Genomic DNA, 56,985 nt, shown 5'->3' with positions numbered 1-56,985 from the left:
AGCCCCGCGTAAAGACTCTTCAGCGGCGGCCCGTTATCGTCGGCATCAGGTCATCCCGTCGCGGGTCTTGCCGGTTCGCGGCGGCGGATGACGCATCGCGATGCGTGCGGGTGCGAGACATCCGGCCCGTCGCCACTTGCCCGGATACGCCGCCATGGACGCCTTCAATCGCTGGGAACACGTGATGACGCTGCTCGACCCGTCGGCAGCCGCGCGCCGCCACGCGCCGCCGCCACTTCGCGACCCGGACGCCGCGTGCCGTCGCCACCGCGACGAAGTGCCGGCCGCGTCGAGCGGCGGCATGCGCCGCCGGTGCGCGATCGTCGCGGCCGAGCGGCAGACCGATTCGTCGGTCCTGATATCGTGGAGCGATCCCACGCGCTTTCGCTACGACGAGCAGCGCTGGATCAGCGCCAAGTCGCGCGGTCTCGGGCGCTGCGCGCTGACCGGCATCACGATCCGTGCCGGCGATGCGATCTACAAGCCGCAATGGCGCGGCGCGAAGCGCCCGGCGAACTATCGGGACGTGATCCTCACGTCCGAGCTGAACCGCTTCATCGCCAGGCTGTCGCGGTCATGACGCGGCACCTCGCGCACCGTCCGTCGGCACCGGCCGGCGGCCGCCTTTTCACCACCGAGGGATCCGCATGAGCACGTTCACGACACGCGACGGCGTTTCGATTCACTACAAGGACTGGGGCGCCGGCCGCCCGGTCGTGTTCATTCACGGCTGGCCGCTGAATGCGGACATGTGGGACGTCCAGATGCATCATCTCGCGTCGCACGGCATGCGCTGCATCGCCTACGACCGGCGCGGCTTCGGCCGCTCCGGCCAGCCGTGGACGGGTTACGACTACGACACGCTGGCCGACGATCTCGCGACGCTGATCGAGACGCTCGGGCTGCGCGACGTGACGCTCGTCGGCTTTTCGATGGGCGGCGGCGAGGTGGCGCGCTACATCGGCCGGCACGGTACGCGGCACATCGCGAAAGCCGTGTTGATCGGCGCGGTGACGCCGCTGGTCGCGCGCCGCGACGATCATCCCGACGGTGTCGACGTTGCCGTGTTCGACGGCATTCGCTCGGGCATCGTCGCGGATCGCGCGGCGTTCCTCGAAAACTTCTGGCCGCTGTTCACCGGTTCGAACCGGCCCGCGTCGACGATTTCGCGCGCGGCGCTCGACTGGACGACCTTCATGGCGTTGCAGGCCGGGTTGAAGGGCACGCTCGATTGCGTCGGGGCGTTTTCCGAAACCGATTTCAGGGCGGATCTCGAGCGGTTCGACGTGCCGACGCTCGTGATCCACGGCGACGACGACCAGACGGTGCCACTCGCGCTGACGGGCGCCGCGACCGCGAAGCGCGTGCCGCGAGCGACGCTGAGCGTCTACGAGGGCGGGCCGCACGCGCTGTATCTGACGCACGCGCAACGCCTGAACGACGAACTGCTGGCGTTCGTCCGCGCGTGATGCGGCGGCGGAGCGACGCGGCGCGGCGGACACGGCCGGCCGCTCGCGCTCACTCCGCCCAGTTCGACCCGGGCACCAGGCCGCAGAAATTCGTCCGACGATAGTCCGGGGTGCAATGCTCGGGCACCTCGGCAGCGCAAAGAGATCCGTTTCGACACCCGCGCCACGCAATGCCGTCAGCGGTCTCATGTATGGATGAATGCCAACGGCTGCATGCAACGCGGCGGCGTACGGCAATTCGGCATCGAATGCGATGCCGCGGCGCATATCGATGATCGATGCAAATGCGAACACGCGCATCGCATGCAGGAACAAAAGTTTTTTCCCGCAACATCGGCGCAATTCATTCAAATCGCCACGGCAAGTGATTCGCGCAAAAGCAAATCAGGAATGGCGGCGCTTTTATCACACCAAACAGGTTCATTGGTGAATCGCTGTTTCGCCTGTTGCCGAGGCCGGACGAGGTGCAGCGCGAATACCGGCCTGCGGCGGACATTCACGGTTGTCGTCGATTCAAAAAATTTGCTCATTGGCTTCTAATAATTTGAATCAATGGATGCTTAAAATGCCGTAGCATCTGCATCACCGGTGTCATTTCCGACAGGGCATCGATGAATGGAAAGCGATTAAGAATTCAAATGATCCGGATTGGAACCCTTCACGTTTTCCTCGACAGGCGTGAAATTCGCTCGAACGGCAAACTGCTGCGAATCGGCAGTCGCGCATTCGAAATTCTCGAACTCCTGATTCGGGCGAACGGCGCGTTGGTATCGAAAGACGAGATCATGCAGCGCGTGTGGCCGCACACGGTCGTGGAGGAAAACAACCTGCAGGTGCATGTCGCCGCGTTGCGCAAGGCGCTCGCCGACAACCGGAACCTGATCATCACGGTGCCGGGGCGCGGCTACCGGCTGGTCGCCGGGCAAGCGCAAGCGCCGGCCGCGGCGCCCGTGCGTCCCGCGACATCGCGGCTGGCGCCCGCGCCGACCGCACTCATCGGCCGCGAGCAGACGGTCGCGGACGTCCTCGCGGCGCTCGACACCGCGCGCGTCGTGACGCTGGTCGGTGCGGGCGGCATCGGCAAGACGCGGGTGGCGCTCGAAGCGGCCATGCGGGCCGAAGCGCGCTTTCCGGATGGCGCCGCGTTCGTATCGCTGGCCACGGTGGCGTGCCCGCACTTCGTGCCCGACGCGCTGGCCGGCGCGTTCGGCCTCGTGCACCCGGCCGGGTCGCTGACGCTCGAAGCCGTGCTCGCCAGCGTCGCGCATCGGCGGATGCTGCTCGTGCTCGACAATTGCGAACACCTGCTCGATGCCGCCGCGCGGATCGCGACCGCGCTGACCGAGTCGGATACCGGTTTGTGCGTCCTGGCGACCAGCCGCGAGGCGCTGCGGATCCAGGGCGAGCGGCTGTGTCCGGTTCCGCCGCTCGAGGTACCCGCCGAGGGCGCCGACGAACGCGAGACCGCGGGCGCGAGCGCGGTGCAGCTGTTCTCGGCGCGCGCCCGCGCCGCCGACCCGCGCTTTCCGCTCGACGAACGCTGCCTGGCGCTGATGGCATCGGTATGCCGGCGTCTCGACGGGCTGCCGCTCGCGATCGAACTGGCCGCGGCCCGCGCGGCCGTGCTCGGCATCGACGTGCTCGCCACGCATCTCGACGACCATTTCCGGCTGCTGACCGGTGGTTTTCGCACGGCGTTGCCGCGTCATCAGACGCTGCAGGCGATGTACGACTGGAGCTATCGCCTGCTCGACGACGCGGAGCGCCTGCTGCTGCGCTGGCTCGGGGTGTTCCGCGACAGCTTCTCGATCGACGCGGTGCGCGACATCGTCGGAACGAAGGGGCTCGTCGACGCGGCGCTGCTCGACGCGATCGCGGGCCTCGTGTCGAAATCGCTGCTGAGCCTCGAGAGCGCGCATGGCGCGCCGCGCTACCGGCTGCTGACGACGACGCGCGCGTACGCGCTGCAGCAGCTCGAGACCAACGGCGAATGCACGGCCGCGGCGCTCGCGCACGCGCGCTACTTCCTGGCGCTGTTCCGGCGTGCGCCCGGCAGCGACGACGGACGGCTCGCCGAATCGCGGCTCGACGTGATCCGGCGCGAACTCGGCAATCTGCGCGCGGCGCTCGACTGGGCGTTTTCGCCGAACGGCGACGCGCGGGTCGGCATCGCGCTGGCGGCGGTCGCGGTGCCGTGCCTGTTCGACCTGTCGCTCGTGGACGAGTGTCGCGAACGGGCGCGCGCGGCGCTCGACGCGATGCGCGATCTCGACGAGACGCCCGCGTGCGCCGACGCGCGCGTGCGGCTGCTGGCCGCGTATGCGGCCGCGCTCGCGCATACGTCGGGGCCGACGCAGATCGCGCACGACGCATGGTCGGCGGTGCACGCGCTCGGGTTCGAGGCGGGCGAGGCCGAACTGCCGCCGCGCGACGCGTAGCGCGGCGCGCCGACCGCGCATTCAGAACGTTTCAGGTCGAACACAGGACCCGGCCGGCCGGCGGGTCTACATTGCATGCGCGGGGACTGTCCGCTCATCGCTGTCGCGACGCCATCGACTGCCGGCGCAGGGTCCCCGCCCGTCGCGAAGCACGCCCTCAGCCCATTCCAGCATGCCGAACCTGTCCGTCACGGTCGCTTACGGCGCGCCGATCGTTCTTGCCGACCTGATCGCCTGGCGGCTGCTCGGGCGCGGCCGTTCGACGACGAAAGCCGTGTGGCGCTGCGTATCGTTCGCAGCGTTGACCTACGTGCTGTTCTCGACCGGCGTGAGCCCGCTCGCGGTGCCGCCGTCGCCCGACCGGTTCGACCGGCTCGCGATCCAGGTGATCGGCGTCGCATGGTGGCTGCAGTGCGCGCTGGTGTTCAGCCTGATGCTCGATCATCTGCTGCTGCCGCGCGCATGGCGCAACCAGCGGCTGTTCCACGACATCGCCGCGGGCGCCGTGTTCGGCGCGGCCGCCGTCGCCGCGCTGGGCTACGTGCTCGGGCTGCCGCTCAGCGGCGTGGTCGCGACGTCGGGGGCGGTCGCCGTCATCCTCGGGCTCGCGGTCCAGAACACGCTGAACGACGTGTTCTCGGGCCTGGTGCTGAATACCACGCAGCCGTTTCGTCTCGGCGATACGGTGGCGATCGGCGCGCTGGAAGGGCGCGTCGTCGAAAGCAACTGGCGCGCGACCAAGCTGATCGACAGCCTCGGCAATCTGGTCGTCGTGCCGAACAGCGTCGCGGCCAAGGCGGCGATCGTCAACCTGAGCGAACCGGCGAACGTGTACGGCGTGACGCTGACGATCGAGCTCGACCCGCAGGCGCGGCCCGCGGTCGTCGTCGATGCGCTCGCGCATGCCGCGGCCAGTTCGCTGGACGTGCTCGCCAGTCCGGCGCCGATCCCGATCGTCAAGGCGTTCAGGACCAACTCGATCGAATACGAACTCGTCTGTTACGTCGACTCGCTGCAGAAAAAGATCGACGTCCGCAACCGGCTCTACGATCTGGCCCACCGGCATCTGGCTGCCGCGGACGTCGCGCTGCGCCCGCTGACGGGCGCGCCGGCGGCACCCCGCGCGGCGTCGCGCGGGGAACGCCTGCTGCGCGCGGTCGAGCTGTTCAGGCAGCTCGACGACGCGGACCTGGCGGTGCTGGCCGATGCGCTCGCGTCACGCGTGTTCAACAAGGGCGAGGTGATCTACGCGTCGAATTCCGACGCGCGCCTGCTGACGATCGTCGCGGCCGGCGTCGCGGCGGTGTTCGTGCCCGGCGCGACGGGCGACACGGAAGTCAGGCGGATGGCGCCCGGCGACGCGATCGGCCAGTCCGTCGTGCTCGCCGGCACGCAGCTGCATGCGAGCGTCTACGCAGTGACGGCCGTGACGGCCTATCAGCTGAGCAGTCGCGACCTGTCGCCGCTGATCGCGAGGAAGCCCGAACTGGGGCGGCTGATGTGCGAATCGCTCACCGAGCACATCGCGACCGAGGAGAAGATGCGGATGCCGCCGGCCGCGAGCGCGCATGCGTCGTTCAGCCTGATCGAGTGGCTCGAGAAGGAGATGAGGCGCCTGCACGATTCGTTCGGCTGACGCGGCGGGCGGCGGGCAATGGCGGTCGCGGTCGCGAAGGGCGCGGGCTCAGGCGAGCGCGGTGAACCGGTCGACGAGGTCCGGGCGGTCGAGTTGTTCGACCCACCAGCGCAGCGCGCGTCCGGCCTCGTCGCCGCGCCACGCGAGGTAGCACTGGGTCGTGTCGCGCATGCCGGTCACCTGGCGTGCGACCAGCTTGCCTTGCGCGATCGCGCGTGCCGCGATGCACTCGGGGAGCGTGCCCACCGCGAGTCCTTCGCACTGCGCGGCAAGTTTGGCGGCGAGGGTGGGAACGGCAAGATACGGCTGCCCCGCGTCGAGGGCGACCGAGCGCGGCTGCAGCTCGCGGGACGTATCGGAGATCGCCGCGCCGCGATGGGCGACGACCGATGCCAGCGACAGCGGTTCCGGCAGCGCCGCGAGCGGGTGGGTGGGGGCGACGGCGAACACGTGCCTGAGCGTGCCGATCGGCCGTGCCACGATGTCCGGCAGCTCGGGCGGCTCGCCCGTGGCGCCGACGACGAGATCCGCGCGGCGCGAAATCAGCGCATCCCAGGTGCCGCCGAGCACTTCGGTGGACAGTCGCAGCCGCGTGTCCATCTCGAGACCGTAGAACGTGTGCACGTACGGCCACATCGCCTCGAACGGCAGGATCTCGTCGACACAGATCCGGACCTCGGTTTCCCAGCCCTGCTGCGCACGCTGCGCCTTGCGTTCGAGCTGTTCGGCGGCATGCAGCAGCCGGCGGCCCTCTTCTACGACCACGCGCCCCGCGTGCGTGAGTTTCGCGCGGCGTCCGCTACGGTCGAACAGCGCGACGTCGAGGTCGCTTTCGAGCTTTTGTACGAGGTAAGTCAGCGCGGACGGCACGCGGTGCAGCAGCTCGGCGGCTGCGGCGAACGTGCCGGTGCGGTCGATCGCGTCCAGTGCTTCGAGCGCTTCGAATGACAGCTTCATGGCGAATTCCACGGAGGGACGTCGGGCTGCCATGTTAGCGTCAAGCGCCGCTCGATCCAATACCGGTCAGGACGATCCATCACGCGGCCGGGCGGCGGGACGCACCGGCATGGCGCGGGCCGGGCCGCGCATCGCGGACGTGCGGCACCGCCGTGATCGAAGGAACGCGACGGCATGGCGCGCGCCAAGCCGCGTATCGCAGGCGCGCGGCACCACCGTGATCGAAGGAACACGACGGCATGGCGATGCCCGCGGACGGGCAGGGCCGCGTCCGGTCAACCAACGTGCGTCACGTCGGCGTCGAATCGCGGCGCGTTGCGGCGGTGTCGGCTGCGTGGGCACCGGGCAGCGCACCGAACATGTGCTGGCTGCACTTCGCATCGCGCCACGCGGTGCCGAGCTGGATACCGCTGAACATCCGCCGCGCGACCGGCAGGATCTGTTCGCCGGCCAGGATGCCCAGCAGGCCGACGAGCGCGACGGTCGGCGGCGCCGGCGACGGCACGCCGATCAGCGCATAGACGATACCGGCGAGGAGGCCGGCGAACAGCGAGGCAGTGTACGGTTTCATGGGATCCGGGGAAATGGCGGCCGTGTAAAAAATATGGATAACTACCGATCCGGCGTCGCTTCGACAGTCCGCGACCAGCCTATCAGGTCTTCGCGCTCATCATGGGTCGGTTCAACGAAATTCAGATCTTTTAAGCCTGAGCGTCGCGGCCCGCAGGAATCAGAATGATTAATTGGCGTGATCGGGCGTTTGCGTATTGAATGATGCGGGCTGGCTGTCGAATCTCCCGGCACAGCGCATTGGCTGCCTCCCGCATGGGTCGGCGAGGCAGGCCGCATTTTTCTCCGCGTCAAAGGACATCACCGCCATGAGCAACCCGAAGCTTGAAGTACTCACTCCGCACAACAGCCAGCTGATCTTCATCGACCAGCAGCCGCAGATGGCATTTGGCGTCCAGTCGATCGATCGCCAGACGCTGAAGAACAACGTCGTCGGCCTCGCGAAGGCCGCGAAGGTATTCAACATCCCGACCACGATCACGACCGTCGAAAGCGACAGCTTCTCGGGCCACACGTATCCCGAGCTGCTCGACGTGTTCCCGAACCAGAAGACGCTCGAACGCACGTCGATGAACTCGTGGGACGACCAGAAGGTGCGCGACGCGCTCGCCGCGAACGGCCGCAAGAAGGTGGTCGTCTCCGGCCTGTGGACCGAAGTCTGCAACACGACGTTCGCGCTCTGCGCGATGCTCGAAGGCGACTACGAGATCTACATGGTCGCCGACGCATCGGGCGGCACGACGCAGGCCGCGCATGATTTCGCGATGCAGCGCATGGTGCAGGCCGGCGTGGTGCCCGTCACGTGGCAGCAGGTCCTGCTCGAATGGCAGCGCGACTGGGCGCACCGCGAGACGTACGACGCCGTGATGGCAATCGCGAAGGAGCATTCGGGCGCGTACGGCATGGGCGTCGACTACGCGTACACGATGGTCCACAAGGCACCGCAGCGCACCGCGACGCCGCACGAGTCGATCCCGGCCGTTCCGGCGAAGTAAGCGCGGACGGTCTGCGACCGGCGCCGTTGCCGCGGGCGGCGGACCGTGAACGAATCACGGATGCCGTCCGCGGCGTGTTGGCCGGGACGTCAGGACCTGCTCTCCAACCAGTCCGAGAAATTGATCGTATGGAACCCTATCTGGTTTCCCTTGGTGCGGGCTTGCTGATCGGTGTCATTTACAGCGCCATCAAGGTGCGCTCCCCGGCGCCGCCACTGATTGCCCTTGTCGGCTTGCTCGGCATGGTGATCGGCGTGCAGGCCATCCCCACCCTCAAACAGCTCTTTGGCTTCTGATCGAAGCGAGGTGATGCATATGACCGCAACCGGGACTCAACCGGATCTGATCCTCCACAACGGACGATTCACGACCCTCGACCGCGCGAACCCCGTCGCGACCTCCGTCGCGATCAAGGACGGCCGCTTCGTCGCGGTCGGCAGCGACGCGGACGTGATGCCGCTCGCGGGCCGCGCGACGAAGGTCGTCGATCTCGGCGGCCGCAGCGCGCTGCCGGGCCTGATCGACAACCACTGCCACGTGATTCGCGGTGGCCTGAACTACAACATGGAACTGCGCTGGGACGGCGTGCCGTCGCTCGCGGTTGCAATGGACATGCTCAAGCGGCAGGTGGCGATCACGCCCGCGCCGCAATGGGTGCGCGTGGTCGGTGGCTTTACCGAACACCAGTTCGCCGAGAAGCGCCTGCCGACGATCGAGGAACTCAACGCGGCCGCGCCCGATACGCCGGTGTTCATCCTGCATCTTTACGATCGCGCGCTGCTGAACGCGGCCGCGCTGCGCGTGGTCGGCTACACGAAGGACACGCCCGAGCCGCCGGGCGGCACGATCCTGCGCGATGCCGCGGGCAACCCGACCGGGCTGCTGCTCGCGAACCCGAACGCGACGATCCTGTACGCGACGCTCGCGAAGGGACCGAAGCTGCCGTTCGAATACCAGTACAACTCGACGCGCCACTTCATGCGCGAGCTGAACCGGCTCGGCGTGACCGGCGTGATCGACGCGGGCGGCGGCTCGCAGAACTATCCCGACGATTACGAGGTTATCCGCAAGCTGCACGATGCCGGCGAGATGACGATCCGGATCGCGTACAACCTGTTCACGCAGAAGCCGAATGCGGAGAAGGAAGACTTCGTGAACTGGACGAAGAGCACGAAGTATCACGACGGCACGGATTATTTCCGCAACAACGGCGCGGGCGAAATGCTGGTGTTCTCGGCCGCCGACTTCGAGGACTTCCGCGTCGCGCGCCCGGACCTGCCGGCGCAGATGGAAGACGATCTCGAAGGCGTCGTGCGCGTGCTCGCGCAGAACCGCTGGCCGTGGCGCATGCACGCGACCTACGACGAAACGATCAGCCGCGCACTCGACGTGTTCGAGAAGGTGAACAAGGACATCCCGCTTGAAGGGCTGAACTGGTTCTTCGATCACGCGGAAACCATTACCGAAAAATCGATGGACCGCATCGCCGCGCTGGGTGGTGGTATCGCGGTGCAGCACCGGATGGCGTACCAGGGCGAATACTTCGTCGAGCGCTACGGTGCGCAGGCGGCCGAAGCGACGCCGCCCGTCGCGAAGATGCTGTCGAAGGGCCTCAAGGTGTCGGCTGGCACCGACGCGACGCGCGTGGCGTCGTACAACCCGTGGGTGTCGTTGTCCTGGCTCGTGACAGGCAAGACGATCGGCGGCCTGCGCATGTACCCGCAGCGCAACCTGCTCGATCGCGAGACCGCGCTGCGCATGTGGACCGAATACGTGACGTGGTTCTCGAACGAGGTCGGCAAGAAAGGGCGCATCGCGGTCGGGCAGCTTGCCGACGTGGTGGTCCCGGATCGCGATTTCTTCGCGTGCGCCGAGGACGACATCGCGGGCACGACCGCACTGCTGACCGTGGTGGGCGGCAAGATCGTGTGGGGCGCGGGCCCGTTCGCGTCGCACGATGCGCCGATTCCGCCCGCGATGCCGGACTGGTCGCCGGTGCGCGAGTACGGCGGCTACGGCGGTTGGGGCGCGACGCAGCGCAGCGGCGCACCGCTGCAACGCGCGGCGGCCGCCGCGATGTGCGGCTGCGCGAATGCATGCAACGTGCACCAGCATGCGCACGCGAGTGCGTGGGGCAGCACGCTGCCGACCTCGGACGCGAAGGGCTTCTGGGGCGCGTTTGGCTGTTCGTGCTGGGCGGTCTGACATGTCGACCACAACCGGCCGGTACAGCCCGGGGTGGATTCGCGTCCTGCTCGCGCAGCCGTGGGTCGGCGCGCTGGTACGGCTTGCGCTGGTTTCCGCCTTTCTGATCGGCGGTGTCAACAAGGCGCTGCACTTCGACGATGCGATCGCGGAGCAGGCGCATTTCGGCCTGCACCCGCCCGCGCTATGGGCTGCGCTGGCGGTTGTCGTCGAGATCGGCGGTTCGCTGTGCGTGGTGTTTCGCCGCTTCACGTGGCTCGGCGCCGGCAGTCTCGGCATGCTGACGCTCGTCGCGATGCTGGTGGCGAACGACTTCTGGAACCAGACGGGCGCGGCGCGCTTCATGGCGCTCAACGGTTTCTTCGAGCACCTCGGCCTGATTGCAGCGCTCGTCCTCGTCACGATGCTGGGCGATGCCCGGGATACGCAAGGGGACGGTCGCGCCTGAGGGCATGAGCCGCGCATTGCGACGGAACGCAGATTCCATCACCAGGCGGCTTTTCCCCGTTGCGCCTTTGAAAGAGGCGCAACGGGGATTCCTTTGCGCGACGCGTTGCAGGCGGTGGGGCAATTTGGGGCACGCGTAGCGTTGCCCGCCGTGCTCACCGGCGAAATCACTTTTGATCTGAAATCACGAATCGGCGGCCGATTCCGTCGCCAGCCTTGTCGGGCGGGGCCGCCGCGCGAACGGACCCTCCGGACGCGATATCCGCCGACCCCTTCAGACCACGTTTTAGACCTCCAGGGACTCAACTGTGTCGAATTCCGTCTTGGACAGACTTAACCCGTCTGCCTAGACTGAACTCGCTTTCCCTCACCTCTGGAGAAAATGATGAGTCTCAAAGACACGCTGCCCGGTAACAAGATCCTTGGTTTCGGTACTGCCCCGCTCGGCAACATGTTCCGGAACATCCCCGACGCGGAAGCCGCGGCCACCGTCGAAGCGGCATGGCAACACGGCATCCGCTATTTCGATTCAGCCCCGTTCTATGGCGCCGGCCTCGCGGAAATCCGCCTCGGCGACGCGCTGGCGAATCACCCGCGTGACGAGTACGTGCTGAGCACGAAGGTCGGCCGCGTGATCCTCGACGAAGTCGAAGACGTGTCGGCGCGCGATCTCGGCGAGAAGGGCGGCCTGTTCGAACACGGCCGGCCGAACCGCATCGTCAACGACTACACGGCCGACGCGACGCTGCGTTCGATCGAGGACAGCCTGAAGCGTCTGCGCACCGACCGCCTCGACATCGTCTGGGTGCACGACATCGCACAGGACTTCTACGGCGACGAATGGCTCGCGCAGTTCGAAGTCGCGCGCAAGGGCGCATTCCGCGTGCTGAGCAAGCTGCGCGAAGAAGGCGTGATCAAGGCGTGGGGCCTCGGCGTGAACCGCGTCGAGCCGATCGAACTCGTGCTCGACCTGTCCGAACCGCAACCGGACGGCATGCTGCTCGCCGGCCGCTACACGCTGCTCGATCACGAGCGCGCGCTGCAACGTGTGATGCCGGCGGCTGCCGCGCAGAACGTCGGGATCGTCGTCGGCGGCCCGTACAGCTCGGGCGTGCTCGCAGGCGGCACGCACTTCGAATACCAGAAGGCTTCGCCGGAAATCCTCGCGAAGGTCGAGCGCATCAAGGCGATCGCCACGCGCTACGACGTGCCGATCAAGGCCGCCGCGCTGCAGTTCTCGATGTCGCATCCGGCCACCGTCGCGGTGATTCCGGGCGCGAGCCGCCCGGAGCGGATCGCGGAAGACCAGGCTGCACTGAGCGTGGTGATTCCGGCCGACTTCTGGCGCGAAATGCGTGAACAAGGTCTGATTGCGGCCAATGCGCCGCTGCCGACCGATCGTTGATCCTGAAAGGTGATGACATGGCACAGGCCAATGCAAGCATCGAGATCGCGGCTTCGGCCGACACGGTCTGGACACTGATCGGCGGCTTCGGGTCGCTGCCCGACTGGCTGTCGTACATCCCGGCGAGCGAACTGAGCGAAGGCGGTCGCGTGCGCAGCCTCGCGAACCCGGACGGCGACGCGATCGTCGAGCGGCTGGTCGCCTTCGACGACGCGGCACGCAGCTACACGTACGCGATCCTCGAAGCGCCGTTCCCGGTCGTGAACTATCGCTCCACGCTGCGCGTGCGCGAGAACGGCGCGAACGCGGCGACGGTCGAGTGGTCGGGCACGTTCACGCCGCACGGCGCGAACGACGACGAAGCGATCCGCCTCTTCCGCGGTATCTACGAGGACGGTCTCGCCGAGCTGGCGAAGCGGTTCGCGGCGTGACGGTGTCGTGGCGTAGCGGCGCGATCGCGTGACGGTGTGACGATGTCGCGCGCGGCACCGGCGCCACCGCGCGCGCATCGTCAATCGTCGTATGAACGTGCCGAGCCGTCGGCGGTGTTCCGGTCGCGCCGTTCGTCATCCTGCCGCCGCGGCAGCATGCGATGGACGCGGAACGCGCCTGCATGCGGCGGCGGGGCAACGACCGATAACGCGCGGTTATACCGGTATCACATCCTGTCAATTGTCGCGCGGGGGCGGACTCCGTATGCTGGCCCATCGCGTGGCTTTCCGGCGCATTTCGGCCATGCGCGTCAGTCGGTGCGCCGCCGGCACGCGCTGCGCGCACGGCAGCGCCGGCGCGTGAGCGTGCCGGCCGGCGCACGCGGCGGCACCCGAGCCCGGCATCGAGCGCCCCGCCGCACGGATTCGAACAGCCCGGCCCATTCACGGCGACGCGACAGGCGCGCCGGCACGACAAACAACACACAACACCTATGCGAGCCCGTGATCGCACGGCGTTCGCACCCGATCCATCTACAGAGGAAACGAACATGACACTCGCAGGCAACCTGCTGATCGGCTCGCGCGCACGGCGCGGCACGAACGGCGACACATACGCGGTCCACGCATCCAGCGGCGAACGCATGGCGCCGGCCTTCGGCGGCGCGAGCAGCGCCGATCTCGATGAAGCATGCGCGCTCGCCTGGGCCGCGTTCGACACGTATCGCGAAACGCAACCCGACGCGCGCGCGACGTTCCTCGAGACGATTGCGGCGAACATCCTCGCGCTCGGCGACGAACTGGTCGAGCGCTGCGTCGCGGAAACGGGCCTGCCGCGCGCTCGCGTCGAAGGCGAGCGCGGCCGAACGGTCGGCCAGCTGCGGATGTTCGCCGACGTGGTGCGCGCGGGCGACTACCTCGACGCGCGCATCGATCCGGCGCAGCCGACGCGTCAGCCGGCGCCGCGCCCCGACCTGCGCCTGCGTCATATCGGCCTCGGGCCGGTCGCGGTGTTCGGCGCGAGCAATTTCCCGCTGGCATTCTCGGTCGCGGGCGGCGATACGGCGTCCGCGCTCGCGGCCGGCTGCCCGGTGATCGTGAAAGCGCATCCGGCGCATCCGGGCACGTCGGAACTGGTCGGGATCGCCGTGCAGCAGGCGGTGAAGACGTGCGGGATGCCGGAAGGCACGTTCTCGCTGCTGTTCGACACCGGCCTCGAGATCGGCCAGGGGCTCGTGCGCGATCGGCGCATCAAGGCGGTCGGCTTCACCGGTTCGCGCCATGCCGGCACCGCGCTGATCGCACTTGCGAACGCGCGGCCCGAGCCGATTCCCGTGTACGCGGAGATGAGCAGCATCAATCCGGTGCTGCTGTTCCCGCACGCGCTCGACGCGCGCGGCGACGCGATCGCGCAGCAGTTCGTGCAGTCGCTGACGCTCGGCGCCGGGCAGTTCTGCACGAATCCGGGGTTGATCCTCGCCGTGGACGGGCCGGCGCTCGAGCGCTTTACCGCCGCGGCGGCGGAGCGGCTCGCGCAGGCCGCGGCGGCGACGATGCTCACGCCGGGCATTCACCAGGCCTTCGAGCGTTCGGTGGCCGCGCTCGCGCAGCATCCGCAGGTGCGCACCGTCGCGCGCGCGCATGCGCCGGCCGGCGCGAACCAGGGGCAGGGCGCGCTGTTCTCGACGAGCGCGGACGCGTTTCGCGAGTCGAAGGCGCTGCATGAGGAGATGTTCGGCGCGGCGTCGCTGATCGTCCGCTGTCCGGACCTCGACACGATGCTCGATCTGATCGAGTCGCTGGAAGGGCAGCTGACGACGGCGCTCCATCTCGACGAAGCCGACTACGCCGCCGCGCGCACGTTCCTGCCGGCGCTGGAGCGGCGCACGGGCCGCGTGCTCGTCAACGGTTTCGGCACCGGCGTGGAAGTCGCGCATGCGATGGTGCACGGCGGCCCGTATCCGGCCACCGCGGACGGGCGTACGACGTCGGTCGGCAGTCTCGCGATCCGTCGTTTCCTGCGGCCGGTCTGCTATCAGGACATGCCGGAGACGCTGCTGCCCGAGGCGCTGAAGACATCGAATCCGCTGGCGATCAACCGGCTGATGGACGGGAAGGTCACGCTCGCGAACTGACGCGCGAGCGGGGGGAAGCCGGCATACGGTGTCGCGCATGCAATCGCATGCGGACCGATGCCGGCGCGATCGATTTCAGCCGGATTCGTGTGCGGGAATGCGGACGGCACGATAGATTCTTTGTCTTTGCCGGCGATCGCGCCCCCCGTCACGTCACTCGACCGTCGCGACCACATCCTCGCCGGTCAGAATCTCGCGGAACACGCCGACCAGCGGCCGCAAGTTGACCTTGTGCCACGCGGCCCACAGCGGCGTGCGATAGCTGAACCACGGCAGCTCGCGCAGCACGACGCCTTCCGGCACCTGGTGACGCAGGCTCTGCTGGATCATCGTCACGCCGAGCCCGGCGGCGACGAGCCCGAGCGCCGCGAGCGGCTCGCTCGCCTCGACGGAAATATCCGGCGAGAAACCGGCCTTCGCGCACGCGGCGACGAACGCGCCGTGGCGCGGCGCGCTTTCCTGCTGCGTGACGCCGATCCACGGCTGCGTCGCGAGATCGTCGGCCACGAGCGTCTTCTTCTTCGCGAGCGGATGGCCTTCGGGCAGCGCGAGCAGCATCGGGTCGTTCAGCACGCGCATCGATTCGAGTTCCGGATCGTCGGGCGCGGGCGGCTCGGTCACGAGCGCGATGTCGAGACTGCGCTCGCGCAGGCCTTCGAGCTGCGCGGCGGACGTGTAGTTGTACAGCGCGATGTGGACGGCCGGGCGGTCCGCGCGCAACGTCTTCAGCGCGCGCGGCAGCACGCCCGAGTGCGTGGCCGTTTCCAGGTAGCCGATGCAGAGCCCGCCTTCGTCGCCGCGGCCGAGCCGGCGCGCGAGCGATTCCAGCCGGTGCGCATGGCGCAGGAACGCCTGCGTCTCGCTGAGGAACGTGCGGCCGTCGCGCGTCAGACGAATGCGTTGCTGGCTGCGTTCGAACAGCGTCAGCCCGAGCTTTTCCTCGAGCTGCGCGATCTGGCGGCTGAGCGGCGACTGCGAAATGTGCAGCCGTTCGGCGGCGCGGCCGACGTGTTCTTCCTCCGCGACCGCGATGAAATATTGAAGCTGACGGATGTCGAGCATATAAGACCTCGTGGGACTCAAGTTTGATGAATTATGTCTTGGACGGACATAACCATGCAACCTAGACTGGACGCACTTTTCCGTGACCTGTGGAGAAATGCATGCGTCTCAAAGCCACGCTGCCGGCCGACAACACGCTCGGTTTCGGCGCCGCCCCGCTCGGCAACATGTTCCGCGACATCCCCGACGACGAAGCCGCCGCGACCGTCGAAGCCGCGTGGGCGCGCGGGATCCGCTACTTCGACACCGCGCCGTCGTACGGCGCGGGGCTGGCCGAGTCGCGTCTGGGCGACGTGCTCGCCGGCCATCGGCGCGACGACTACGTAATCAGCACGAAGGTAGGCCGCGTGATCCTCGACGAAGTCGAAGACGTGTCGGCGCGCGATCTCGGCGAGAAGGGCGGCCTGTTCGAACACGGCCGGCCGAACCGCATCGTCAGCGACTACACGGCCGACGCGACGCTGCGCTCGATCGAGGGCAGCCTGAAGCGCCTGCGCACCGATCGGCTCGACATCGTGTGGGTGCACGACATCGCGCAGGACATCTACGGCGACGAATGGCTCGCGCAGTTCGAAGTCGCGCGCAAGGGCGCGTTCCGCGTGCTGGGCAAGCTTCGCGAAGAAGGCGTAATCGGCGCGTGGGGCCTTGGCGTGAACCGCGTCGAGCCGATCGAGCTCGTGCTCGACCTCGCCGAACCGCAGCCGGACGGCATGCTGCTGGCCGGCCGCTATACGTTGCTCGATCACGAGCGCGCGCTGCAGCGCGTGATGCCGGTGGCAGCCGCGCTAGGCGTCGGGATCGTCGTCGGCGGTCCGTACAGTTCGGGCGTGCTGGTCGGCGGCGCGCACTTCGAATACCAGAAGGCTTCGCCGGAAATCGTCGCGAAGGTCGAACGCATCAAGGCGATCGCCGCACGCTACGACGTGCCGGTCAAGGCGGCCGCGCTGCAGTTCGTGCTCGCGCATCCCGCGGTCGCGTCGGTGATTCCCGGTGCGAGCCGTCCGGCGCGCATCGCGGAAGATGTCGACGCGCTGAACGCGACGATTCCGGCCGACTTCTGGCGCGAGATGCACGAGCAGGGGCTCGTCGCCGCGAACGCGCCGCTGCCGATCGATCGCTGATCGGGCCGGTCGACGCGAGTCGAAAAAAATGCCCGCGCAAGCGGGCATCGTCGGGACGGTGCGGTGCGGCGCGCCGTTCGGGCGCGTGCTTGGCCGTTTAATTAGAAACTCTAACAAAATGAACTGATGGAGCTGCTAACCTGCCGCACGCTCTGCTCACCACTTCGTTGTTTCGCTGACGACAAGACCATGGCAAAACCGATACTCGATGGCGAATTGCGGTCACTGATCCAACTGCTGCGATATTTCGTGCGCGAATGACTGGTTTAGCACTTGCGTGCCGTTGCGGTCATCGCTGACAAAGGTACGACTCGAACGCCTTTGTGGCGAGTATCCACTCTCCGCGTGCGCAGGCCGTCATCCCGCTTCGCTCGAACAGAAAAACCAAGCGTCGCTATAGCCGCGTGCTGTATCGGATGAGCTTTATCGATGATCGCTCTGCCCCTGAACAAGCCGCTTGACTTCCTCGATCACCTCGTCTGCCAGCGTCTCGGGTACGCCCCAGTAATCGAAGATACCGCCATCCGCATGATTCTGTCCGCACGTCACAAATACGCCGGTGCCAAATCGATTCTTGAGATGGGTAGCCAGCCAGCCAACGAAGCCACTATTGTCTGCCCCTGCCGGGAAGTGGAATCGAAAGATGCCGAACTGTTCCTGGTGTGCACCGTCACTCGGCACAAGCTGACTCCACACGTTGTCGTCTCGCACCAAGGCAAGTGCGTCGGCCCGCACAGCGCTTGGGAATTGATCCAGCGGAAATTCAATGAACGTGTACGTGCCGGAGTAAATCCGTAGGCGTGCCTCGGTGATGACTCGTCGAAGGCGACGCTCAGTTTGTTCGACGGTCTCACGTGAAATATCAACCATGTCTACTCCGAGAATGAGGCGGTTACAGGTCAGATCATCAATGCAAGCAGAAACGAACTTCATCCTACCAGCATGTGACGCAATCACCGGCGAATAGTCGCCCGAACCGACCGGACCGGATGACCCGACAACCCGCACAAATGTAAACAGACCCTGGAGCTGCCCGGAGCAGGCGTTTGGCGGACAAACAGGTCGCTCAACATCACCCTGCACTCGAATCGTCGATCGCCGCCAGCGCCTGTCTTGTCATTCCGACTCCGACTCCGACTCCGACTCCGACTCCGACTCCGACTCCGACTCCGATGGCGAGGCGACGAAGCGCATGCCAGCCAAGCCTGTGGAGCCGGCTACTGCTGCATCACGGCGCCTGCGCTGGCACCGATGACAAACAACGTGCCGATACTTTGCAGCAGGGTCATGGGCTGGCCGAGTACCGCAAATCCGATTGCCGAGGCAATCGCAGGCTCGACGCTCATCAGGATGCCAAACGCCGACGCCGTCATGCGCCGTAACGCAATCATCTCCAGAACATAAGGCAAGAGCGGGACGAGCACGGCGAGACCGGCAGCGTCGATCAATTGCCCGGCCGGAAAATGCCCGCCGCTTTCCGCGAGGCCGAATGGCGCGGTCACGAGCGCCGCGACGATCAGCGACGTGGACAGGCCTTGCAGACCATCGAACAGCGACCCCACGCGCTTCATCATCAGGATGTAGGCGGCCCATCCGAGCGCCGAGCCCAGCGGGAATACGAGCGCAGCAACGGGCACGATCCACATGTCGTCCTGGCGCGCGAGCAGCACGATTCCTGCCAGGGCGAGCGCGGGCCACGCGAGCATCCGGATCTTGCGTACGCCGATGGTCGCGACGCACAGCGGCCCCAAGAAATTGATCGCGACGGCGAGCCCGAGCGGCACGCGCTTGACCGCCTCGAAGAAGCACAGTGTCATGCAGGCCATCGCGCAGCCGAGCGCGATGGCGGCGATCCAGCGCTGCCGGGAATAGCGCCGGACGGGCGGGCGCACGATCACGGCCAGCGCGAAGGCGGCGAAACACAGGCGCAGCCAGGTCGTGCTGAACGTTCCGTATTCGATCATCGCGGGCCGCGACAGCGCAGCGCCGAGCTGGACGCTGCACATCGACACCACGGCGAGCCCGGGCGCCAGAGCCGCCTGGAAGCGTCGTGTCCGTGACGCGCCAAACGACGCATTCGTCGTGAACGCGTCGCGCGCAACCGGTGTGGAAGCGGTCGTGTGCCGGCCGGCCCGGATGCTTCCGATTTCTTCGTTCATGCAGTGCTCCATGATGGCGATGCGGCGATGTTAACCACGCATGTTCGTTTGGTATAAGCTCGAATTTTTTATGGGCGCTTCAAGAATATTTATGGCTCGGGATCTCGACAGCGGCTTGTTGCGCACCTTTCTGATCGTGGTCGAAACCGGTAGCGTGAGCGAGGCGGCGCAGGCGCTGCATCGCACGCAGGCCGCCGTCAGCATGGCATTGCGCCGGCTGGAAGAATCGGTCGGGCAGCGCCTGCTCGAACGTTCGCCACGCGGCATCAAGCCGACAGCGGCGGGCAGCGTGCTGCTGCCTTACGCGCAGCGCATGCTCGACATCGGTATCGCGGCGCGCGCTGCGCTGAATGCAGGTGAGATTTCAGGGACGGTCCGGCTCGGCCTCCTCGAGGACATCGCTGTTGGCCATCTGCCGCACACGCTGCGTGATTTTGGCGCGTCGTTCCCGAATGTCGCCGTGGAGATCGTCGTCGATTCGAGCAAGGCGCTGTCGCAGGATTTCATGAACGGCTCGCTCGATTTCGCGATCATCGACCCGACGTTCATTCATGCGGAACCGCTCGTGAAGTGGCGGCATCCGCTGTTCTGGGCGGCTGGCCTTGCGTATGACGGAGACGTCCGCCACGCTCCATTGCCGTTCGTCGCATTCGGCGGTGCGTGCCCGTGGCAAGACAGGCTGTATGCGTCATTGCGCGATGCCCGGGTCGCATGGAAAGTCATCTGCACGAGCACGAGCCTGGCCGCCATTCAATCCGCAGTCGAAGCAGGGCTGGGGGTCACGGTCCTGCTCGAATGGAACGTCCGGCGCGATTCGATGCGCGTGCTCGATCCGGCTGCCACCGGATTGCCGCACCCGCCATCGGCGGAATTCGGCTTGTTCAGCCATGCGGATGGCAGCGATCGCATGTCGGCGGTACAGGCCTTGCAGCGTTTTCTCCTTCGCGAGTTGCGCGATGCCGCAACGCTCGAGGAAGCGCCGACACAATGAGTTTGGAAGCCGTCGCCAGCAGATGATGCAAGCGGCGATCTTCATGAACGCTTCGTGGATCGCCGCGAGGCGTTCGAACCGAATGTGCAGTCGCCCGAAGTTGTGCAGCCAGGCTGTTGCCAGTCGCGCAGTCTGCGCTAGCAGCTCATGCCCGAGCCGCAGCCCGTTTCCTGCGGAAGCATCTTCCAGGAAATGCCGGACTGCGGCACGAACAGAGTGCTGGTCAGCACCCCGGGTATCGCGCGCGACGGGGTTTCGGTGGTTGCAGCAGCGGTTGGATCAGTGACCACGATTCGCCATCGAGTATTGGTGTTGCCATGGTCTCCTCGTCAGCGAAACAACGAAGAGGTGAACGGCGCGTGCGGCAGGTGAGCAGCCGCATCAGTTCATTTTGTCGGCGCTTCTTGGCCGTGCGTGCGCGGCCGGTAGTCGATCAGGCTGGAGAACACCGCGATCAGCACGGCCATCGCGACGAAGAACAGCAGCGCGAGGAAGTACGAGCCCGACCACTGGACGATCAGCCCGATCAGGATCGGCACCACCACGCCGACCATGCTGCCGCAGAAGTTCATCGTGCCGCCGAGCACGCCCGCGCGCTCGGGGCCGCCGACGATCGCGGGCAGGCTCCAGTACATCCCGCAGAAGCGGATGAAGAACATCGCGATGCTGAGCAGCAGCACGACCGCATTGGCGTTCGCGATGTACGCGGCGGCCAGGATGCACGCGGCGGCGATCAGCGACGAGCCGCTGAACATCGTGCGCATCACGAGGTTCGGCGACGCCCCCGACGCTTTCCAGCGGTCGCCGATGGTTCCGCCGATCAGTTCGCCGACGAAGCCCGACATGAAGATGACGAACGTCGCGCCGCCCGTCGTCGCGAGGTTGAAGCCGTAGGTCTTGTGCAGGTAGCTCGGCATCCACGTGAGCAGCCCGTAGAACACCGCGAGGATGCAGCTGTAGCCGGCGAACATCGCGAGCACCGAACGGTCCTTCACGAGTTCGCGCAGCGGCACGCGTTCGGCCGCGGCCTGTGCCGGCGGGTTCGCGCGCGTGATGTGCTCGAGTTCGGCCGCGTTGACACCCGGATGCTCGGACGGATGATTGCGGATATAGCGCCACACGAGCACGCCCACCAGCATCGTGCCGATCCCGGCGATCACGAACGCGATGCGCCACGAGCCGAACCACGCGATCAGCGCGGAGATCAGGATCGCGCCGAGCGCGCTGCCGAGCGGCGCGCCGCCGTCGACCAGCACGGCGCCGCGGCCGCGCTCGTGCGGCGTGAGCCACGAGCCGATCAGCTTCGCGCCGGCAGGAAACACCGGCGATTCGGAGAAACCGAGGCCCATGCGCGTGAGCATCAGCAGCAGCCAGTTGTGCGAGGCCGCGCCGAGCGCCTGGAACGCGCCCCACGCGAGCGTCGCGGTCGCGATGATGCCGCGCGTGTGATAACGGTCGAGCATCACGCCGACCGGGATCTGCATTAGCGCGTACGACCAGAAGAACGCGCTGAGCATCAGCCCTTCGAGCGCGGGCGACAGGTTGAATTCCGGCGCGATCAGCGGCATCGCGACCGACAGCGACGCGCGGTCGATGTAGTTGATCGCGACGAGCAGCAGCATGAGCAGGAAGATGCGCCAGCGGATGCTGGTCGGCCGGGCCGCCGCGTCGAGCGACGCCGATGCGGCCGATGCGGCAGGGGAATGCGAGAGGGGCATGGTTGTCTCCGTCGTTATGGTTGCGGTGCGATGACGCGTTCCGTGCAGCGACTGTAGGGCGGCCGCCGCGTCTTGCCTAATGACGCTTCGTGATCGCGTGATAACCAAACGGCGCGGCATGCGGGGGAATAAGCGGCCGTTATCGGGCGATCCGGTTTTTTCATTACCGGCGGCGATCGGCCGCTTGTAGTGTCTGGTGCGGAGACTTCACACGGAGAAAGCACCATGAACCCATTCCAATACTTCTTTCCCACCACGCTGAAATTCAGCAACGGCCTCGCGCGCCAGGCCGGCGAACTGCTGAAGCCGCTGTTCGACGGCAAGCTGCTGGTCGTGACCGACGAAGGCCTGATCAAGAGCGGCGTGCTCGAAGGACTTTTCGCGTCGCTGCGCGACGCTGACGTTGCGTACGCAACTTTCTCGGGTGTCGAGGCGAACCCGAGCACCGCGGTGCTCGACAGCGCGCTGACGTTCCTGAAGGAGAATCGCTGCACGGCGGTGATCGGCGTCGGCGGCGGCAGCAGCATCGACACCGCGAAGGGCGTGGCCGCGATGGCGACCAACGGCGGCACGATCCTCGATTACGAGGGCTACAACAGGATTCCCGACGAACCGCTGCCGATCTTCGCGATCCCGACCACGTCGGGCACCGGCAGCGAGTGCACGGCGTCGACGGTGTTCACGAACCAGGAAACGCTGTTCAAGACCGTGATCGTCAGCCACAAGATTTTCCCGAAGCTCGCGATCCTCGATGCGGAACTCACGCTGAAGCTGCCCGCGCCGATCACGGCGGCCACCGGGATGGACGCGCTGACCCACGCGATCGAATCGTACGTGTCGAAGCAGGCGAACCCGGTCAGCCAGTCGCTCGCGCTCGGCGCGATCCGCCTGATCGGGCGCAGCCTGCGCACCGCGTTCTACGTCGGGTCCGACCTCGCCGCGCGTGAAGACATGCTGCTCGGCTCGTTCCTCGCCGGCGTCGCGTTCTCGCAGTCGAAGCTCGGCAACGTGCATGCGATCTCGCACACGATGGGCGGCGTGTTCAACATTGCCCACGGCATCGCGAACGCGGCGCTGCTGCCGTACGTGATCGACTTCAACCGCCCGGCGTGCCCGGCGCTGTTCCGCGACATCGCGGAAGCGCTCGGCGGCGACGTGGCCGGCCTCGATGCGGAAACGGCCGCGCGCGCGCTGGTCGAGCAGATCGTCGAACTCAATCGCGCGCTCGCGATTCCGTCGAACATCCGCGAACTCGGCGTCGATCTCGCGCACCTGCCGCAGATGGTGGCCGACTCGATGCGCAGCGGCAACGTGCTCGTCAATCCGCGCCTGACGACCGCGCGCGACGTCGAAGCGATCATCCGCGCCGCATACGCCGGCGAGATCTGATCGCCCGGCGCTTCATGCGCGCGCCTCCGATTCCACGATTCCCCGATTCGATTCAACCAGGAGCAGTCATGTATTACGAAATGCGGACCTACACGGTCCAGATCGGCAAGATGAACGAATACCTGCGGCACTTCGAGAAGGAAGGCCTGCCGGTGATTTCCCGTTATGCGACGCTGGTCGGCTGGTGGTACACGGAAATCGGCGAACTGAACCAGGTCGTCCACATCTGGGCGTACGACAGCCTCGACGACCGCATCAAGCGGCGCACCGCGCTGTACGAGGATCCGGACTGGCTCGAGAAGTTCGTGCCGAAGGCGTTCCCGATGCTGGAAAGGATGGAGTCGAAGCTGCTGCGTCCGGCCGCGTTCTCGCCGATCAAGTAGGCAGCGGATGCTGTAGCGTCTCGACGAGCATGCGCGCACCGGGTGTCAGGTGCGCGAAGGTGCGGGCCACCACGCCGAACGGCTCGTCGAGCGCGGGGATCGCGACCGGCAGGCACGCGACGAGGCCGAAGCGCTCGCCGAACTCGGCGACTTCGCGCGGAATCACCGCGACCAGTTCTGGGTTCGCCTGCAGCAGCGTGAGCGTCGCGAACGTCGACGCCGTCTCGATCGGATAGCTCGGCACCTCGATGCCGGCATCCGCGAGCGCGCGTTCGAGCGCGAGCCGCATCGGCGTGTTGACCGGATACGCGACCCATTCCGCGTCGGCGAGATCGCGCAGCGTCAGCGTGTCGCGTTCGGCCAGCGCATGCGTGCGCGCGGTCACGACCGCGAGCGGTTCGGGCTGCAGCGGGATATGGTCGTAGGCTTCCGGGCGCCGGTTGTTGCCGTTGCGGCAGATCGCGAGATCGATGCGGCCGTCGTCGATCAGGGCGAGCAGGCTCGCGCTGGTGCCTTCGACGATCTCGACCGACAGGTGCGGCTGGCGGCGGCGCAGGTCGGTCAGCGCGCGCGTGAGCAGCGGCACCGCGCCCATGATCACGCCGACGGCCAGATGGCCGCCATGCCCCTGCGTGATCGCGAGCACTTCGGTATGCAGGTGTTCGAGGTCGCTGTAGATGAGGCGCGCATAGCGCGTGACGCAGCGGCCGAGGTCGTTCGCGACGAGGCCTTTCGGCTGCCGCTCGAACAGCGGCATGCCGAGGATGTCCTCGATCTCGCGCAGCACCTTGGTCGCGCCGGGCTGCGAGATCGCGATTTCTTCGGCGGCCTTGTGCAGCGAGCCGTGGTTTTCGAGCGCGATCAGCAGCTTGAGCTGCTTCAGGCGAAGGCGCGACGCGATGTTCGCGAGAGAGGGAACGGCCAGCGGTTTCATGGCGACGACCAAACCGAAAGCGGCGATTATAGCCCTGCCGGGCCGAAAACGATCTTGAGGATCGCTAATGCAGAACCGGTTCGCGCGCGTGCGGTGAAGCGGCCCCGCACGCGACGCGGCCCGTGATGCCCGTCGTCAATTCCCGTACATGTCGAAGTCGAAGTATTTCGACTGGATCCGGTTGTACGTGCCGTCGCCGCGGATCTGCGGGAGGCGTTTGCGCGGATGCGGGATTGGCGCGACGCATGAGCGGGGAGAGCGGGGGAGCGGATCGCGATTGCGCCGCACCGATTGGCTGCGGATTCAACCCGTCGATCATGCTCGGCCCGTATCGCAATGCAGGCGGGTGTTTGCCCGCACGTAGCGGAGTGTTCGGCGTGTTGCGGTTGCTCGGGCGAGCACACAAGCGAGCGTAGGGTGCCACTACGCTCGCTTTAGCGCTCATTGCGAGCGGCTTTATCGACGCGATGACGTGCATTGCCGAAGCACATGATCGGCGCTCGATGAGTGTGTTGCCGCTGATCGAGCCGCGGCGTTAGCCGGAATGATTCATTCCTGAATCAGGAATCGATTCCGGTTCTTGGCATCCTTGATCCATGCGGGCGCGCGGCCACGGCCCGACCAGGTTGCGCCAGTCTTGGGATCGCGATACTTCGCATTCACGGGTGCCGACTTTTTTGCCGCCGCTCGATCCCGACGAACACCGAAGATGTCTTTTTCGGTAATTCCGTACTCTGCGACCTTGGTACGGATGTCTTCGATTACAGCCTGGAGCTCGGTGAGACGGGCGGTTTCCGCTTTCTCCGCCAGTGCGTCCATTTGAGCCTTCAGTTCCTTGTATGTAGCCATGCTTTCCTCCGCGGGTTGTACTGCAAACATGATATGCGGCTTTTTGCCGAAATGATAATGATTGGCTATGCCTAATTCGCCAAGTTTAAAGCAAATTGAACTTTGGATCTCCCTTGCCTTCGGCGCGAGGAACTGTCCGGCTATCGAATTCTATTTTCATATGATGTGAGTTTCGCTGCCGATCGCACTGCCTACGAGTGGAAATCAGCGATGAATCCGTTTGTCATCATGCTCGGCGAGCAATTCACGCCATCGTCACGACAAGCAGGTCGATCATGAGTGTCACCAAAAGCGGAGCAGGACCGGAAGGCTACAACATAGTTACCGAATGGCAACGGAAAGCCGGCAATAACGTCGCGAAACGAAAGATGATCTAAAGAGGACACCTGGTTTATGAACTCCGCCAAAGGCAGCGGGGCGGCTGCGCTTACTCGAACGGCGGGCTTTCGTGCTCTGTTGGCGAAATTGCTTTACGAACGGGGCCCGGATTTCGCGCTCCAGGTTCTTGTGGTGACCACGACGCCGGGTTGGGAAGAAAACAGACGAGCGCAAATTTGCGACATCTTTCAGATGAAGCGAGGCTCGCGAATACTCAGCGTATGGCTGCAGCGCAGCAGGTTGAAATCGTAGACCAGACAGCGTCCACAACGGTGATTGACGAAATTGCGAGATTTGCTCTGGAATTCCGGATCGAGTCGAAGCGTTTAAGGCAGGGTGCGGCGAAAACGCTCCGTACGAGGATCTTATCTTCCGCCGGCGATCGATTGCCTCGCTGTCAGACCGCGTGATCAACCGCTGTTCCCGTGCGTTTTCGCAGCCACGTTGCGGCCGATGGTCGATCGAGAGGGCGGGCATACCCTACATCAGGTAGCACGACGCGATCGGCGGAAAGCTCCCGCCGAGCCCCTCTCGCCATTCAGTACTCGGCGTGTCACGCGATCGAGCGCGAGGAACGCGCGGCACCTCCCGCGCGCGGGCGGGAAGATCGCGCGCGTTGCCGCTCGAGTTCGGACTCGTGCTTGCGCTCATGCACACGCACACGCACACGCACACGCTCAGGCGAGCGCGGTGTCCGTGGTGCGGGAGGCCGACACGCCGGCCCCGCCGGACGAAGACGTACCGGCCAGCGCAGCGCCGGCCAGACGCCGATAGCGCGCGAGCGCCCACAGCGGGAAGTACGCGGTATAGCCGTGATACTTCAGGTAGAAGATGCGCGGAAAGCCCGGCGCATTGTGCGAGCGGTGCCACCAGAAGCCGTCGTCCCGCTGCACCGATTGCAGATACGCGATGCCGCGTTTCACCGAGTCGGATTCGCAGTCGCCGAACGCCATCTGCGCGAGCAACGCCCACGCGGTGAAGTTCGACGTGCTCTCGCCCGCATTGGTGCCGGCGAGCGCCGGGTCGATGTAGCTGTCGTTCGTCTCGCCCCAGCCGCCGTCCGCGTGCTGACGCGCGCGCAGCCAGGCCAGCGCGCGGGCAATGTACGGCTGCGCGGGGTCTTCGCCCGCGAGCGCGAGCCCGGCCAGCACGCTCCACGTGCCGTAGATGTAGTTCGTGCCCCAGCGGCCCCACCAGCTGCCGTCGGGCTGCTGCGTGCGCTTCACGTAGTCGATCGCGCGCGCGAGCGACGCGCGGTCGGCCGCGCGCTTCGTGACACCGAAGCACAGCAGCACGCGGCCCGATACATCCTCGGTCGGCGGATCGAGCAGCGCGCCGTGATCGGCGAACGGGATCGCGTTCAGGTACATGCGGTCGCAGTCGGCGTCGAACGCCGCGAAGCCGCCGTTGCGCGATTGCAGCCCGCGCATCCAGTCGAGTGCGCGTGCGACGCGCGCTGCATACGGGTGCGAGCCGTCCGCGTTGCGGTGTGTGCGGCCACGGCGGTCGAGCATCGCGGTGACGACCGCGGTGTCGTCGATGTCGGGGTAGTACGGGTTCGCATACTGGAACGCCCAGCCGCCCGGTTGCGTGTCGGCGGGCGCGTTCTCGATCCAGTCGCCGCGCAGGTCGTTCACCTGGCGCTCGGCGAGCCAGTCGTATGCGCGGGCGATGCGTGCGTCGAGTTCATTCAGTGAGCCTGCCGGCTCGCCGGCGTCGGGCGCGGCCACGCCACGCGCCTGCTCGAGCGCCATCGTGCTCCACGCGGTGTCCCATACCGGCGACAGGCACGGCTGGCAGTACACGCTGCCGTCGGGCCGCGTGACCAGCAGCTTCTCGAGCGCGTTCTCGCAGTCGCGGCGCAGCGGATGATCGTCCGGGTAGCCGAGCACGTCCATCATCTGGTAGCTGTACACGATCGGCGGAAAGATCCCGCCGAGCCCGTCCTCGCCGTTCATGCGCTCCGCGCACCACGCTTCCGCATGCCGGATCGCACGTTGCCGCAGGCGTTTCGGCAGCAGCGGCTCCACGTGACGCACCACGCGATCGAGCGCGAGGAACGCGCGGCGCATTCCGCGCGCGGGCGGGAAGTAGTGACGCTCCTGGTCGGGCGGCGTGACGAACAGTTCGGGGATCGCGATGTTGCGCGGGTTGCGCGCACGCGCCTTCAGCGAGCACAGCACGAGCAGCGGCACCATCGTCGTGCGCGCCCAGTACGCGACCTTGTACATCGAGATCGGCACCCACTTCGGGAACAGCACGAATTCGACCGGCATGAACGGCGCCGCGCGCCACGGCACCTGGCCGAACGTCGCGAGCAGGATGCGCGTGAACACGTTCGCGCGTGCCGCGCCGCCGAGCTTCAGGATCGCGTCGCGCGCGCGGACCATGTGCGGCGCCTGCTCGCTGTCACCGGCGGCCTTCAGCGCGAAGTACGCCTTCACGCTGCACGACACGTCCGGATCGCCGTCGACGTACAGATCCCACCCGCCATGCGTGTCGAGCCGCTGGATCGCGCGCAGGTAGCACGCCATCTGCTCCTGGCGCGCGTCGTCGATCTTGTCCATGAAATGCATCATCAGGATGTATTCCGCGGTGATCGTCGCGTCGGATTCGAGTTCGAAACACCAGCTGCCGTCGGGCTGCTGAAGACGCATCAGCGCGTCGCGGCCGCGGGCGATCGCGGTGTCGAGCGCGGACCAGGGAGAAGGGGCAGGTTTGTTCATGCGGCGGATCATACCATCCAGCCGGAATGTTTATATCGAGACCGCGGGTGCTAACATCGCCGCCATGAAGAAACGCCCCGAACCCGCTCCGCACGACATTCCCGCGCCCGTCGATACGGCCGAATCGGCCGCCCCGCAGGCGTCCGGCGCACCGGCTGTGCCCGATTTCGGACCTGGTTCCGTGCCTGATTCCGCGCGTGATTCCGCGCCCGTCGCCGGCGTGCGGCGTAAAAAGGCGCCGGAACAGGTGCGCGCGCAACTGCTGGAAGCCGCGTCGGAAATCGCGACCCATCACGGCGTGGCCGCGTTGACGCTCGACGCGGTCGCCGAGCGCGCGGGCGTGACGAAAGGCGCGCTGCAGTATCACTTCGCGAACAAGCAGGGCTTGCTCGACGCGCTGTTCGGGCAGGCGACCGAGCGCTTCGCGACGCAGATGGCCGCACGCCGCGCGGCCGATTCGCACGGCGACGGCGCGGCGGCGCGCGCGTATCTGCATGCGGTGCTCGACACCGCGCAGCCGGCCGCGAGCACCGACGTGCTGCGCGTGCTGGTCGCGTCGATGATCACCGAGCAGGAGACGCGTGCGCGCTGGTCGGTGCCGATGCGCGAGTGGACGCGGCCGGACCCGGTGCCGCTCGAACGGGCGGCGACGCTGATGATCTGCCGGCTCGCGGCCGACGGGCTGTGGATCTCGGAGCTCCTCGACAGCGTGGAGATTTCGGCGGAACTGCGCGCGGAGATCGTCCGGCAACTCGACCGGATGACCGCGGCCGAGCCGGCGGGCACCGGCACGATCAAGGGTGCGCGCGACCGGCGCCGCTGAGTATTCAGGCGCCGGACAGCGCGACGAGATCGGCAATACGTCGCGCGCCCGTCTTCGCGAAGACCGCCTTGATCGGGCTGAGCACCGTGCCGATCTGCACGCCGTTGCATGCCGCGTACTCGGCCGGCGTCAGGCCGCCGGCAATGCCGGTCGCGACCGCCGGTTCCGCGCGAGTGAGCGAGAACGGACGCCGGTGCCGGTGCGCGCGTCGCGCACGAAGCAGTTCGCCGCCCGCGCGTCGGCTAGCGCCATGAGGGCCTTGAGCGCGACATTCCATGTTCGGGATCGACAGCGGCCGTGCAGAGCGCCGCGATCGACTCGTCGGCCGCGCAAATCCTCGCGTCCCCGTTCCCCGGTTGCCGCACGCGCTACGTTGCGCGTGTTGCCGCATCGCGTTCGCCGGATCGGGCATGCCGGCGTGTCGCGCGGATGCGGTGCGATCGATTCCAGCAGGCATCCTCAATTTTGGGGATGCCGCCGCGACGCAGAGTGTCTACGATCGGCAACGAAGAGCGGGGCCGTGGACGTGACGCGTGCGGTACGACATCGATCCGACGATATGAAGAAAATCGTCGTGCTGCCGGGTGTTTTTCTGACATACGACGCGCGTACCGTGAAGCGAAACGAGAACGACGCGTCGAGCGAAAGGACCATGCGGCGATGCGCCGATGAAGACAGGCCGGGTGCTGTGTTTCGGGGAGTGGCAATCACATGCTGACGAGAGACTATGTGGAGCGCGAGCTCTCTCATATCGAGAGAATGGTCGCGCTGCTGGAAAGCGATGCCGATACCGGCGCGGCGGTGATGCCGGTTGCGATGCGCGTGAGTCACCCAAGTTACTGGCGCGAGCGGATCGAGGCGCTGCTGGCGATCCCCGGCATGCCGCGTCATCTGACGAAGCTCGGCAATGCGCTGCTCGCGAAGATCGACGGGATGGAGTCGCGGCCGGCGCCGGCGAAGCCCTGAACGGATGGACGCGCGTGGCCCGGGACGTGCCGCGCGCGCCCACCTTTATCCATTATCGAGATAGTCCATATTCCCGATATCGCGTTGCGGGATAGCACGCGTCGCCGCCACACTTGCGCAAAATCAATCCCAACCGGAGACATTCATGCGTACGCAAGTCGGCATCATCGGCGCCGGGCCCGCGGGCCTGCTGCTTTCCCATCTTCTTCATCTGCGCGGTATCGAGTCGGTCGTGCTCGAGTCGCGCAGCCGCGAACAGATCGAATCCACCATCCGCGCCGGCGTGCTCGAACAGGGCACGATGGACGTGCTGACCGAATCGGGCGTCGGCGACCGGATGAAAGCGGAAGGCGCGCTGCATCACGGCTTCGAACTGGCATTCGAAGGCAAGCGCCGCCGCATCGATTTGACCCAACTGACCGGCAAGGCGATCACCGTCTATGCGCAGCACGAGGTGCTGAAGGATCTCGTGGCCGCGCGCGTGGCGGCCGGCGGCGCGCTGTACTTCAACGTGTCCGGGACGACGATTGCCGGCATCGAGACCGATGCGCCATCGATCCGTTTCGTGCACGACGGCGTCGAACAGACGCTCGACTGCGACTTCGTGATCGGCTGCGACGGCTCGCAGGGCGTGTCGCGCACGATGATCCCCGCCGCCTTGCGGCAGGACTACGAGCGCGTGTTTCCGTTCGGCTGGTTCGGCATTCTCGTGGAGGCGCCGCCGTCGTCGGAAGAACTGATCTATGCGCGCCACGAACGCGGCTTCGCGCTCGTCAGCACGCGCTCGCCGAACGTGCAGCGCATGTATTTCCAGTGCGACCCGAAGGATTCCGTCGACCAATGGTCCGACGATCGCATCTGGGCCGAGATGCACGCGCGCGTCGACTCCGCCGATGGCCGGCAGGTCGTGGAAGGGCGGATCTTCCAGAAGAACATCGTCGGCATGCGCAGCTTCGTGTCGACCACGATGCAGCACGGCCGCCTGTTCCTCGCCGGCGACGCCGCGCACATCGTGCCGCCGACCGGCGCGAAGGGCCTCAACCTCGCGGTGTCGGACGTGCGCATCCTGACGTCCGCGCTGCAGGCGTTCTACGACGAAGCGCGCACCGACCTGCTCGACGCGTACAGCGAAACCGCGCTGCGCCGGATCTGGCGCGCCGAACACTTCTCGTACTGGATGACGCGCATGATGCATCGTCTCGACGACGCGTCGCCGTTCGAGCAGCGTTTGCAGGTGGCCGAACTCGAGCACGTGACGACGTCGCGCCCGGCGGCGATGGCGATGGCCGAAAACTACGTCGGCGCGGTCGCGGTCTGACGCGCGGCGATCGAGCGGGCTGTTGCGGTCGCGGCTTTCGGGAGCCGCGACCGCGCGCATCGCCCGCACCGCACGCACCGCCCGGCCCGTTCACGAGCGGCCCGGCATCAGGTCGCGATGGGCCGCTTCCCTGAACTCGCCCGGCGTCAGGCCGGTCTGCTTGCGGAAATAGCGGCTGAAATACGCGCTGTCCGCAAACCCCATCTCGTGCGCGATCTGCTTCACGCTCAGATTCGAATAAACCAGGTCGCGCTGCGCTTCGCGAATCAGATGCGCGTTGACGACCGCCGTCGTCGAGATGCCCAACTCCTCCCGGCACACGCGCGCAAGCTGGGCGGCCGTCACGCCGAGCCGGTCCGCATAGAATTCCACCGGCCGATGCTCGCGAAAATGCGTGTCGATCAGTTCGCGAAACCGCCGCAGCAACGTGGCGCGCCGATCGGTGCCGGCATGCGACGGCGCGGCCGCGAGATCGCTCAGGCGCGCGACATGCACGACCAACGCCACCAGCAACGCCATCCCGGCCGCGCCGCGCCCGCGTGAGGTGCTGCGGAATTCCTGTTCTAGCAACGCGAACAGCGGCATCAGCATCGACGCGCTCGCGTCCGGCTCCTTGACCGGAATCACCGCCGCGCGTTGCAGGATCGACAGCGCGCCCGGCGCGGCGGTCTTGACCAGCGTTTCGAGCGCGCGCTGCACGACCGTGATCACGAGGCCGTCGATCTGCGGCGAGAACTCGAACGCATGGACCGTCTGCGCGGGCAGCAGCACGAGGCACGGCGGCGCGAACGTGTGCTTCCCGCTCTCGATCACGACATGTCCCTGCCCGCCGCGGATGTACAAAATCTGCAATAGCGCATCGTGACGGTGCGCGGCGATATGCCAGTCGTTCGGCCGGCTGCGCTCCGGTATCCATTCGAAGTTGAACGCGTCGTACCAGGGCGGACGCGCCGATTCGCCATACAGATCGTAGTTAGGGATTCTCCTCATGCCGCGCGGCCTCCTGTGTACAAATTGTCCTGTTGCTTGCGGCGTTTGTCCAATTTTCGCGCGATGCGCGCTTCTATACTTTTCCCATCGACGTAGCGCTTGCCACTGACGCAGCGCGCGACGTTCGGGTAGCGTGTGCCGGATCGAGCCGGATCTCTCAAGATCATTTCAAGAGGATACCTAATGATATCGCAAGGAAACAATCAACAGCAGGACTGGCTTCGTCTCGATGGGCAGGTTTGCGTCGTGACGGGGGCCGCGGGCGGCATCGGCGCGTCGATCGTCGAAACGCTCGTGGCGGCCGGCGCGCGGGTCGCGCTGCTCGACCGCGACGCGGACGGCACCATCGCGATCGCCGAGCGGCTGCGCGCGGCCGGCGGCGAGGTCGTCGCGATCGGCTGCGATATCGGCGACGCCGCCAGCGTGACGCAGGCCGCCGAACGCGTCGAGCGCGATCTCGGTCCCGCCGACGTGCTCGTGAACAACGCCGGCCTGTTGCGTGCCGGCGGCATCGAGAGTATCGGCCTCGACGCATGGAACGCGATGCTGCAGGTCAATCTCACCGGCTACATGTTGTGTTCGCAAGCGTTCGGCCGCGCGATGCTCGCGCGCGGCTCGGGTGTGCTGGTACATGTCGCGTCGATCGCGGCGCGCCACCCGCAGACGTACAGCGGCGCCTACAGCGCGAGCAAGGCGGCGGTCGCGATGCTCGCGCGGCAACTGGCGGCGGAGTGGGGGCCGCGCGGCATCCGCAGCAATACCGTGTGCCCGGGAATGATCCGCACGCCGCTGTCGGAGTCGTTCTATGCGAGCGGCGACATCGAGGCACGCCGCAGCGCGATGACCGCGAACCGCCGCATCGGCCGGCCCGACGACATCGCGAACGTCGTCGCGTTTCTCGCGAGCCCGCGTGCGGCATACGTGAATGGCGCGGAACTGGTGGTCGACGGCGGCCTCGACGCGATGCTGATGGATCTCGTGCCGCGGCCCGGCTACGAGGCCGGTGCCGGCGCACGCTGATTCGCGGCCTTGCCGCGCTGCACGCACGGCGTGCAGCGCGAGCTCGGCGACGCACAGTTATTCAAGAGACGGAGGAAGACATGATGAACGATCAGCAGCGTTCGAAGCACGTCACGTGCGATCTGCTCGTGATCGGCTCGGGAGCGGGCGGCCTGTCCACCGCCATTACCGCGCGCAAGGCGGGGCTCGACGTGATCGTCGTCGAGAAGGAAGCATGTTTCGGCGGCACGACCGCGTTTTCAGGTGGCGTGCTGTGGATCCCCGGCAATCGCCATGCACGCGCAAACGGCGTGCAGGATACGCGCGAAGCGGCCCGCACGTATCTGCGCGGCGAGACGGGCGCGTTCTACGACGATGCGGCGATCGACGCGTTTCTCGAGCACGGCCCGCGCATGCTCGATTTCTTCGAGCGCGAGACGGACGTGAAATTCGTGCCGACGCTGTATCCCGACTATCACCCGGACATGCCCGGCGGCGTCGACATCGGCCGCTCGGTCGTCGCCGCGCCCTACGATGCGCGCGGGCTCGGGCGCGATCTCGAGCGCCTGCGTCCGCCGCTGAAGACGATCACGTTCATCGGGATGATGTTCAATTCGTCGAACGCAGACCTGAAGCACTTCTTCAACGCGACGCGCTCGCTTCGGTCAGCGTGGTACGTGACGAAGCGGCTTGCCGCGCATCTGAAGGATCTCGCGCTGTACCGGCGCGGCGTGCAGATCACGAGCGGCAACGCGCTCGCCGCGCGCCTCGCGAAGTCCGCGCTGGATCTCGGCATTCCGATCCTGACGAATACGCCCGCACGCGAACTCGTCGCGGACGGCGCACGCATCGCCGGCGCGACGGTCGGGGCCGACGGCGCGACGTATCGCATCACCGCGCGCCGTGCGGTCGTCCTCGCGAGCGGCGGCTTCTCGCACGACGTCGCGCGCATCGCGCGTGCTTATCCGCACGTTGCGCGCGGCGGCGAACATGTATCGCCGGTGCCGGCCGGCAACACCGGCGACGGCGCGACGCTCGCCGAGCGCGCGGGCGGCCGCGTCGAGATCCGCTATCCGCAACCGGCCGCATGGATGCCCGTCTCGCGCGTGCCGCTCGGCGACGGCCGCTTCGGTGTGTTTCCGCATCTGCTCGATCGCTACAAGCCCGGCGTCATCGGCGTGACCCGGCGCGGCACGCGTTTCACGAACGAATCGAATTCGTATCACGACGTCGGCGCCGCGATGATCGCCGCATGCCGCGACGAGACCGAAACCGCGATGTGGCTCGTGTGCGATCACGCGAAGATCCGCAAATACGGGCTGGGCTTCGCGAAGCCCGCACCCGTGCCGCTCGGGCCGCTGCTGCGCAATGGCTATCTCGTGCAGGGGCGCACGCTGGCCGAACTCGCGCAGCGCGCCGGCATCGATGCGGCGAATCTGGAAGCGACCGTGCGGCGCTACAACCGCGATGCCGTGCGCGGCGAGGATCCCGAATTCGGCCGCGGCACGACGTCGTTCAACCGTTATCTCGGCGACGCCGACCATCGTCCGAATCCGTGCGTGGCGCCGCTCGGCGACGGGCCGTATTACGCGCTGAAGGTCGTGATGGGTGACCTCGGCACCTTCGACGGCATCCGGACCAACGTGGTCGGCCAGGTGCTCGCTGCCGACGACCGGCCGATCGCCGGCCTGTATGCGGTCGGCAACGATCGCGCCAGCATCATGGGCGGCAACTATCCGGGCGCGGGGATCACGCTCGGGCCGATCATGACGTTCGGCTATCTGAGCGCACGCCATATCGCGGGGCTCGACGACCTTGGCGAGCGCACCGACGTCGCAGAGCCAACCCCGCCCACTGCCGCGCCGCATCCCGCCGCCGCGCGCGCGACCGCCTGAACCCGGAGCCGACCATGACTACCGCGAAAGCCTTCATCGACCATCGCATCTACACGATTCGCCCGCGCGGCATGGCGGAGTTCATCGAGATCTTCGACCGGCTCGCGATGCCGATCCAGGTCAAGTATCTCGGCGCGCCCGTCGGCTTCTACATGAGCGACATCGGCGCGTTGAACCAGGTCGTCCATCTGTGGGGCTACGACAGCATCGCCGACTACGACGCGCGGCGCACCGCGCGCGATGCCGATCCGGACTGGCCCGCGTATCTGCAGGCGTCCGGCCACCTGATCGTCGCGCAGGAGAGCCGCATCATCCGCCGCGTCGAGTTCCCGAGCCTCGCGTACCTGACGCGCTGAGCCGATGACGATGAAACCCGGACCCGACCTGGACGACACGCCCTGCGCGCGCGTGACGATCGTCACGGGCGGCGCAGACGGCATCGGCTAGGCATGCGCGATGCGGTTTGCCGCCGCGGGCTGCCACGTCGCGATCGCCGCTCTGCAAGGGCACCGGGTTCACGACGTAACCATGACCATGAACAGGTCCGCGCGCGGGCGGTGCATCGGCACCGTCGTGCGACCGGACCGCAGGAGACATACGATGAAAACCCCCACGCGTACGCTCGACGTGCAGTCGTTCATCGACGCCGAGCGCTTTTCCCCCTGTCAGTGGCTGATCCTGATCCTGTGCTTCCTGGTCGTGGCCGCCGACGGCTACGACACGGCCGCGATCGGCTTCATCGCACCTGCGCTCACGCACGACTGGGGCATCGCGCGCAGCGCGCTCGGCCCGGTGATGAGCGCGGCGCTGGCCGGGCTCGGCATCGGCGCGCTCGCCGCCGGCCCGTGCGCGGACCGGCTCGGCCGCAAGACCGTGCTCGTGCTGTCGGTCGCGTGTTTCGGCGCGTGGAGCATGGTGTCCGCGCATGCGCAGTCGATCGAAGCGCTGACTGCATTCCGCTTCCTGACCGGGCTCGGCCTGGGTGCGGCGATGCCGAACGCCGTCACGCTGATGTCGGAGTACGCGCCGGCCCGGATCCGCGGCGTGGCCGTCAACGCGATGTTCTGCGGTTTCTCGTGCGGGCTCGCGGTGGGTGGCGTCACGTCCGCGTGGCTGATTCCGCATTTCGGCTGGCAAAGCGTGCTGACCGCGGGCGGCGTCGGGCCGCTCGCGCTGGCGGTCGCGCTCGTGATGCTGCTGCCCGAGTCCGCGCAGTATCTCGCGCCGCGACCGGGCACGCATGCGCGCATCGCGCGCATCCTCGCGCGGATCGCACCGCGCGAGCGCTTCGACGACTGCACGTTCGTGGCCGCCGGCGCGCGAGCGCAAACGGGCGGAGCGTCCGCGCTCGCGCAGGTGGTATCCGCGCAATTCCGTTCGCGCACGCTGATGCTGTGGGCGGCCTATTTCATGGGACTGCTGATCTATTACCTGCTGACCAACTGGATGCCGACGCTGCTTCGCGACGCGGGCTTCAGCGCCGAAGGCGGCGCGCTGATGACGTCGCTGTTCCCGCTCGGCGGCGTGCTCGGCAACCTCGGCGCCGGATGGCTGATGGACCGCTTCAATCCGAACCGGACGATCGTCTGCGCGTATGTCGTGGCGGCGCTGCTGGTGCTCGTGGCGAGCCGCACGATCGGGCATGCCACATGGCTCGGCACGCTGATTTTCCTGTGCGGCACCGTGGTGACGAGCGCGGTGACGTCGATGTCGGCCTATGCGGCGAGCCTGTATCCGACGCGCTGCCGCGCGACGGGCGTGGCATGGATGCTCGGCATCGGACGAATCGGCGGCGTGGCCGGCGCATTCGCCGGCGCGATGCTGATGGGGCTCGGCTGGCACTTCGGCGACGTGTTCAGCCTGCTGGCGGTGCCGGCGCTCGCCGCGGCCGGTGCGTTGTACATGATCGGCCATTGCCGCACGGAGATCACGGAACAGGAGCGCGCGAGCGGGGCGGCCGTGCAGCAGCACTGATTCGGCAGATGCGCGATGGCGGCGCAGAGCGCGAATGAAAAAAGCCACGGAGCGCTCCGTGGCTTTTCGTTTTCGTCACGCAGCCGTTTCATGGCTGCGTATCGAACGGTTTCGTGCGAACGCGCTTACGCGATGCTCTTCGACCAGTTCGCGTACCAGTTGCGGAACAGCGTGTACTGCGCTTCCGCGTAGTTGCGCTGCGCGTCGCTCAGGGCGTCGGTTTCGTTGAAGTGCAGCGTGTATTCCTGGTCGCCGTTCAGCACCATCAGGTGCTTGTAGAACAGGACCAGGTCGCAGCCTTCGTCGAACGACGACAGCACGGCCAGCGCCGCTTCCAGTTCCTTCGCACGCACGCGCGCCACTGCGTCGCCTTGCGCGGCCTTCTTGCACAGGTCGACCAGTTGCAGCACTTCACGCGGCAGCGCGTTGCCGATACCGGTGATCGCGCCTGCGGCGCCACAGTTCACGAAGCCGTGGAAGACCTGCGTGTCGACGCCGGCCATCAGCGTGACGCTGTCGTCCTGCGACGTGATGTTCTCGGCTGCGTAGCGCATGTCGGCGGCGCCGCCGAATTCCTTGAAGCCGATCAGGTTCGGGTGCTGGCGACGCAGTTCGAAAAACAGGTCGGCGCGGGTCGCGAAGCCGTAGTACGGGCTGTTGTAGATCACGGCCGGCAGGTTCGGCGCGGCGTTCAGGATCGCGGCGAAGTGCGCCTTCTGTGCCGCCGGCGACGCGCCGCGCGACAGCACTCGCGGGATCACCATCAGGCCGTGCGCGCCGACCTTCGCGGCATGCGCGGCGTGCGACACGGCTTCCTTCGAGTTCACCGCGCCGGTGCCGACGATCGTCGGGACGCCGGCTTCGACCAGGCGCGCGACGCCTTCCTGACGCTGCGCTTCGGTCAGCAGCGGCCAGTCGCCCATCGAGCCGCAGTACACCACCGCGCGCATGCCGAGTGCAATCAGTTCCTTGCCCTTCTTCACCAGCGCGTCGAAATCCGGCTGACGGTCAGCGGTGCACGGCGTCATCAGGGCCGGAATGGTGCCGGTAAAAATGTTGTCGCTCATCTCGTTTCCTCACATTCAGATAGGGTCAACTGCCATTGCTGGCAACGTGGGCTGTACGCGCGCTCGCCGTCTCGTCGGTGCTGCATGCGATCCGGACGGCGGCTGGCCGCCTCTTGTTTGCCTCGGTGCCGAAACGTTGCCTCCGGTTTCGCCCGAGAGTCAGCCATCGACGGAAGTCATTCTAGCCAGTTCGAATATTTTATACAATATAAAATAAAAAGGGCGTGACGAAGGTCGTCGTGCCGGAGCCGCGGGGAGGGTGGCGAACCGCGCCGCAGCGGCTTTGGGCGGGGGCGACGGACGATCCCGTCGACGCCGGAAAATTCACGCTACGCCCCGTCCGTCGGCCCGCGAGCCGCGATCAGCCTCCCGTCTACAAGCCCCTTCCGTACTTTCCTCTGATCAGAAACATCGCGCTCGCGGGCTCGGAACCTGACGGCCAGATGCCGCCCGGCGTGTCGCATTTCTGCCGAAAGCTTTTTTGAGATTGCGTGGATTGTGTATTGGATATTGTATAAAATCGTTCGACGTGCTTACGCGCGAACCCGGCCCGCCAAGGGAAATGGAAGACAACGAGAGGAGATACGGAGATGACAAGTCAGGTCGGCGAGGCAGTCTCGTCCGGTAGTGCAGCAGCCGTGCAGGACACGGCGTCGAAGCGGGAATTGAAGCGGGTCGTCGCGGCGTCGATGGTCGGCTCGGTGGCGGAGTGGTACGAGTTCTTCCTGTACGGAACGGCGTCGGCGCTGGTGTTCGGCACGCACTTCTTCAAGAAGACCGGCAACCCGATCGACGGCCTGCTCGCCGCGTTCGCGCTGTATGCGGTGGGATTCGCCGCGCGCCCGATCGGCGGGCTGGTGTTCGGTTACTACGGCGACAAGTTCGGCCGCAAGTATCTGCTGCAGGTGAGCCTGATCGTGGTCGGCGTCACGACCTTCCTGATGGGGTGCCTGCCGACCTTCGATGCGATCGGCTACTGGGCGCCGGTGCTGCTGGTGTCGCTGCGGCTGATCCAGGGCTTCGCATTCGGCGGCGAGTGGGGCGGCGCGATCCTGCTGGTCAGCGAACACAGCCCGGACAACCGCCGCGGCTTCTGGGCCAGCTGGCCGCAGGCCGGCGTGCCGGCCGGCAACCTCGTCGCGACGATCATCCTGCTGGTGCTGTCCAGCTCGCTGTCCGAGGCCGACTTCCTGGCGTGGGGCTGGCGCGCGGCGTTCTGGTTCTCGGCGGTGGTCGTGCTGATCGGTTTCTGGATTCGCCGCAAGGTCGACGATGCGCCGATCTTCAAGGAAGCGCAGGCGCGCCGCGCGCAGAAGCAGGAAAAGCAGCTCGGCGTGGGCCACGTGCTCAAGTATCACTGGCGGCAGGTGCTGATCGGCATCGGCGCGCGGTTCGCCGAGAACATCCTGTACTACATGGTCGTCACGTTCTCGCTGACTTACCTGAAGCTGGTCGTCGGCTTCGACACCACGCGGATCCTGAAGCTGATGTTCGCCGCCAACGCGATTCACTTCTTCTTCATCCCGCTGATGGGGCTGATGTCGGATCTCGTCGGGCGCAAGCCCGTGTATCTGACGGGCGCCGTGCTGACCGCCGGCTGGGGCTTCGTCGCATTCCCGATGATGGATACCGGCAACGACTGGATCATCATGGCCGCGATCGTGCTCGGCCTGTTCATCGAATCGATGACGTACTCGCCGTATTCGGCGCTGATGACCGAGATGTTCCCGACCAACGTGCGCTATACCGCGCTGTCGCTGTGCTACCAGGTCGCGCCGCTGATGGCCGGCTCGCTTGCGCCGCTGATCGGGCTGTCGCTGCTCGAGCGCTATCACTCGTCGACGCCGATCGCGTTGTATCTCGTCGCGGCCGCGCTGATCTCGATCGTGTGCGTCGGGCTTGCGAAGGAGACGCGCGGCAAGTCGCTGCGCGAGGTCGATGCGGAAGCGAGTCGGCGCACGCACGCGTGAGGCGGGTGATCGTAGACTGATTGCACGCACGGAAGCCATCCGCGAGGGTGGCTTTTTTCGTGGTTCATCGGGGATGTCCGGGAAGCGCGGGGAAGACGGTCGGTGTTCGGTTCACTACGGTCGTCACTGATTGCGCCCGGCAGCGGCCATCGACGGGTGCTTGTCGAGGGGGGATCGAATCTGTCGCAGTGCTCGTTCCCGGTGATGTCGCGCATGCGGTCGGATGGCGACGTGTCGGCAACGGGCGTAGCATTCAGACATGCGGCCGGCCGCGATGCTCGCTGACGGATCGGCGGCACGCCCGGTCCGGCCGCAGCCGGCCACCCATGACGGCCCGGCAAAGGAGCCTCGATGCGCTCGCAAGCAACGTCCGTCCCACGCCTGAGACGCTACGGGATCGCGGCTGCGATCGTCATCGCCTGCCTGATCGTCGTCGGGCGCGTCACCGGTCTCCTGGTCGACTGGCTTTGGTTCTCGTCGATCGGCTATGCCGGCGTCTTCTGGACGATCCTGTCCGCGAGGGTGCTGCTGTTCGCCGCGGTGTTCGCCGTGTCGGCGGCCGCGATCGGCGCGTCGGGGTGGCTCGCGCATCGTCATGCCAGGCCCGTCGATGTCTGGCAGGTAGCGGACGCTTCGTCGACGCGTGCGGAGGATGTCCTGCGCGCGCTGGCGGGGGAGGTCGCGTCGCGCATTCCCTGGCGCGCGGTCATCGCCGCGGGTGCGGTCATTCTCGGGCTTGCGATCGCCGCCGGTGCGATGTCGAGCTGGGATGTCGCGCTTCGTTTCCTGCATCGGGTGCCGTTCGGCGCGCACGATCCGATCTTCGGCAAGGACATCGGTTTCTATCTGTTCGCGCTGCCCGTCTGGATCCTGCTGAAGAACCTGCTGCTGCAACTGGTCGTCTGCTGCGCGATCGTCGCGGGCGGCGTCTACTGGCTGCGCGGCGACATCATGCTCCGCCCGCCGAAGGGGCTTTCGTCGGCCGCCGCGGTTCACGGGTCGGCGCTACTGGCAGTGTTCTTCCTGCTGAAAGCCTGGTCCTGGTGGCTCGAACGCTTTCTGCTGCTCTACGACAACAACGGGGTCGTGGTCGGCGCCGGTTATACGGATGTCCACGTGATGCTGCCGGTGCTGTGGCTGCTCGTCGGCCTCGCCGTTGCGTCGGCCGTTGCGATGCTGGTCAACCTGCGCCGGCCCGGCTATCGGTTGCCGGCCGCCGCGATGCTGCTCGTGTTCGGCACTTCGTTCGCGCTCGGCATCGTCTATCCCGCGCTGTTCCAGCGCTTCTACGTCAAGCCGAGCGAGCTGCAGCTCGAGACGCCCTATATCCAGCACAACATCGCGTTGACGAGGCAGGCTTACGGTCTCGCGCAAATCGAGGTCAAGCCGTTTGCGGCCGAGCAGGGCCTGAATCTCGCGTCGCTGCAGGCCAATCGCGCGACCGTCGACAATATCCGCCTGTGGGATGTGCAGCCGCTGATGGATACCTATGCGCAGTTGCAGGAGATCAGGACTTACTACAAGTTCTTTTCCGTGGATATCGATCGCTACCGTCTCGACTCCGGCTACCGGCAGGTCATGCTGTCGGCGCGCGATCTGGATCAGACGATGCTGCCGGAGAACGCCCGGACCTGGGTGAACCTGCATCTGCTGTTCACCCACGGCAACGGCATCGTGATGTCGCCGGTCACGGAGAAATCGACGGAAGGCTTGCCGTCGCTCTATCTGCGCGACATTCCGCCCGTCGCCGATGGCGGACCGGCGATCGACGAACCGCGCATCTACTTCGGCGAAGGCGGGCAGGGCTATGTGATCGTGAAGGGCAGCGTGCCCGAATTCGACTACCCGAAGGGGGACAGCAACGTCTACACGTCCTACAGCGGGCGCGACGGTGTCGCAATCGGCGGCGCGGTGCGGCGCAGCCTGTTCGCATGGCAGTTCGGCGATCCCAACATCCTGCTGACGCACTACATCACGAACGAGAGCAGGATCCTCTTTCACCGCAACATCCGGGAGCGGATCCGCACGATCGCACCGTTTCTCGCGCTCGACCACGACCCCTATGTCGTGGCAAGCAGCGGACGCCTGTTCTGGATCCAGGACGCCTATACGACCAGCCAGTGGTTTCCGTATGCGCCGCCTGGCACCGGCGATGGTGCCAACTACATTCGCAACGCGGTCAAGGTGGTGGTCGACGCGTACAACGGCACGGTCGACTTCTACGTCAGCGATCCTTCCGATCCGCTGGTGCGGACTTACGCGCGCATCTTCCCCGGCATGTTCAAGCCGCTCGACGCGATGCCGCACGATCTTCAACGGCACATCCGCTACCCCGAGGATCTGTTCCTGATCCAGGCGAACCTCTACCGCGCTTATCACATGGATGCACCGGAAGTGTTCTATAACCGCGAGGACCTCTGGCAGTTTCCTCGTGCGCTGGGCGATATCGACGGGGGCGACACCGCGAACCGGCAGATGGCGCCGTACTACACGATCATGCGGCTGCCCGGCGATGCGCAGGCCGGCTTCGTGCTCATGCTGCCGATGGTGCCGAGCCAGCGCGAGAACATGATCGCGTGGCTGGCCGCGCGTTGCGATCCGCCCGGGTACGGCAAGCTGATCGTCTACGCGTTTCCCAAGGAAAAGCTGATCTACGGGCCGTACCAGATCGAGGCTCGCATCCAGCAGAGCACGGAAATCTCGCAGCAGATATCGCTGTGGAACCAGATGGGCTCGCGCGTGATCCGCGGACATCTCGTGGTCGTTCCGATCGAGCACTCGATTCTCTATGTGTCGCCGCTCTATCTGCGCGCGTCGTCCGGCCAGTTGCCCGAGTTGAAACGCGTGATCGCGGCCTATGGCGATCGCGTCGTGATGGAGGAAAACCTGAGCGAGGCGCTCGCGGCGCTCTTCAAGGAGACGAGGCCGGGGCCGGTGGCGGCGCCGGCCGGCGGCGCGGCGGATGCGCGCGCCCGCGACGCGCTGGCCCATTACGATCGTGCGATCGAGCGGCTGAAGGCGGGGGATTGGGCCGGCTTCGGCGCGGAACTCGATGCGCTTCGACCGTTGCTCGAAGCGCTGGGTGCTGCTCGCGCGGATCACAAGCCGTGAGTGAGGCGCAGCTGAGCGGGCGTGGGCGTGATCGACCGCGGTCAAGCAGTTGTCGTGTCGTTCCCGGCGCACACGTTGGCCTGAACCGGGACCCGGCGCGGAAAGCGGGCCGGCAGCCGGCTCGTCGTCCCATGCATCGAGCGAACCGGCCAACCCGTCAGGTCAGCGGCGGCGCGTGCCCATGATCCTCCAGACTTCGCGCGTCGTCGTATTCCCGCGAAATATCCTTGTTCGTGTAGTCGCCGAGCTTCGATGCGGCGACCAGGCTCAACACCGCACATATCAGCACGTACACCGCGATCGCATACCCCGAATGGTAGTAGGCAAACAGCGCGGTCGCGATCAGCGGTGCCGGGCCGCCTGCAATGACCGAAGCGAGCTGATAACCCATCGACGCACCGCTATACCGCAACCGCCCGGTAAACGATTCGGCGATCAATGCCGCCTGCGGTCCATACATCATCGAATGCGGGATCAGCGACAGCACGATGGCCGCGAAGATCCATGCCGGATTCCGGCTGTCGACCATCGCGAAGTAGAGGAATCCGAATACACCGACGGAAACCGCACCGATCATGTACATCCGCCGCCGCCCGATCAGATCCGACACGTGGCCGAACAGCGGAATGGTGACGAATTCGACCACGGATGCCACCAACACCGCCGTCAGCAGCAACTCTCGCGTGACGCCCAGCGCCGTGATCCCGTAAGTGAACACGAACGCCGTGAAGATATAGAACGGCGCCTGTTCGGCCATTCGCGCGAACGCCGACAGCACGATATCCCTCGGCTGCTTGCGCAGCACTTCGAGCATCGGTGCCTTCTCGATCCGGCGCTCGGCCAGCAGTTTCGCGAAGATCGGCGTTTCCAGAATGTTCAGGCGGATATAAAGCCCGATCGCGACCAGCAGGATGCTGAGGACAAACGGCACGCGCCAGCCCCACGTGAGGAAACTGCTGCCGGACAACCAGCTCATGGCCAGCACGGCGAGGTTGGCGAGGAACAATCCCGCCGGCACGCCGAACTGCGGCCACGACGCGACGAAGCCGCGATGTGCATTGGTGCGCGCCCACTCCATCGACATCAGGACCGAGCCGCCCCATTCGCCGCCGACGCCGACGCCCTGGATGAAGCGCAGCACCGTGAGGAGAACGGCGCCCCAGATGCCGATCGTCGCGTAGGTCGGAACGAAGGCCACGGCGAACGTCGCGAGCCCCATCAGCAACAGGGTCACGATCAGCGTGGCCTTGCGGCCGATGCGATCGCCATAGTGGCCGAAGATCGCCGCGCCGACCGGCCGCGCGACGAAGCCGACGGCATAGATCAGGAACGCCTGAAGCGTGCCGACGAGTGGATGGGATTGGGGGAAATACAGCTTTGCGAAGACCAGGCCGGTGACCGTGCTGTAGAGGAAAAAGTCATACCATTCGATCGTGGTGCCAATCGTGCTGGCGATGACGGCGCGGCGCAACTGGCGCCGGGCTTCCTCGTCGGAGAGGGGCGTGGCCGCGGATTGCATGGCAGCCATTTTGGTATCTCCCGGAAAAGGGCGATAGAGAAATAAACCATACGCCCGGCGACAGGATTCGGCAAGCGCAGGCCGCGAATGGATTGCAGGGCGCTCAAGACTTTCAGTAAGAAGTCCTGATATATAGCCAGATCAACCGCCCGCGCGCGCATGTCGACGAACGCGCGGTTGCACGATGGCTCGGTGATTTCCGTCCATTGAAGATGCGCGTATTTGCAGAACGCGATCCGCAGCGATTCCCGGTTTGCGTGAGAAAGCCCGGCGCGGTGCCGGTCGAAACGGCGGCCGTGGAATCGTGGAGTAGTATTCCCCCATGTCCGGGTTATGGCTCGGCGTCTACCCCGCATAGCCAACCCGTCCCGTCCGCGACGAGGGCGGCAGGCTCGTCAAAGGATTTGGAAGCTGCTTCAATGATACGTATGGTGGCGTCGGCCGTGACGACGGCATTCAGGGGAGTGCGTCATGTCAACCGAGTGGAAGCAGCGCGTCAGACTGTTCATCCAGCGCTTCTGGCAGCCGACCAGTGCGTGCATGACCTGCATGCCGGGGAGCTGGGGCAATATCATGAGCCTCGCCCACTGGTCGATTGCATTTCATACAGGTCTGTTTACAGGACTCCTGGCGGTACTGCTGACCTTCACGCCCGCGGCGAAACTGTACGCGCATCGATACGGCAATGCGGTGATCGTCGGCGTCCTGACGACGTTGGGCGACGCCTACTCGCACACGAGTCACTACCGTATCCCCTATGTCGAGCACATCGTGACGGGTGCAATTTCAGGTCTCTTGACGCTGGCGGCTTCATATCTGTTCGAAGACCGCGCGCGACGCCTTCGGGCGGTATGGGCCCGGGTGTTCGGATAGCTTGTCCGCTGACTTTCCGAACCCGCCGGGCCAAACGGCAAGAGGCTCCACGGTGAGGCTGCGCTTCGCCGGCGCGCAGCCGCGCCCCGGCCGCCGCCAGAGCGGCGACGGTCCTCGACAGCCGACGAGGTTCAGGCTGCTGCCGCGATTTGAACCGAGTCCTGCCGCTCGCCACCCAGGATATCGACGAGATCGGTCAACATCCGCGCCAATTCACCCGTCATCAGCGTGACATCCGAGTCGAAGCGTTCCTCGTCGTTCTGCGCGGTGGGATCCGACGCCTCCTTGATCACGTCGAGCGGCGTGACACGCTTGATCGTCAGCGACGGCGTCAGCACGAAGGAGATGCGGTCATTCCAGGTCATCGCGAGGCGCATGCATTGTTTGCCGGCCTCGATGTGCCGGCGCATGTCGTTCGCTTCCAGCGCGTGGCCGACGTATCGCACCGTGGCGCCACCTTCGCCGCTCGAGCGCAACTCGGCGTCCTGGTCCACGGTGAATCCGCCCGGCGCCTCGCCGGACAGCAGCCAGTCCGTCATCGCGGCGACCGGCGAAAGCGCGACCTGGACGCCGGCGAGCGGCAATTGATCGATCGATTTGACGAGCAGGCCGCGAACGTCGTCGGCAAGTGCCTGTGCGGCCGCATCGATGACGAGCCAGCCGTTCACCGTATCGATCCACACGCGGGTATCGCGGCGAATGGTGAACGCGCGCGGCAGCAGTTCGTCCGTCACCTGCTCCTTGAGTTCGCGCAGCTGCTTTCGCCCGACCTTGAAACCCTGCTGCTCCTCGACCTCGAGCGCCCGGGCCTTGGTCACCTGATTGACGACCGACGCCGGGAGCAGCTTCTTTTCGGCACGAAACGTCAGCAGCATCTGCCGGTTGATCGAATACACGAGCGCGCCGTCGTCACGCGGCGACGCCCATCCGGAGCGCTGCATCTCGACGCTGGTGCCCGGCTGAAACGCGTGGGGCGCGAGCCATGCTTCCATCTGATCGGGCGTAACGGCCCACGGTGCCGGAAGACGGTGAAGCTGAAGATTCTTGAACCACATAGGCGTGCGGGCAAAGCGCGTCATTCTATATGACGGTGACGTCTACCGGCCAGAAACGCCGGTCGGGATGCAACATCGGCGGGCCGCTTCGATTGCTCGAGCGGCCGTTCATCGTCATCGCTTCAAGCGGATTGCGCCGCCGAGAACGCGTGTGCCGCAGCCATCGTATCCAGTGCTTCGCGCAACAGCAGGATTTTGCCGTCGCGCGCCACCAGCCGCCCTGCGTACAACTGGCGATAGATTTTCCCCGTCGATGGAACGAGCGCTTCGACTTCATATTCGGCGAATACCTGCTCGGGCGTTTCGATCAGCAGCCGCACATTGCTGAACGCAAAATCCGGCACTTTCGCGAGCAGCGAGGCAATGAAGGCTTCGATCGCACCGGGCCCCTCCGCGCGTGCGTCGATACCCAGTGACTTGAGATACGGCAGTTCCAGCACACCGTCGTCGGCAAACAGTGCGCCAGCCGCGCGTGGATCGCGAATCGATTCGAGGTAAGCGAAAAGCAGTTGTTTGGCGTTGTTCATGATCGGCTCGATAAAAGCGTGAATGGAAGCGATTCATTGCAGGCGCGTCGTCTGCGCAGTCGCCATCTGCTGCATGGCGGCTCGCTGCGTGATGTCGTGCAGCCGGTGGAAAGGAGAATACGGTCCGGACAATATTTGCGAAACGGAGTCGTTTGAAAACCATCGTTGCATGAATGCAATGATGGACGCCGGCCGATCGACCGCGCCGACGCATCATTTCGGCCATCGCCAGGTCGGCTCGGAAAGGTGCTCGGCAAGATAATCCGACAGCGCCGCGACTTTCGCGGGCCGCGCGCGCGCCGAGGGCGTGACGAAGTAAACACCGCCCTTCGTCAGCGACCAGTCGGTCAGGATCGCTTCAAGACGACCATCGGCCAGGTAATCGCCGGCGATGAACTCGGGCAGTTCGGCAATCGCCAGTCCGGCGAGCAGCGTGGGCAACAGCGCATCGGCGTTCGTCACGCGCAGCGGGCCCGCCGGCATTACCGGCTCTTCTTCGCCTGCGTCGTTCGTGAAGCGCCATACGGCGCTACGCGCGCGGTACGCGTACGAGAGACAAGGACGATCCGCGAGCTCGCGCGGATGGGTGGGCCGTCCTTCACGCGTCAGATATTCCGGCGACGCCACCACGAATTGCGTCACCGCGCACAGCCGCCGCGCGACCAGCGACGAATCCGGAAGCGCGGCGATCCGCAGCGCGGCGTCGAACCCGTCGGCGACCAGATCGACAGACGCATCCGACAGATGCAGGTCGATCGACACTTCCGGATAGGCGCGAAAGAAGCCCGGCAGCAGCGGCGCGACCCAGCGCAGCCCGTACGACATCGGCACGGCCAGACGCACCAGCCCGCGTGGCCGCACCGACATTTCGCGTGCCGAGCTTTCCGCCTCCTCGGCCTGGCGATAGATCTCGCCGGCTTTCTCGCTGATCGTGCGGCCGAACTCGGTGAGCGAGAGCTGACGCGACGTGCGATTGAACAGCCGCGCGCCCAGCCGGTCCTCCAGGCGGGCCACGCCGCGCGAAACGGTCGCGACCGACACGCCGGTCGCGCGCGCCGCGGCGGCAAACGAACCGTGCTCCGCAACCTTCGCGAACATCGCGAGCCCCTCGAAATCGGGTAGTTGAGCCATCTTCCCTCGTCTTTGCATTTCTGCAACGTTTGTTTGCAATCAATTCTATTTCGAAAAGATGGGGCCGTCGATATTCTCCTCACATCGCAGTACGCGATGCAACGCAACCCACACCGACCCAACGAAAGGAGCAATACCATGGCACGCAAACTCGACAACAAGATCGCCCTCGTCACCGGCGCAACCAGCGGCATCGGTCTCGCCACCGCCCAGCGCTTCGCGGCCGAAGGTGCGCACGTCTATCTCACGGGCCGCCGACAGGCCGAACTCGATGCCGCCGTGAAGGGCATTCGCGAAGCCGGCGGCAAGGCGACCGGCGTACGTTCGGATTCCACCAAGCTCGATGAGCTCGACGCGCTGTATGCGCAGATCAAGGAAGAACAGGGGCGCCTCGACGTGCTGTTCGTGAACGCCGGCGGCGGCTCGATGCTGCCGCTTGGCAGCATCACCGAAGCACACTACGACGACACTTTCGAGCGCAACGTGAAGGGTGTGCTGTTCACGGTACAAAAAGCGCTGCCGCTGCTTGCCGAGCGGGCTTCGGTGATTCTCACCGGCTCGACGGCGGGCAGCGCGGGCACCGCGGCGTTCAGCGTGTATTCGGCTTCGAAGGCAGCGGTGCGGGCCTTTGCACGCAGCTGGATTCTCGATCTCAAGGAGCGCGGCATCCGCGTGAACACGATCAGCCCGGGCGCGACCCGCACGCCTGGCCTGCTCGATCTCGCCGGCGACGATGCCGCGCAGCGCCAGGGTCTCGCCGATTATCTGGCTGCCCAGATCCCGATGGGGCGCCTCGGCGAGCCTGGCGAGATCGCGAGCGCGGCGCTGTTCCTGGCCTCGGACGACGCGAGCTTTGTGAACGGCATCGAATTGTTCGTCGATGGCGGCCAGCAGCAGGTCTGAGCGCAGCCACGGCGCGCGGGTGCGGAAGACGCCGTCTTCGACGGTCGCGATTCGCGCCCGGCGTACGCGAACCGGGCATCGTCATGATTGAACATCGGCCCTTTCTTGCACTTGGCGCGATCCGGCGCGGCCGTGTCGACATTCGCCAGCATTTCCGCATCGGCGAATCCGGGCGCGCCGACGATGCGCCGCTCGGTCCGCTCTACATGTGGAGCGACGTCGAATTCGCGCCGTGCTCGGGCCTCGGCCCGCATGCCCACCGTGACGTCGAGATCGTTACGTGGGTGCGGTCGGGCGCCATCACGCATGAAGACGACGCGGGCAATCGCGTGCGTCTGGTCGCCGATTCCGTCCACGTGACGAGTGCCGGCACGGCGATCCATCACGCCGAGCGCAACGACGAGAATATGCCCGCGCGGCAGTTCCAGATCCGGCTGCGGCCGCGCACACCTGCCGGTACACCGCGCTGTGCGACGCGAGTCTGTTCGCCCGGATGTCGCGAGGGCCGATTCGTGACGCTGGCGAGCGGCGATCCGGAGGAGGTCCGCGCCGGCGCGTTGCCCATTCACGCCGACGCACGCGTGCGCATCGCGACGCTGCGTGAAGGCATGGCGTTGCGGCACGCCTTGCCGATGCCCGGTTCCGCTTATCTGGTTGTCGATCATGGCCGGCTGGACGTAGGGCCGATCAGGCTGGCGCAACGCGACGGTGTTGCCGTTCGCGATGAAACGTGGCTCATGTTGCGGGCGCGGGACGACACGGACGTCATGATCGTCGAACGCTTATGCTAGGGCGCGTGCTCGCTCAGCGCGCGCCGCAGCCTGGTTCACTGCCGTTGCCGACTTCGAGAAAGCGCGCCGGCGAGCGTCGGGTGGCCGTAGTGGGAGGAACGCCAGGCGTCGATGCCGACGTCGCCTGTGGCGGCGGTCGCCGACGCTCGCCCGCAAGGCCGCTCTGCTAATATCGTAGAAAGTATGCAATATCCAGCGCCGCGTCGGCGCTTGCCTGACCGCCATCCCCAGTCCGAACCGCAACATGAACGAGAAACGCCCCGCTCTTGTCTACGCCACGCGCGCCGAAGCCGCAGCCAATGAACTGCGCCGCCGCATCCTGACGGGGGAATACGTCGACGGCTACCAGCTTCGCCAGGATGCGCTGGCGACCGAACTCGGCATCAGCCGGATCCCGCTGCGCGAAGCGCTCGTGCAGCTCGAGAGCGAAGGGCTCGTGAAGATCCTGCCGCACAAGGGCGCGATCGTGTCGGAGCTGTCGCCGGAGGACATCACCGAACTGTTCGAATTGCGCGCGCTGCTGGAGCCCGTGCTGCTGAAAAAGTCGATTCCGAAGCTGACCGCCGAGGATTTCGCGCGGCTCGATGCGATCCTCGCCGAATACAGCGCAGTGCTGCACGCGAGCCAGTCCGGCCGCTGGGGCGAACTGAACACCGAGCTGCATCATCTGCTGCTGTCGCGCGCCGACCAGCCGAAGACGGCGGCGATCGTCGCGTCGCTGCTGCAGCAGACCGACCGCTACACGCGTGTGCAGCTGTCGCTGTCCGAGGCCGCGCGCGACGTGGCCGAATCCGAGCACGCGGAGCTCGTCGCGCTGTGCCGCAAGGGCGATGCGCGCGCGGCGGCGTCGCTGCTCAAGCGTCACATCGAGCATGCGGGCGGCGAGTTGAATGCGTTTCTGCGGGACCGGCGGCTCGGGCGTTGAGGTCGTTCACGCGCCGCGCGGATAGCCGATTCCGGTCAATCCAGGCGTTGCAGCGCGGTCGCATGCGATCCGTGGCTCGTCAGGGCGCCGCACAGCGCCGAAGGCGGCTGGCACGTACCGCTTCTGTCTGACCGTCTAGCCGCCGCCGATCCCCTGCAACACCTTGCCCGTCCCGCCGCACACCGCGCATGGCCGTCCTTCGACCATCCCGGTGCCGCGGCACACGCCGCATAGATCCTCGCCGACGCCCGGTGCATCGGGCGGTCCTTCGTCGCCCGGATTCAACGGCGTGTCCTGACCCTGTCCCGCCGGCGTTCTGGTCGTCTGCATCGCACACCTCCTTGCGTGTTTCCGATGTCGCGGCAAGCGCGCATCGCGCGTGCCTGCCGCGACGGCACGCGCCGTGGCCGACGCGCGGTGCCGCCAGCACGCGGGAGCAGGCACGCCGGCAACGATGACGCGACGCTCCGCATGACCGTGGGGCATGGTCGTCATCACGTCCTCGTTACAACGACGGCACCCACGTCGAGCCGGCCGCTGCTGCCGTTCTTCTCCATCTGGCTGGCGAGCCCCAGCAGCGGGCACGCGGTGTTCTGAGCGCGCGTTTCGCCCGTCGCGGCGCCGGACGATCCGAGGTCGTCCGGCGCCGCAGTCACGTCGGCGGTTGCTGCACGCGCGGCGTGGCGCGCCATCGCGGCGGCCGCACCGGCGCCGGTCGCGTCGCGCAACCGGCGTCGTCCCGGCCGCGTGGCGGAAGCGCACGATGCGATGCGTCGCGGCACGCGCGGCAGTCACCCGCAACGGCGGCAACCTGTGCGATGATTCGCCGCTTCGCGTTCGTCGCAGAACGCCGCGGATCGCGACGCCCGTTGCCGGGCCGCCGCTCACCGCCCACCGCATTGACATCCGGAGACGACATGCCCGCACACATCGTTCATGGCAGCACCCTGCATTACCAGGATCACGGCACCGGATTTCCGGTGCTGTTCGGGCACAGCTATCTGTGGGATGCCGCGATGTGGGCGCCGCAGATCGACGCATTGTCGAGCCGGTATCGCGTGATCGTGCCGGACCTGTGGGGACATGGCGCGTCGGGCCCGCTGCCTGCCGGCACGCAGACGCTCGACGATCTCGCCGCGCACGCGAGCGCGTTGCTCGATGCGCTGGAGATCGAGCAGTGCGCGGTCGTGGGGCTGAGCGTCGGCGGGATGTGGGGCGCGCGGCTCGCGTTGCGCGAACCGCAGCGCGTGCGCTCGCTCGTGCTGATGGACGCGTCGCTCGAGGCCGAACCCGACGCGACGCGGCTGCGCTACTTCGGGATGCTCGATGCGATCGCCGCCGCCGGCTGCATCGCGCCGCCGCTGCTCGATGCGATCGTGCCGCTGTTCTTCCGGCCGGACGTGAACCTGGCCGACCCGGTGCCGCGCGCCTTTCGCGCGGCGCTCGCGAACCTGCCGGCCGACCGGCTGCGGGAATCGATCGTCCCGCTCGGCCGGCTGATCTTCGGGCGGCCGGATACGCTCGCCGCACTCGCCGGGCTGGATGCCGAACGCACGCTGCTGATGTGCGGCGCGGGCGACATGGCGCGCCCGCCGTCGGAGACGGTGAAGATGGCGAGCGTGATCGGCTGCCGCCATGCGCTGGTGCCGGACGCCGGCCATATCTCGAACCTGGAGAACCCCGCATTCGTCACGCGGACGCTGCTCGACTGGTTCGACGAGCAGCAGCTCGCGGCGGGCTGAACGCCGCACGCGATGCCGGCGGCGGGCGCCGCGCGGCATCGCGTGACGACGCAACGACTTGCGTTGCGACGTGACTGCGGCAATGCGACGTTACCGCGTCATGCGCGTTCGCCGACCGGCGTGAACTGGCGGTCGCGCACGCGGCCCGCGTCGGCACCGCGGCGAATCAGGTCCTGCGCCTCCGCACGGCTCGCGACGCACGGTGCGGAGCCGGGCAGCGGCCGGCGTGCGGATTCGCGCAGCGCGAGCACCGACACGATGCCGATGAACGATGCGCCCATCAGGTAGTAGGCCGGCATCATCAGGTCGCCGGTGCGATCGACGAGCCACGCGGTGACGAGCGGCGTCGTGCCGCCGAACAGCGATACCGACACGTTGAAGCCGATCGCGAGCGCGCCGTAGCGGATCCGCGTCGGGAACAGCGCGGGCAGCGCGGACGGCATCACGCCGGTAAAGGTCGACAGCAGCGTGCCGTAGATCAGCATCCCGCCGAACACGGCCGCCATCCCGCCGGTGCGGATCAACAGCAGCGCCGGCACCGACAGCACGAGCAGGCCGACGCAGCCGAACATCATCACCGGCTTGCGGCCGAGCCGGTCCGACAGATGGCCTGCGTAAAGCGTCATCGGCATCATCAGCACCATCACGAGCAGCACCATGAACAGGCCGTGCGTCTCGTTGAAGTGCAGCGTCGCCGACAGGTAGTTCGGCAGGTACGACAGCGCCATGTAGTCGGTCACGTTGAAGATCAGCACGAGGCCGACGCACTGCAGAAGCGGCTTCCACTGTTCGACGAGCAGCGTGCCGAACGACTGCTTCGGGCGCGATCGTTCGTCCGCTTCGCGCGCTTCGGCTTCCTTCTTGAACGCGGGCGTTTCCTCGAGCTTGAGCCGCACGTACAGGCCGACGAGGCCGAGTGGGCCGGCGATGAAGAACGGCACGCGCCAGCCCCACGACAGCAGCGCTTCCTGCGACAGCGTCGCCGTCAGGATCGCGACGGTGGCCGCGCCGAGCGTGTAGCCGATCAGCGTGCCGAACTCGAGGAAGCTGCCCATGAAACCGCGGCGCCTGTCGGTCGCGAACTCGGCGATGAAGGTGGCGGCGCCGCCGTATTCACCGCCCGTCGAGAAGCCCTGCACGAGGCGCGCGACGAGCAGCAGGATCGGCGCCATGATGCCGATCGACGCGTAGCTGGGGATCAGGCCGATCGCGAAGGTGCCGACGGCCATCATGATCATGGTGGCGGCGAGCACGCGCTGGCGGCCGATGCGGTCGCCGAGCGGGCCGAACACCATGCCGCCGAGCGGGCGCACGAGGAATGCGGCCGCGAACGTGCCGAAGGTCGCGAGCAGCTGCGCGGACGGGCTGCTGGACGGGAAGAACACCTTGCCGAGCGTGACGGCGATATAGCTGTAGACGCCGAAGTCGAACCATTCCATTGCGTTGCCGAACGCCATGGCCCCGACCGCACGCTTGAGGACGGCAGGGTCGACGATCGTGATGTCATCCAGCTTGAGGGCCTTGCGCGAAGACCGGGCTTTCGCGGGGTGCGCTTGCGATGAACTCAATGAACGCTCCTGGAAGGCGCCTTCGCGGCCGGCCGAGCGGGTGCGCGGCGGGGCGGGCGCGGGACCGTCGGGGACGAAGGCGGTTGTCTCGGGATTGCCATGATGTCGGTGATGCGGCGCGCGGCACGCGACACCAGGCAAGTGGGTTGGTGTGAAGCAGTGTAGAGAAACGGGGAACACGGACTATCGGTCATGCGCCCGGAAACCGGTCGAAAACGACACGGATGGCGCAGGCGGGCAACTCGCCATGCCGCGCGGCGGCGCGTGTGCGGCGGCAAGGCGGTACGGGTTGCGTCGACGGCAGTCTATGCCGCGATCACGGCGTGGACGGATGCGGCACGGTGCGGATCGTGTGGGCGTGTCGGCGTGACGGGCAAGACGGACGTGACGGACGTGACGGACGGCCGGAGCGTCGCACGCGCATCCGCCCGCAACGGAAGCCGCGCCGGAACCGGATGCATCGCTGCAGGCCGGACTCGGCGAAAAACGATTCGGAGTGCGAATGCATCGGGGCGGTGGTTCGATGCAGTCTCCACCGCCCGTGCATCAGAACATATGGCGGATCCCGAGGTTCGCGCCGACGGTCGTGCCGGTGACCGCGTAAAGCGCGTTGGTGATCCCCAGCCCGGTGTTCATCGCACCGTGGTTGTTGACCATCGCGACCTGCGCGTACAGCGCGGTCGCCTTCGACAGGCTGTAGGTCGTGCCGATCGCCGCGAGCAGCGAGTGATTGGCCGTGTCGTTGCGATCGCTGGTGAACCAGACGCCGCCGTTCAGGTCGACGGCCGGCGTCGCCTGGTAGTCGAGGCCGCCGCCGTACACGTTGTTGCTGAACGAGCCGCCGACCTTGTAGCTCGTGAACGACGCCTTCGCGGTGACCGGGCCGAAGCGGTAGGCGGCGCCGATCGTGCGCCCGACGAACGCGACGGTGCTCGGCGTCGGCGTCGGGTTGGTGCCGTCGTTGCCATCGTAGAACGCGGCGTCGATCATGAAGCCGTCGTGCTCGTACTTGAGGCTCGCCGAATACTGGCGGCCGGCCTGGAAGTCGCCGGCCTTGCCGCCGAACGCGAACATCGCGCTGCCGGTGAGGCCGGCGATCGTCGGGCTCGTGTACGACACGGCGTTCGGGTTGAACAGGCCCGTCACCAGCACGTTGTCGACGTAGTTGATCAACCCGCTGCCGAAGTGCGAGAAGCTGCGCGGATCCGAATCGAAGATCGCGAGCAGGAACGGCGAATACTGCACGCCGGCCTTGACCGTGCCGAACCCGCCGTCGAGCCCGACCCACGCCTGGCGGCCGAAGAAGTTGCCGTTCGAATGCGCGAACGCGCCGTTGGTGACGGCGAAGCCGCTCTCGAGCTGGAATTTCGCCTTGAGGCCGCCGCCGAGATCTTCGGTGCCGGTCATCCCGAACGTCGTCGGCGTCATGCCGGTGTCGGTCATCGCGAACTGATGGCCGGCGTTCGCGCCGGTGGCCGCGTCGCGTGTCTTACTGGTGTACAGCAGCGCGGCGTCGAGGTTGCCGTACAGCGTCACGCTGCTCTGCGCGAAGCCGCTGCTACTGGCCAGCGCGCCTGCCAGCGCTGCGCAACCGATCACGATTCTGCTTTTCATTGAGGTGTCTCCAGTGTTGTTGTACGTCGATGCATCGAACAAGGGGATGCGGCGGATGCCCGCGTGGCGGTTTCCGTCGCATGAGCCGCGCACGCAGGGTGGGGCGCGGCGGGACGCACGTGCGCGGCCGGGTGGCGGCCGCGTGCGACGCGTTCAGGGCGGGGATGGGCGCCCGAACGCGCGTGTGTCGACAGTGTCGGGTGCGGCCGGTGCCGGCCGCGTCATTCAGAGCGACCGGTTGAGCTGCTCGAGGATCGCCGGGTTCTCGAGCGTGGACGTGTCCTGCGTGATCGCCTCGCCCTTCGCGAGCGAGCGCAACAGGCGCCGCATGATCTTGCCCGAGCGCGTCTTCGGCAGGTTGTCGCCGAAACGGATGTCCTTCGGTTTCGCGATCGGCCCGATCTGCTTGCCGACCCAGTCGCGCAGCGCCTTCGCGAGCGCCGCCGCTTCCTCGCCTTCCGGACGCGAGCGCTTGAGCACCACGAACGCGACTACCGCCTCGCCGGTCGTGTCGTCCGGGCGGCCGACCACCGCCGCTTCCGCAACCAGCTCGTGCGAGACCAGCGCCGACTCGATCTCCATCGTGCCGAGTCGGTGGCCCGACACATTCAGCACGTCGTCGATGCGGCCCATGATCGTGAAGTAGCCGGTGTCCTTGTCGCGCACCGTGCCGTCGCCGGCGAGATAGAGCGTGCCGCCGAGTTCCTCGGGGTAATAACTCTTCTTGAAGCGCTCCGGGTCGCCCCAGATCGTGCGGATCATCGCCGGCCACGGACGCTTGACGACGAGAATCCCGCCTTGCCCGTTCGGTACGTCCTGGCCCGTC

The 56,985-nt window shown here is 66.6% G+C and carries 51 protein-coding genes and 2 pseudogenes; 31 read left to right on the top strand and 22 right to left on the bottom strand.

Annotated elements, in window-relative coordinates; all coding sequences use genetic code 11:
- Positions 1-154: 154 nt before the first annotated feature.
- From NQV17_RS18110 to NQV17_RS18090, 5 genes are all read left to right on the top strand, one after another.
- Positions 155-580 (top strand): DUF3331 domain-containing protein, encoded by a 426-nt coding sequence (locus tag NQV17_RS18110; RefSeq protein WP_124521082.1) that lies wholly within the window; start codon positions 155-157, stop codon positions 578-580.
- 67 nt (positions 581-647) lie between these two features.
- Positions 648-1,469: an alpha/beta fold hydrolase gene (locus tag NQV17_RS18105; RefSeq protein WP_257773297.1), complete on the top strand. Its 822-nt coding sequence runs from the start codon at positions 648-650 to the stop codon at positions 1,467-1,469.
- Positions 1,470-1,664: 195 nt separating this feature from the next.
- The gene (locus NQV17_RS18100) at positions 1,665-2,009 is read left to right on the top strand and encodes a hypothetical protein (protein ID WP_257773296.1); all 345 of its coding nucleotides are present in this window, start codon (positions 1,665-1,667) and stop codon (positions 2,007-2,009) included.
- 98 nt (positions 2,010-2,107) lie between these two features.
- Positions 2,108-3,907: a helix-turn-helix transcriptional regulator gene (locus NQV17_RS18095; protein WP_257773464.1), complete on the top strand. Its 1,800-nt coding sequence runs from the start codon at positions 2,108-2,110 to the stop codon at positions 3,905-3,907.
- Between the two features lie 172 nt (positions 3,908-4,079).
- Positions 4,080-5,543 (top strand): mechanosensitive ion channel family protein, encoded by a 1,464-nt coding sequence (locus tag NQV17_RS18090; RefSeq protein WP_257773295.1) that lies wholly within the window; start codon positions 4,080-4,082, stop codon positions 5,541-5,543.
- Positions 5,544-5,591: 48 nt separating this feature from the next.
- Here NQV17_RS18090 and NQV17_RS18085 read toward each other — a convergent pair whose 3' ends face one another.
- Together NQV17_RS18085 and NQV17_RS18080 are read right to left on the bottom strand one after the other, a co-directional pair.
- Positions 5,592-6,500 (bottom strand): LysR family transcriptional regulator, encoded by a 909-nt coding sequence (locus NQV17_RS18085; protein ID WP_257773294.1) that lies wholly within the window; start codon positions 6,498-6,500, stop codon positions 5,592-5,594.
- A 289-nt stretch (positions 6,501-6,789) separates the two neighbouring features.
- Entirely contained in the window at positions 6,790-7,071 is a 282-nt protein-coding gene (locus NQV17_RS18080) for a XapX domain-containing protein (RefSeq protein ID WP_257773293.1), read from the bottom strand.
- A 307-nt stretch (positions 7,072-7,378) separates the two neighbouring features.
- Between NQV17_RS18080 and NQV17_RS18075 the strand changes: the two genes are divergently transcribed.
- The 7 genes from NQV17_RS18075 (at position 7,379) to NQV17_RS18045 (ending at position 14,688) form a co-directional block, all read left to right on the top strand.
- Entirely contained in the window at positions 7,379-8,065 is a 687-nt protein-coding gene (locus tag NQV17_RS18075) for a hydrolase (protein WP_044847130.1), read from the top strand.
- A gap of 128 nt (positions 8,066-8,193) precedes the next feature.
- Positions 8,194-8,361 carry a DUF1427 family protein gene (locus NQV17_RS18070; RefSeq protein ID WP_044847131.1) on the top strand — a complete coding sequence of 56 codons (168 nt, stop codon included), beginning with the start codon at positions 8,194-8,196 and terminating at the stop codon, positions 8,359-8,361.
- 19 nt (positions 8,362-8,380) lie between these two features.
- Positions 8,381-10,270 (top strand): amidohydrolase, encoded by a 1,890-nt coding sequence (locus NQV17_RS18065; protein WP_257773292.1) that lies wholly within the window; start codon positions 8,381-8,383, stop codon positions 10,268-10,270.
- Between the two features lies 1 nt (position 10,271).
- On the top strand, positions 10,272-10,718 hold the full coding sequence (locus NQV17_RS18060) for a DoxX family protein (RefSeq protein WP_257773291.1): 447 nt from the start codon (positions 10,272-10,274) through the stop codon (positions 10,716-10,718).
- A gap of 384 nt (positions 10,719-11,102) precedes the next feature.
- Positions 11,103-12,122: an aldo/keto reductase gene (locus NQV17_RS18055; protein WP_257773290.1), complete on the top strand. Its 1,020-nt coding sequence runs from the start codon at positions 11,103-11,105 to the stop codon at positions 12,120-12,122.
- Positions 12,123-12,139: 17 nt separating this feature from the next.
- A complete protein-coding gene (locus NQV17_RS18050) occupies positions 12,140-12,553 on the top strand; it encodes an SRPBCC family protein (protein ID WP_257773289.1) in 414 nt (137 codons plus the stop codon).
- Between the two features lie 551 nt (positions 12,554-13,104).
- Positions 13,105-14,688, top strand: coding sequence for an aldehyde dehydrogenase (NADP(+)) (locus NQV17_RS18045; protein WP_257773288.1), 1,584 nt, complete (start codon positions 13,105-13,107; stop codon positions 14,686-14,688).
- 153 nt (positions 14,689-14,841) lie between these two features.
- Here NQV17_RS18045 and NQV17_RS18040 read toward each other — a convergent pair whose 3' ends face one another.
- Positions 14,842-15,750 carry a LysR family transcriptional regulator gene (locus tag NQV17_RS18040; protein ID WP_124646688.1) on the bottom strand — a complete coding sequence of 303 codons (909 nt, stop codon included), beginning with the start codon at positions 15,748-15,750 and terminating at the stop codon, positions 14,842-14,844.
- 101 nt (positions 15,751-15,851) lie between these two features.
- Here NQV17_RS18040 and NQV17_RS18035 point away from each other — a divergent pair, with 101 nt between their 5' ends.
- The gene (locus tag NQV17_RS18035) at positions 15,852-16,871 is read left to right on the top strand and encodes an aldo/keto reductase (RefSeq protein WP_257773287.1); all 1,020 of its coding nucleotides are present in this window, start codon (positions 15,852-15,854) and stop codon (positions 16,869-16,871) included.
- 423 nt (positions 16,872-17,294) lie between these two features.
- Here the strand turns inward: NQV17_RS18035 and NQV17_RS18025 are convergent, their stop codons facing one another.
- Together NQV17_RS18025 and NQV17_RS18020 are read right to left on the bottom strand one after the other, a co-directional pair.
- On the bottom strand, positions 17,295-17,741 hold the full coding sequence (locus NQV17_RS18025) for a DUF6196 family protein (protein WP_257773286.1): 447 nt from the start codon (positions 17,739-17,741) through the stop codon (positions 17,295-17,297).
- Between the two features lie 347 nt (positions 17,742-18,088).
- Positions 18,089-19,030 (bottom strand): DMT family transporter, encoded by a 942-nt coding sequence (locus NQV17_RS18020; RefSeq protein WP_257773285.1) that lies wholly within the window; start codon positions 19,028-19,030, stop codon positions 18,089-18,091.
- A 91-nt stretch (positions 19,031-19,121) separates the two neighbouring features.
- On the opposite strand from NQV17_RS18020, the gene NQV17_RS18015 reads away from it, so the two are divergent.
- Positions 19,122-20,021, top strand: coding sequence for a LysR family transcriptional regulator (locus NQV17_RS18015; RefSeq protein WP_257773463.1), 900 nt, complete (start codon positions 19,122-19,124; stop codon positions 20,019-20,021).
- 140 nt (positions 20,022-20,161) lie between these two features.
- Here NQV17_RS18015 and NQV17_RS18010 read toward each other — a convergent pair.
- Both NQV17_RS18010 and NQV17_RS18005 read right to left on the bottom strand, forming a co-directional pair.
- Positions 20,162-20,340: pseudogene (locus NQV17_RS18010) on the bottom strand (IS5/IS1182 family transposase); the annotation flags it as partial.
- 67 nt (positions 20,341-20,407) lie between these two features.
- Positions 20,408-21,739 carry an MFS transporter gene (locus NQV17_RS18005; RefSeq protein ID WP_257773284.1) on the bottom strand — a complete coding sequence of 444 codons (1,332 nt, stop codon included), beginning with the start codon at positions 21,737-21,739 and terminating at the stop codon, positions 20,408-20,410.
- A gap of 225 nt (positions 21,740-21,964) precedes the next feature.
- On the opposite strand from NQV17_RS18005, the gene NQV17_RS18000 reads away from it, so the two are divergent.
- Complete coding sequence (locus NQV17_RS18000) at positions 21,965-23,128, top strand: iron-containing alcohol dehydrogenase (RefSeq protein WP_257773283.1); 1,164 nt, start codon at positions 21,965-21,967, stop codon at positions 23,126-23,128.
- A gap of 68 nt (positions 23,129-23,196) precedes the next feature.
- Positions 23,197-23,511: an NIPSNAP family protein gene (locus NQV17_RS17995; RefSeq protein WP_257773282.1), complete on the top strand. Its 315-nt coding sequence runs from the start codon at positions 23,197-23,199 to the stop codon at positions 23,509-23,511.
- Here NQV17_RS17995 and NQV17_RS17990 read toward each other — a convergent pair.
- Both NQV17_RS17990 and NQV17_RS17985 read right to left on the bottom strand, forming a co-directional pair.
- Positions 23,504-24,445, bottom strand: a complete 942-nt coding sequence (locus NQV17_RS17990; RefSeq protein ID WP_257773281.1) for a LysR family transcriptional regulator — start codon at positions 24,443-24,445, stop codon at positions 23,504-23,506. The genes NQV17_RS17995 and NQV17_RS17990 overlap by 8 nt on opposite strands.
- 549 nt (positions 24,446-24,994) lie before the next feature.
- A complete protein-coding gene (locus NQV17_RS17985; RefSeq protein ID WP_257773280.1) occupies positions 24,995-25,294 on the bottom strand; it encodes an H-NS histone family protein in 300 nt (99 codons plus the stop codon).
- Positions 25,295-25,687: 393 nt separating this feature from the next.
- On the opposite strand from NQV17_RS17985, the gene NQV17_RS17980 reads away from it, so the two are divergent.
- Positions 25,688-25,924 carry a hypothetical protein gene (locus NQV17_RS17980; RefSeq protein ID WP_257773279.1) on the top strand — a complete coding sequence of 79 codons (237 nt, stop codon included), beginning with the start codon at positions 25,688-25,690 and terminating at the stop codon, positions 25,922-25,924.
- 425 nt (positions 25,925-26,349) lie between these two features.
- On the opposite strand, the gene shc is transcribed toward NQV17_RS17980, so the two are convergent.
- Entirely contained in the window at positions 26,350-28,410 is a 2,061-nt protein-coding gene (shc, locus tag NQV17_RS17975) for a squalene--hopene cyclase (RefSeq protein ID WP_257773278.1), read from the bottom strand.
- 52 nt (positions 28,411-28,462) lie between these two features.
- On the opposite strand from shc, the gene NQV17_RS17970 reads away from it, so the two are divergent.
- Positions 28,463-29,221: a TetR/AcrR family transcriptional regulator gene (locus NQV17_RS17970; RefSeq protein ID WP_257773277.1), complete on the top strand. Its 759-nt coding sequence runs from the start codon at positions 28,463-28,465 to the stop codon at positions 29,219-29,221.
- Positions 29,222-29,225: 4 nt separating this feature from the next.
- Here the strand turns inward: NQV17_RS17970 and NQV17_RS17965 are convergent, their stop codons facing one another.
- The gene (locus NQV17_RS17965; protein ID WP_257773276.1) at positions 29,226-29,498 is read right to left on the bottom strand and encodes a helix-turn-helix transcriptional regulator; all 273 of its coding nucleotides are present in this window, start codon (positions 29,496-29,498) and stop codon (positions 29,226-29,228) included.
- 434 nt (positions 29,499-29,932) lie between these two features.
- Between NQV17_RS17965 and NQV17_RS17960 the strand changes: the two genes are divergently transcribed.
- Positions 29,933-30,187: a hypothetical protein gene (locus NQV17_RS17960; protein ID WP_044847151.1), complete on the top strand. Its 255-nt coding sequence runs from the start codon at positions 29,933-29,935 to the stop codon at positions 30,185-30,187.
- 145 nt (positions 30,188-30,332) lie between these two features.
- A complete protein-coding gene (locus tag NQV17_RS17955) occupies positions 30,333-31,505 on the top strand; it encodes a 4-hydroxybenzoate 3-monooxygenase (RefSeq protein WP_257773275.1) in 1,173 nt (390 codons plus the stop codon).
- Positions 31,506-31,595: 90 nt separating this feature from the next.
- Here NQV17_RS17955 and NQV17_RS17950 read toward each other — a convergent pair whose 3' ends face one another.
- A complete protein-coding gene (locus tag NQV17_RS17950; RefSeq protein WP_257773274.1) occupies positions 31,596-32,495 on the bottom strand; it encodes a helix-turn-helix domain-containing protein in 900 nt (299 codons plus the stop codon).
- A gap of 183 nt (positions 32,496-32,678) precedes the next feature.
- On the opposite strand from NQV17_RS17950, the gene NQV17_RS17945 reads away from it, so the two are divergent.
- From NQV17_RS17945 to NQV17_RS17930, 4 genes are all read left to right on the top strand, one after another.
- Positions 32,679-33,515 (top strand): SDR family NAD(P)-dependent oxidoreductase, encoded by an 837-nt coding sequence (locus tag NQV17_RS17945; RefSeq protein ID WP_374692728.1) that lies wholly within the window; start codon positions 32,679-32,681, stop codon positions 33,513-33,515.
- Between the two features lie 80 nt (positions 33,516-33,595).
- Positions 33,596-35,389 (top strand): FAD-dependent oxidoreductase, encoded by a 1,794-nt coding sequence (locus NQV17_RS17940; RefSeq protein WP_374692727.1) that lies wholly within the window; start codon positions 33,596-33,598, stop codon positions 35,387-35,389.
- Positions 35,390-35,403: 14 nt separating this feature from the next.
- The gene (locus NQV17_RS17935; protein ID WP_175911472.1) at positions 35,404-35,745 is read left to right on the top strand and encodes an NIPSNAP family protein; all 342 of its coding nucleotides are present in this window, start codon (positions 35,404-35,406) and stop codon (positions 35,743-35,745) included.
- A 244-nt stretch (positions 35,746-35,989) separates the two neighbouring features.
- Positions 35,990-37,363, top strand: coding sequence for an MFS transporter (locus tag NQV17_RS17930; protein ID WP_257773273.1), 1,374 nt, complete (start codon positions 35,990-35,992; stop codon positions 37,361-37,363).
- A 125-nt stretch (positions 37,364-37,488) separates the two neighbouring features.
- On the opposite strand, the gene NQV17_RS17925 is transcribed toward NQV17_RS17930, so the two are convergent.
- Positions 37,489-38,430 carry a dihydrodipicolinate synthase family protein gene (locus tag NQV17_RS17925; protein ID WP_257773272.1) on the bottom strand — a complete coding sequence of 314 codons (942 nt, stop codon included), beginning with the start codon at positions 38,428-38,430 and terminating at the stop codon, positions 37,489-37,491.
- Between the two features lie 590 nt (positions 38,431-39,020).
- On the opposite strand from NQV17_RS17925, the gene abaF reads away from it, so the two are divergent.
- Both abaF and NQV17_RS17915 read left to right on the top strand, forming a co-directional pair.
- Positions 39,021-40,400, top strand: coding sequence for a fosfomycin efflux MFS transporter AbaF (gene abaF, locus NQV17_RS17920; RefSeq protein ID WP_308236590.1), 1,380 nt, complete (start codon positions 39,021-39,023; stop codon positions 40,398-40,400).
- Between the two features lie 351 nt (positions 40,401-40,751).
- On the top strand, positions 40,752-43,511 hold the full coding sequence (locus tag NQV17_RS17915; protein WP_257773271.1) for a UPF0182 family protein: 2,760 nt from the start codon (positions 40,752-40,754) through the stop codon (positions 43,509-43,511).
- Positions 43,512-43,668: 157 nt separating this feature from the next.
- Here NQV17_RS17915 and NQV17_RS17910 read toward each other — a convergent pair whose 3' ends face one another.
- Complete coding sequence (locus NQV17_RS17910) at positions 43,669-45,039, bottom strand: MFS transporter (protein WP_257773270.1); 1,371 nt, start codon at positions 45,037-45,039, stop codon at positions 43,669-43,671.
- A gap of 462 nt (positions 45,040-45,501) precedes the next feature.
- Here NQV17_RS17910 and NQV17_RS17905 point away from each other — a divergent pair, with 462 nt between their 5' ends.
- A complete protein-coding gene (locus NQV17_RS17905; protein WP_124489393.1) occupies positions 45,502-45,903 on the top strand; it encodes a hypothetical protein in 402 nt (133 codons plus the stop codon).
- A 131-nt stretch (positions 45,904-46,034) separates the two neighbouring features.
- On the opposite strand, the gene NQV17_RS17900 is transcribed toward NQV17_RS17905, so the two are convergent.
- From NQV17_RS17900 to NQV17_RS17890, 3 genes are all read right to left on the bottom strand, one after another.
- Positions 46,035-46,958, bottom strand: a complete 924-nt coding sequence (locus NQV17_RS17900) for a recombination-associated protein RdgC (protein ID WP_257773269.1) — start codon at positions 46,956-46,958, stop codon at positions 46,035-46,037.
- A 122-nt stretch (positions 46,959-47,080) separates the two neighbouring features.
- Positions 47,081-47,485 carry a nuclear transport factor 2 family protein gene (locus NQV17_RS17895; RefSeq protein WP_257773268.1) on the bottom strand — a complete coding sequence of 135 codons (405 nt, stop codon included), beginning with the start codon at positions 47,483-47,485 and terminating at the stop codon, positions 47,081-47,083.
- A gap of 213 nt (positions 47,486-47,698) precedes the next feature.
- Positions 47,699-48,616 (bottom strand): LysR family transcriptional regulator, encoded by a 918-nt coding sequence (locus tag NQV17_RS17890; protein ID WP_257773267.1) that lies wholly within the window; start codon positions 48,614-48,616, stop codon positions 47,699-47,701.
- Positions 48,617-48,754: 138 nt separating this feature from the next.
- Here NQV17_RS17890 and NQV17_RS17885 point away from each other — a divergent pair, with 138 nt between their 5' ends.
- From NQV17_RS17885 to NQV17_RS17875, 3 genes are all read left to right on the top strand, one after another.
- A complete protein-coding gene (locus tag NQV17_RS17885; protein ID WP_257773460.1) occupies positions 48,755-49,519 on the top strand; it encodes an SDR family NAD(P)-dependent oxidoreductase in 765 nt (254 codons plus the stop codon).
- A gap of 83 nt (positions 49,520-49,602) precedes the next feature.
- On the top strand, positions 49,603-50,310 hold the full coding sequence (locus tag NQV17_RS17880) for a pirin family protein (RefSeq protein WP_257773266.1): 708 nt from the start codon (positions 49,603-49,605) through the stop codon (positions 50,308-50,310).
- 244 nt (positions 50,311-50,554) lie between these two features.
- Positions 50,555-51,235 (top strand): GntR family transcriptional regulator, encoded by a 681-nt coding sequence (locus tag NQV17_RS17875; protein ID WP_257773265.1) that lies wholly within the window; start codon positions 50,555-50,557, stop codon positions 51,233-51,235.
- A gap of 135 nt (positions 51,236-51,370) precedes the next feature.
- Here NQV17_RS17875 and NQV17_RS17870 read toward each other — a convergent pair whose 3' ends face one another.
- The gene (locus tag NQV17_RS17870) at positions 51,371-51,565 is read right to left on the bottom strand and encodes a hypothetical protein (RefSeq protein ID WP_257773264.1); all 195 of its coding nucleotides are present in this window, start codon (positions 51,563-51,565) and stop codon (positions 51,371-51,373) included.
- 164 nt (positions 51,566-51,729) lie between these two features.
- The gene (locus NQV17_RS17865) at positions 51,730-51,963 is read right to left on the bottom strand and encodes a hypothetical protein (RefSeq protein ID WP_257773263.1); all 234 of its coding nucleotides are present in this window, start codon (positions 51,961-51,963) and stop codon (positions 51,730-51,732) included.
- Between the two features lie 189 nt (positions 51,964-52,152).
- Here NQV17_RS17865 and NQV17_RS17860 point away from each other — a divergent pair, with 189 nt between their 5' ends.
- On the top strand, positions 52,153-52,977 hold the full coding sequence (locus tag NQV17_RS17860; protein WP_257773262.1) for an alpha/beta fold hydrolase: 825 nt from the start codon (positions 52,153-52,155) through the stop codon (positions 52,975-52,977).
- Between the two features lie 98 nt (positions 52,978-53,075).
- Here the strand turns inward: NQV17_RS17860 and proP are convergent, their stop codons facing one another.
- From proP to NQV17_RS17845, 3 genes and pseudogenes are all read right to left on the bottom strand, one after another.
- The gene (gene proP / locus NQV17_RS17855) at positions 53,076-54,545 is read right to left on the bottom strand and encodes a glycine betaine/L-proline transporter ProP (RefSeq protein WP_257773261.1); all 1,470 of its coding nucleotides are present in this window, start codon (positions 54,543-54,545) and stop codon (positions 53,076-53,078) included.
- 546 nt (positions 54,546-55,091) lie between these two features.
- Entirely contained in the window at positions 55,092-56,159 is a 1,068-nt protein-coding gene (locus NQV17_RS17850; protein WP_124489384.1) for a porin, read from the bottom strand.
- A gap of 225 nt (positions 56,160-56,384) precedes the next feature.
- Positions 56,385-56,985, bottom strand: a pseudogene (locus tag NQV17_RS17845) (AMP-binding protein); the annotation flags it as partial.

The sequence above is a fragment of the Burkholderia sp. SCN-KJ genome (assembly GCF_024656005.1).
In the GTDB taxonomy this organism is placed as follows: Bacteria; Pseudomonadota; Gammaproteobacteria; order Burkholderiales; family Burkholderiaceae; genus Burkholderia.
This window is presented reverse-complemented; position numbering and strand designations above follow the sequence as displayed.

Coding starts and splice junctions, on each gene's coding strand:
- NQV17_RS18110 (WP_124521082.1), top strand. CDS start 155: ATGGACGCCTTCAATCGCTGGGAACACGTGATGACGCTGCTCGACCCG.
- NQV17_RS18105 (WP_257773297.1), top strand. CDS start 648: ATGAGCACGTTCACGACACGCGACGGCGTTTCGATTCACTACAAGGAC.
- NQV17_RS18100 (WP_257773296.1), top strand. CDS start 1,665: ATGAATGCCAACGGCTGCATGCAACGCGGCGGCGTACGGCAATTCGGC.
- NQV17_RS18095 (WP_257773464.1), top strand. CDS start 2,108: ATGATCCGGATTGGAACCCTTCACGTTTTCCTCGACAGGCGTGAAATT.
- NQV17_RS18090 (WP_257773295.1), top strand. CDS start 4,080: ATGCCGAACCTGTCCGTCACGGTCGCTTACGGCGCGCCGATCGTTCTT.
- NQV17_RS18085 (WP_257773294.1), bottom strand. CDS start 6,500: ATGAAGCTGTCATTCGAAGCGCTCGAAGCACTGGACGCGATCGACCGC.
- NQV17_RS18080 (WP_257773293.1), bottom strand. CDS start 7,071: ATGAAACCGTACACTGCCTCGCTGTTCGCCGGCCTCCTCGCCGGTATC.
- NQV17_RS18075 (WP_044847130.1), top strand. CDS start 7,379: ATGAGCAACCCGAAGCTTGAAGTACTCACTCCGCACAACAGCCAGCTG.
- NQV17_RS18070 (WP_044847131.1), top strand. CDS start 8,194: ATGGAACCCTATCTGGTTTCCCTTGGTGCGGGCTTGCTGATCGGTGTC.
- NQV17_RS18065 (WP_257773292.1), top strand. CDS start 8,381: ATGACCGCAACCGGGACTCAACCGGATCTGATCCTCCACAACGGACGA.
- NQV17_RS18060 (WP_257773291.1), top strand. CDS start 10,272: ATGTCGACCACAACCGGCCGGTACAGCCCGGGGTGGATTCGCGTCCTG.
- NQV17_RS18055 (WP_257773290.1), top strand. CDS start 11,103: ATGAGTCTCAAAGACACGCTGCCCGGTAACAAGATCCTTGGTTTCGGT.
- NQV17_RS18050 (WP_257773289.1), top strand. CDS start 12,140: ATGGCACAGGCCAATGCAAGCATCGAGATCGCGGCTTCGGCCGACACG.
- NQV17_RS18045 (WP_257773288.1), top strand. CDS start 13,105: ATGACACTCGCAGGCAACCTGCTGATCGGCTCGCGCGCACGGCGCGGC.
- NQV17_RS18040 (WP_124646688.1), bottom strand. CDS start 15,750: ATGCTCGACATCCGTCAGCTTCAATATTTCATCGCGGTCGCGGAGGAA.
- NQV17_RS18035 (WP_257773287.1), top strand. CDS start 15,852: ATGCGTCTCAAAGCCACGCTGCCGGCCGACAACACGCTCGGTTTCGGC.
- NQV17_RS18025 (WP_257773286.1), bottom strand. CDS start 17,741: ATGGTTGATATTTCACGTGAGACCGTCGAACAAACTGAGCGTCGCCTT.
- NQV17_RS18020 (WP_257773285.1), bottom strand. CDS start 19,030: ATGAACGAAGAAATCGGAAGCATCCGGGCCGGCCGGCACACGACCGCT.
- NQV17_RS18015 (WP_257773463.1), top strand. CDS start 19,122: ATGGCTCGGGATCTCGACAGCGGCTTGTTGCGCACCTTTCTGATCGTG.
- NQV17_RS18005 (WP_257773284.1), bottom strand. CDS start 21,739: ATGCCCCTCTCGCATTCCCCTGCCGCATCGGCCGCATCGGCGTCGCTC.
- NQV17_RS18000 (WP_257773283.1), top strand. CDS start 21,965: ATGAACCCATTCCAATACTTCTTTCCCACCACGCTGAAATTCAGCAAC.
- NQV17_RS17995 (WP_257773282.1), top strand. CDS start 23,197: ATGTATTACGAAATGCGGACCTACACGGTCCAGATCGGCAAGATGAAC.
- NQV17_RS17990 (WP_257773281.1), bottom strand. CDS start 24,445: ATGAAACCGCTGGCCGTTCCCTCTCTCGCGAACATCGCGTCGCGCCTT.
- NQV17_RS17985 (WP_257773280.1), bottom strand. CDS start 25,294: ATGGCTACATACAAGGAACTGAAGGCTCAAATGGACGCACTGGCGGAG.
- NQV17_RS17980 (WP_257773279.1), top strand. CDS start 25,688: ATGAACTCCGCCAAAGGCAGCGGGGCGGCTGCGCTTACTCGAACGGCG.
- shc (WP_257773278.1), bottom strand. CDS start 28,410: ATGATCCGCCGCATGAACAAACCTGCCCCTTCTCCCTGGTCCGCGCTC.
- NQV17_RS17970 (WP_257773277.1), top strand. CDS start 28,463: ATGAAGAAACGCCCCGAACCCGCTCCGCACGACATTCCCGCGCCCGTC.
- NQV17_RS17965 (WP_257773276.1), bottom strand. CDS start 29,498: ATGGAATGTCGCGCTCAAGGCCCTCATGGCGCTAGCCGACGCGCGGGC.
- NQV17_RS17960 (WP_044847151.1), top strand. CDS start 29,933: ATGCTGACGAGAGACTATGTGGAGCGCGAGCTCTCTCATATCGAGAGA.
- NQV17_RS17955 (WP_257773275.1), top strand. CDS start 30,333: ATGCGTACGCAAGTCGGCATCATCGGCGCCGGGCCCGCGGGCCTGCTG.
- NQV17_RS17950 (WP_257773274.1), bottom strand. CDS start 32,495: ATGAGGAGAATCCCTAACTACGATCTGTATGGCGAATCGGCGCGTCCG.
- NQV17_RS17945 (WP_374692728.1), top strand. CDS start 32,679: ATGATATCGCAAGGAAACAATCAACAGCAGGACTGGCTTCGTCTCGAT.
- NQV17_RS17940 (WP_374692727.1), top strand. CDS start 33,596: ATGATGAACGATCAGCAGCGTTCGAAGCACGTCACGTGCGATCTGCTC.
- NQV17_RS17935 (WP_175911472.1), top strand. CDS start 35,404: ATGACTACCGCGAAAGCCTTCATCGACCATCGCATCTACACGATTCGC.
- NQV17_RS17930 (WP_257773273.1), top strand. CDS start 35,990: ATGAAAACCCCCACGCGTACGCTCGACGTGCAGTCGTTCATCGACGCC.
- NQV17_RS17925 (WP_257773272.1), bottom strand. CDS start 38,430: ATGAGCGACAACATTTTTACCGGCACCATTCCGGCCCTGATGACGCCG.
- abaF (WP_308236590.1), top strand. CDS start 39,021: ATGACAAGTCAGGTCGGCGAGGCAGTCTCGTCCGGTAGTGCAGCAGCC.
- NQV17_RS17915 (WP_257773271.1), top strand. CDS start 40,752: ATGCGCTCGCAAGCAACGTCCGTCCCACGCCTGAGACGCTACGGGATC.
- NQV17_RS17910 (WP_257773270.1), bottom strand. CDS start 45,039: ATGGCTGCCATGCAATCCGCGGCCACGCCCCTCTCCGACGAGGAAGCC.
- NQV17_RS17905 (WP_124489393.1), top strand. CDS start 45,502: ATGTCAACCGAGTGGAAGCAGCGCGTCAGACTGTTCATCCAGCGCTTC.
- NQV17_RS17900 (WP_257773269.1), bottom strand. CDS start 46,958: ATGTGGTTCAAGAATCTTCAGCTTCACCGTCTTCCGGCACCGTGGGCC.
- NQV17_RS17895 (WP_257773268.1), bottom strand. CDS start 47,485: ATGAACAACGCCAAACAACTGCTTTTCGCTTACCTCGAATCGATTCGC.
- NQV17_RS17890 (WP_257773267.1), bottom strand. CDS start 48,616: ATGGCTCAACTACCCGATTTCGAGGGGCTCGCGATGTTCGCGAAGGTT.
- NQV17_RS17885 (WP_257773460.1), top strand. CDS start 48,755: ATGGCACGCAAACTCGACAACAAGATCGCCCTCGTCACCGGCGCAACC.
- NQV17_RS17880 (WP_257773266.1), top strand. CDS start 49,603: ATGATTGAACATCGGCCCTTTCTTGCACTTGGCGCGATCCGGCGCGGC.
- NQV17_RS17875 (WP_257773265.1), top strand. CDS start 50,555: ATGAACGAGAAACGCCCCGCTCTTGTCTACGCCACGCGCGCCGAAGCC.
- NQV17_RS17870 (WP_257773264.1), bottom strand. CDS start 51,565: ATGCAGACGACCAGAACGCCGGCGGGACAGGGTCAGGACACGCCGTTG.
- NQV17_RS17860 (WP_257773262.1), top strand. CDS start 52,153: ATGCCCGCACACATCGTTCATGGCAGCACCCTGCATTACCAGGATCAC.
- NQV17_RS17850 (WP_124489384.1), bottom strand. CDS start 56,159: ATGAAAAGCAGAATCGTGATCGGTTGCGCAGCGCTGGCAGGCGCGCTG.